Origin of the sequence: Pleurocapsa minor HA4230-MV1, assembly GCA_019359095.1 — a bacterium.
GTDB lineage: Bacteria > Cyanobacteriota > Cyanobacteriia > Cyanobacteriales > Xenococcaceae > Waterburya > Waterburya minor.
Genome location: JAHHHZ010000028.1, coordinates 115,344 through 173,014, shown reverse-complemented (window position 1 = coordinate 173,014; position 57,671 = coordinate 115,344). Strand labels below are relative to the sequence as shown.

The 57,671-nt window shown below is 40.1% G+C and carries 56 protein-coding genes, 1 tRNA gene and 2 pseudogenes (2 of these 59 cut by a window edge); 24 read left to right on the top strand and 35 right to left on the bottom strand.

Annotation, left to right across the window (positions count from 1 at the left end; translation table 11 throughout):
• Positions 1-360: the 3' end of a hypothetical protein gene (locus KME09_20530; GenBank protein MBW4536327.1), read on the top strand. The gene continues 411 nt to the left of window position 1, outside the view; the window shows 360 of its 771 coding nt (coding positions 412-771); its start codon lies beyond the left edge, outside the window; its stop codon occupies positions 358-360.
• A 52-nt stretch (positions 361-412) separates the two neighbouring features.
• Here the strand turns inward: KME09_20530 and KME09_20525 are convergent, their stop codons facing one another.
• Together KME09_20525 and KME09_20520 are read right to left on the bottom strand one after the other, a co-directional pair.
• Positions 413-619, bottom strand: a complete 207-nt coding sequence (locus KME09_20525; GenBank protein MBW4536326.1) for a hypothetical protein — start codon at positions 617-619, stop codon at positions 413-415.
• Positions 620-956: 337 nt separating this feature from the next.
• A complete protein-coding gene (locus KME09_20520) occupies positions 957-2,366 on the bottom strand; it encodes a hypothetical protein (protein ID MBW4536325.1) in 1,410 nt (469 codons plus the stop codon).
• 664 nt (positions 2,367-3,030) lie between these two features.
• On the opposite strand from KME09_20520, the gene KME09_20515 reads away from it, so the two are divergent.
• The 4 genes from KME09_20515 to KME09_20500 all read left to right on the top strand — a co-directional run bounded on the left by KME09_20515 (position 3,031) and on the right by KME09_20500 (position 7,746).
• On the top strand, positions 3,031-3,327 hold the full coding sequence (locus KME09_20515) for a hypothetical protein (GenBank protein ID MBW4536324.1): 297 nt from the start codon (positions 3,031-3,033) through the stop codon (positions 3,325-3,327).
• A gap of 308 nt (positions 3,328-3,635) precedes the next feature.
• On the top strand, positions 3,636-3,821 hold the full coding sequence (locus KME09_20510) for a hypothetical protein (GenBank protein MBW4536323.1): 186 nt from the start codon (positions 3,636-3,638) through the stop codon (positions 3,819-3,821).
• A 310-nt stretch (positions 3,822-4,131) separates the two neighbouring features.
• The gene (locus KME09_20505; GenBank protein ID MBW4536322.1) at positions 4,132-4,887 is read left to right on the top strand and encodes a phosphoadenylyl-sulfate reductase; all 756 of its coding nucleotides are present in this window, start codon (positions 4,132-4,134) and stop codon (positions 4,885-4,887) included.
• A 402-nt stretch (positions 4,888-5,289) separates the two neighbouring features.
• Entirely contained in the window at positions 5,290-7,746 is a 2,457-nt protein-coding gene (locus tag KME09_20500) for a glycoside hydrolase family 9 protein (GenBank protein MBW4536321.1), read from the top strand.
• 93 nt (positions 7,747-7,839) lie between these two features.
• On the opposite strand, the gene KME09_20495 is transcribed toward KME09_20500, so the two are convergent.
• From KME09_20495 to KME09_20480, 4 genes are all read right to left on the bottom strand, one after another.
• Positions 7,840-8,334, bottom strand: coding sequence for a GAF domain-containing protein (locus tag KME09_20495; protein MBW4536320.1), 495 nt, complete (start codon positions 8,332-8,334; stop codon positions 7,840-7,842).
• 163 nt (positions 8,335-8,497) lie between these two features.
• Entirely contained in the window at positions 8,498-10,483 is a 1,986-nt protein-coding gene (speA, locus tag KME09_20490; GenBank protein MBW4536319.1) for a biosynthetic arginine decarboxylase, read from the bottom strand.
• A gap of 240 nt (positions 10,484-10,723) precedes the next feature.
• Positions 10,724-11,029, bottom strand: coding sequence for a hypothetical protein (locus KME09_20485; protein ID MBW4536318.1), 306 nt, complete (start codon positions 11,027-11,029; stop codon positions 10,724-10,726).
• 51 nt (positions 11,030-11,080) lie between these two features.
• Complete coding sequence (locus KME09_20480) at positions 11,081-11,263, bottom strand: hypothetical protein (protein ID MBW4536317.1); 183 nt, start codon at positions 11,261-11,263, stop codon at positions 11,081-11,083.
• A 442-nt stretch (positions 11,264-11,705) separates the two neighbouring features.
• Between KME09_20480 and KME09_20475 the strand changes: the two genes are divergently transcribed.
• Positions 11,706-12,101 (top strand): DUF2294 domain-containing protein, encoded by a 396-nt coding sequence (locus KME09_20475; protein ID MBW4536316.1) that lies wholly within the window; start codon positions 11,706-11,708, stop codon positions 12,099-12,101.
• A gap of 45 nt (positions 12,102-12,146) precedes the next feature.
• A complete protein-coding gene (locus KME09_20470; GenBank protein MBW4536315.1) occupies positions 12,147-12,512 on the top strand; it encodes a DUF2294 domain-containing protein in 366 nt (121 codons plus the stop codon).
• Here the strand turns inward: KME09_20470 and KME09_20465 are convergent.
• Both KME09_20465 and KME09_20460 read right to left on the bottom strand, forming a co-directional pair.
• The gene (locus KME09_20465) at positions 12,499-12,915 is read right to left on the bottom strand and encodes a response regulator (protein MBW4536314.1); all 417 of its coding nucleotides are present in this window, start codon (positions 12,913-12,915) and stop codon (positions 12,499-12,501) included. The two genes, KME09_20470 and KME09_20465, sit on opposite strands and share 14 nt — an antisense overlap.
• Positions 12,916-13,131: 216 nt before the next feature.
• Positions 13,132-13,866 (bottom strand): response regulator transcription factor, encoded by a 735-nt coding sequence (locus tag KME09_20460; GenBank protein MBW4536313.1) that lies wholly within the window; start codon positions 13,864-13,866, stop codon positions 13,132-13,134.
• 419 nt (positions 13,867-14,285) lie between these two features.
• Between KME09_20460 and KME09_20455 the strand changes: the two genes are divergently transcribed.
• From KME09_20455 to KME09_20445, 3 genes are read left to right on the top strand one after another with little or no spacing between them, the layout of a single operon-like run.
• Positions 14,286-14,717: a response regulator gene (locus KME09_20455; GenBank protein ID MBW4536312.1), complete on the top strand. Its 432-nt coding sequence runs from the start codon at positions 14,286-14,288 to the stop codon at positions 14,715-14,717.
• Between the two features lie 35 nt (positions 14,718-14,752).
• Entirely contained in the window at positions 14,753-16,054 is a 1,302-nt protein-coding gene (locus KME09_20450; protein MBW4536311.1) for a response regulator, read from the top strand.
• 54 nt (positions 16,055-16,108) lie between these two features.
• On the top strand, positions 16,109-17,176 hold the full coding sequence (locus KME09_20445) for a hybrid sensor histidine kinase/response regulator (protein MBW4536310.1): 1,068 nt from the start codon (positions 16,109-16,111) through the stop codon (positions 17,174-17,176).
• Between the two features lie 65 nt (positions 17,177-17,241).
• Here KME09_20445 and KME09_20440 read toward each other — a convergent pair whose 3' ends face one another.
• The 3 genes from KME09_20440 to KME09_20430 all read right to left on the bottom strand — a co-directional run bounded on the left by KME09_20440 (position 17,242) and on the right by KME09_20430 (position 20,231).
• Positions 17,242-18,117, bottom strand: a complete 876-nt coding sequence (locus KME09_20440; GenBank protein ID MBW4536309.1) for a hypothetical protein — start codon at positions 18,115-18,117, stop codon at positions 17,242-17,244.
• Positions 18,118-18,562: 445 nt separating this feature from the next.
• Positions 18,563-19,813, bottom strand: coding sequence for a precorrin-6y C5,15-methyltransferase (decarboxylating) subunit CbiE (gene cbiE / locus KME09_20435; GenBank protein MBW4536308.1), 1,251 nt, complete (start codon positions 19,811-19,813; stop codon positions 18,563-18,565).
• A gap of 79 nt (positions 19,814-19,892) precedes the next feature.
• Complete coding sequence (locus KME09_20430; GenBank protein MBW4536307.1) at positions 19,893-20,231, bottom strand: hypothetical protein; 339 nt, start codon at positions 20,229-20,231, stop codon at positions 19,893-19,895.
• A gap of 195 nt (positions 20,232-20,426) precedes the next feature.
• Here KME09_20430 and KME09_20425 point away from each other — a divergent pair, with 195 nt between their 5' ends.
• Genes KME09_20425 through KME09_20415 form a run of 3 tightly spaced genes read left to right on the top strand, consistent with a single transcriptional unit; the run spans position 20,427 to position 22,095 of the window.
• Positions 20,427-21,092 carry an HAD-IA family hydrolase gene (locus KME09_20425; protein ID MBW4536306.1) on the top strand — a complete coding sequence of 222 codons (666 nt, stop codon included), beginning with the start codon at positions 20,427-20,429 and terminating at the stop codon, positions 21,090-21,092.
• A 41-nt stretch (positions 21,093-21,133) separates the two neighbouring features.
• Positions 21,134-21,892 (top strand): GNAT family N-acetyltransferase, encoded by a 759-nt coding sequence (locus KME09_20420; GenBank protein MBW4536305.1) that lies wholly within the window; start codon positions 21,134-21,136, stop codon positions 21,890-21,892.
• The gene (locus KME09_20415) at positions 21,889-22,095 is read left to right on the top strand and encodes an RNA-binding S4 domain-containing protein (protein MBW4536304.1); all 207 of its coding nucleotides are present in this window, start codon (positions 21,889-21,891) and stop codon (positions 22,093-22,095) included. Before KME09_20420 ends, KME09_20415 begins: the two co-directional genes overlap by 4 nt.
• Before the next feature lie 148 nt (positions 22,096-22,243).
• On the opposite strand, the gene KME09_20410 is transcribed toward KME09_20415, so the two are convergent.
• From KME09_20410 to KME09_20395, 4 genes are all read right to left on the bottom strand, one after another.
• Positions 22,244-23,659, bottom strand: a complete 1,416-nt coding sequence (locus KME09_20410; protein MBW4536303.1) for an amidase — start codon at positions 23,657-23,659, stop codon at positions 22,244-22,246.
• Positions 23,660-23,769: 110 nt separating this feature from the next.
• A complete protein-coding gene (gene urtE, locus KME09_20405) occupies positions 23,770-24,498 on the bottom strand; it encodes an urea ABC transporter ATP-binding subunit UrtE (protein MBW4536302.1) in 729 nt (242 codons plus the stop codon).
• 143 nt (positions 24,499-24,641) lie between these two features.
• A complete protein-coding gene (locus KME09_20400; protein MBW4536301.1) occupies positions 24,642-24,869 on the bottom strand; it encodes a mechanosensitive ion channel family protein in 228 nt (75 codons plus the stop codon).
• On the bottom strand, positions 24,862-25,044 hold the full coding sequence (locus KME09_20395) for a hypothetical protein (GenBank protein ID MBW4536300.1): 183 nt from the start codon (positions 25,042-25,044) through the stop codon (positions 24,862-24,864). The genes KME09_20400 and KME09_20395 overlap by 8 nt, the downstream gene beginning before the upstream one ends.
• Positions 25,045-25,304: 260 nt before the next feature.
• Here KME09_20395 and KME09_20390 point away from each other — a divergent pair.
• Positions 25,305-25,682: pseudogene (locus tag KME09_20390) on the top strand (chlorophyll a/b binding light-harvesting protein).
• Positions 25,683-25,940: 258 nt separating this feature from the next.
• On the opposite strand, the gene KME09_20385 reads toward KME09_20390, so the two are convergent.
• Positions 25,941-27,437: a DNA integrity scanning protein DisA nucleotide-binding domain protein gene (locus KME09_20385; GenBank protein MBW4536299.1), complete on the bottom strand. Its 1,497-nt coding sequence runs from the start codon at positions 27,435-27,437 to the stop codon at positions 25,941-25,943.
• 586 nt (positions 27,438-28,023) lie between these two features.
• Complete coding sequence (locus KME09_20380; GenBank protein MBW4536298.1) at positions 28,024-29,952, bottom strand: hypothetical protein; 1,929 nt, start codon at positions 29,950-29,952, stop codon at positions 28,024-28,026.
• A gap of 130 nt (positions 29,953-30,082) precedes the next feature.
• On the opposite strand from KME09_20380, the gene KME09_20375 reads away from it, so the two are divergent.
• The 5 genes from KME09_20375 (at position 30,083) to KME09_20355 (ending at position 39,026) form a co-directional block, all read left to right on the top strand.
• A complete protein-coding gene (locus tag KME09_20375) occupies positions 30,083-30,448 on the top strand; it encodes a hypothetical protein (GenBank protein MBW4536297.1) in 366 nt (121 codons plus the stop codon).
• Positions 30,449-30,597: 149 nt separating this feature from the next.
• The gene (locus KME09_20370; GenBank protein MBW4536296.1) at positions 30,598-32,883 is read left to right on the top strand and encodes a GAF domain-containing protein; all 2,286 of its coding nucleotides are present in this window, start codon (positions 30,598-30,600) and stop codon (positions 32,881-32,883) included.
• A complete protein-coding gene (locus KME09_20365; protein MBW4536295.1) occupies positions 32,880-33,356 on the top strand; it encodes a response regulator in 477 nt (158 codons plus the stop codon). The genes KME09_20370 and KME09_20365 overlap by 4 nt, the downstream gene beginning before the upstream one ends.
• A complete protein-coding gene (locus tag KME09_20360; protein MBW4536294.1) occupies positions 33,353-36,643 on the top strand; it encodes a response regulator in 3,291 nt (1,096 codons plus the stop codon). The genes KME09_20365 and KME09_20360 overlap by 4 nt, the downstream gene beginning before the upstream one ends.
• A gap of 499 nt (positions 36,644-37,142) precedes the next feature.
• Complete coding sequence (locus tag KME09_20355; GenBank protein MBW4536293.1) at positions 37,143-39,026, top strand: ferredoxin--nitrite reductase; 1,884 nt, start codon at positions 37,143-37,145, stop codon at positions 39,024-39,026.
• A gap of 59 nt (positions 39,027-39,085) precedes the next feature.
• Here KME09_20355 and KME09_20350 read toward each other — a convergent pair whose 3' ends face one another.
• The 12 genes from KME09_20350 to murA all read right to left on the bottom strand — a co-directional run bounded on the left by KME09_20350 (position 39,086) and on the right by murA (position 47,472).
• Entirely contained in the window at positions 39,086-39,913 is an 828-nt protein-coding gene (locus KME09_20350) for an ABC transporter ATP-binding protein (GenBank protein MBW4536292.1), read from the bottom strand.
• A gap of 52 nt (positions 39,914-39,965) precedes the next feature.
• On the bottom strand, positions 39,966-41,381 hold the full coding sequence (locus KME09_20345) for an ABC transporter substrate-binding protein (protein MBW4536291.1): 1,416 nt from the start codon (positions 41,379-41,381) through the stop codon (positions 39,966-39,968).
• 39 nt (positions 41,382-41,420) lie between these two features.
• Positions 41,421-42,254 (bottom strand): nitrate ABC transporter permease, encoded by an 834-nt coding sequence (gene ntrB / locus KME09_20340; GenBank protein MBW4536290.1) that lies wholly within the window; start codon positions 42,252-42,254, stop codon positions 41,421-41,423.
• 218 nt (positions 42,255-42,472) lie between these two features.
• On the bottom strand, positions 42,473-42,691 hold the full coding sequence (locus tag KME09_20335) for a hypothetical protein (GenBank protein ID MBW4536289.1): 219 nt from the start codon (positions 42,689-42,691) through the stop codon (positions 42,473-42,475).
• 108 nt (positions 42,692-42,799) lie between these two features.
• The gene (locus KME09_20330; GenBank protein MBW4536288.1) at positions 42,800-43,036 is read right to left on the bottom strand and encodes a hypothetical protein; all 237 of its coding nucleotides are present in this window, start codon (positions 43,034-43,036) and stop codon (positions 42,800-42,802) included.
• 507 nt (positions 43,037-43,543) lie between these two features.
• Positions 43,544-43,663, bottom strand: a complete 120-nt coding sequence (locus KME09_20325) for a photosystem II reaction center protein J (GenBank protein MBW4536287.1) — start codon at positions 43,661-43,663, stop codon at positions 43,544-43,546.
• Between the two features lie 53 nt (positions 43,664-43,716).
• Entirely contained in the window at positions 43,717-43,836 is a 120-nt protein-coding gene (locus tag KME09_20320; protein MBW4536286.1) for a photosystem II reaction center protein L, read from the bottom strand.
• 15 nt (positions 43,837-43,851) lie between these two features.
• Positions 43,852-43,986 (bottom strand): cytochrome b559 subunit beta, encoded by a 135-nt coding sequence (psbF, locus tag KME09_20315; GenBank protein MBW4536285.1) that lies wholly within the window; start codon positions 43,984-43,986, stop codon positions 43,852-43,854.
• A 149-nt stretch (positions 43,987-44,135) separates the two neighbouring features.
• The gene (gene psbE / locus KME09_20310; GenBank protein ID MBW4536284.1) at positions 44,136-44,381 is read right to left on the bottom strand and encodes a cytochrome b559 subunit alpha; all 246 of its coding nucleotides are present in this window, start codon (positions 44,379-44,381) and stop codon (positions 44,136-44,138) included.
• A gap of 86 nt (positions 44,382-44,467) precedes the next feature.
• Positions 44,468-45,475 carry a photosynthesis system II assembly factor Ycf48 gene (locus KME09_20305; GenBank protein MBW4536283.1) on the bottom strand — a complete coding sequence of 336 codons (1,008 nt, stop codon included), beginning with the start codon at positions 45,473-45,475 and terminating at the stop codon, positions 44,468-44,470.
• 91 nt (positions 45,476-45,566) lie between these two features.
• On the bottom strand, positions 45,567-45,980 hold the full coding sequence (locus KME09_20300) for a rubredoxin (GenBank protein ID MBW4536282.1): 414 nt from the start codon (positions 45,978-45,980) through the stop codon (positions 45,567-45,569).
• Between the two features lie 163 nt (positions 45,981-46,143).
• Entirely contained in the window at positions 46,144-47,472 is a 1,329-nt protein-coding gene (murA, locus tag KME09_20295) for a UDP-N-acetylglucosamine 1-carboxyvinyltransferase (protein ID MBW4536281.1), read from the bottom strand.
• 204 nt (positions 47,473-47,676) lie between these two features.
• Between murA and KME09_20290 the strand changes: the two genes are divergently transcribed.
• A tRNA-Leu gene (locus KME09_20290) sits at positions 47,677-47,761 on the top strand.
• 65 nt (positions 47,762-47,826) lie between these two features.
• Positions 47,827-48,621, top strand: a complete 795-nt coding sequence (locus tag KME09_20285) for an RNA methyltransferase (protein MBW4536280.1) — start codon at positions 47,827-47,829, stop codon at positions 48,619-48,621.
• An 81-nt stretch (positions 48,622-48,702) separates the two neighbouring features.
• Here KME09_20285 and KME09_20280 read toward each other — a convergent pair whose 3' ends face one another.
• Positions 48,703-49,365 (bottom strand): SRPBCC family protein, encoded by a 663-nt coding sequence (locus tag KME09_20280; protein ID MBW4536279.1) that lies wholly within the window; start codon positions 49,363-49,365, stop codon positions 48,703-48,705.
• A 121-nt stretch (positions 49,366-49,486) separates the two neighbouring features.
• Positions 49,487-50,089 (bottom strand): class II aldolase/adducin family protein, encoded by a 603-nt coding sequence (locus KME09_20275; protein ID MBW4536278.1) that lies wholly within the window; start codon positions 50,087-50,089, stop codon positions 49,487-49,489.
• A gap of 153 nt (positions 50,090-50,242) precedes the next feature.
• Between KME09_20275 and KME09_20270 the strand changes: the two genes are divergently transcribed.
• The gene (locus KME09_20270) at positions 50,243-52,603 is read left to right on the top strand and encodes an ATP-dependent Clp protease ATP-binding subunit (GenBank protein MBW4536277.1); all 2,361 of its coding nucleotides are present in this window, start codon (positions 50,243-50,245) and stop codon (positions 52,601-52,603) included.
• A gap of 184 nt (positions 52,604-52,787) precedes the next feature.
• Here the strand turns inward: KME09_20270 and KME09_20265 are convergent.
• Positions 52,788-52,928, bottom strand: a pseudogene (locus tag KME09_20265) (IS1 family transposase).
• Positions 52,929-53,200: 272 nt separating this feature from the next.
• Here KME09_20265 and pdhA point away from each other — a divergent pair.
• Positions 53,201-54,232 carry a pyruvate dehydrogenase (acetyl-transferring) E1 component subunit alpha gene (gene pdhA / locus KME09_20260; protein ID MBW4536276.1) on the top strand — a complete coding sequence of 344 codons (1,032 nt, stop codon included), beginning with the start codon at positions 53,201-53,203 and terminating at the stop codon, positions 54,230-54,232.
• Positions 54,233-54,451: 219 nt separating this feature from the next.
• Here the strand turns inward: pdhA and msrA are convergent, their stop codons facing one another.
• On the bottom strand, positions 54,452-54,925 hold the full coding sequence (gene msrA / locus KME09_20255; protein MBW4536275.1) for a peptide-methionine (S)-S-oxide reductase MsrA: 474 nt from the start codon (positions 54,923-54,925) through the stop codon (positions 54,452-54,454).
• A gap of 281 nt (positions 54,926-55,206) precedes the next feature.
• Between msrA and KME09_20250 the strand changes: the two genes are divergently transcribed.
• Positions 55,207-55,908 carry a hypothetical protein gene (locus KME09_20250; protein MBW4536274.1) on the top strand — a complete coding sequence of 234 codons (702 nt, stop codon included), beginning with the start codon at positions 55,207-55,209 and terminating at the stop codon, positions 55,906-55,908.
• A gap of 20 nt (positions 55,909-55,928) precedes the next feature.
• Here KME09_20250 and KME09_20245 read toward each other — a convergent pair whose 3' ends face one another.
• Positions 55,929-56,843: a histone deacetylase gene (locus KME09_20245; protein ID MBW4536273.1), complete on the bottom strand. Its 915-nt coding sequence runs from the start codon at positions 56,841-56,843 to the stop codon at positions 55,929-55,931.
• Positions 56,844-57,022: 179 nt separating this feature from the next.
• Positions 57,023-57,671, bottom strand: partial view of an ABC transporter ATP-binding protein/permease gene (locus KME09_20240; GenBank protein MBW4536272.1) — the 3' portion only. 1,100 nt of this gene lie beyond the right edge of the window; 649 of the gene's 1,749 nt are visible here — the last part of the coding sequence; its start codon lies beyond the right edge, outside the window; its stop codon occupies positions 57,023-57,025.

Sequence of the window (57,671 nt, the reverse complement as noted above, 5' to 3'; positions counted from 1 at the left end):
GAGAACACAGGGAAGATAGGGAATGCCCTAAGAGAGTCTGGAGCTGTCTACGAAGATGCTTATCAGTTAATGCAGGAAAAGGTTAACCCACAGAATCAAGCTATGCGAAGACTGGAAGGACTGAGCAATACCTTACAGACGCTAGAACAAGGAGCTAGCGCTATCTCTGAAGTTAGCTCAGAGGTAGTAGAGACAAAAGAAAACATTGACGAGCTAAGAAAGGAGAAGAAGAACTTAGCAGATGAGACTAAGCTGTTCTTGGATGCTAAAAAAGTTGAAAAGGAAGATGTCAAAGCAGAATCTCAAGCTGAGACTGAAATAGCTAAGCTTGATTTCGCTAAAGATGAAACTGATGACTAAAGGGTACACCTCTGGTAGTTGTGTCACAAGTTGTGACACAACTTAGAAAGACCTATTCAGACTTAGATTTTGTCTCAACTAACTTTCTAAGTTCTGCTACTTCACACTGTATTTCTGACAACTGTTCGCTCAGCTTTTCCATCTTTGCTGTATGTCTGATCATACAGGTTACCCAATTATCTAAGGCTCTTTCTAGCCTTTGTACCCTATCATTTGTTGTGTGACCCATAACTCCATAATCTCCTGCTTTTAGACCCATTCTTGTTAGGTACTGTTCTAGTATTTTGAATAGTTTGATGCTTACTAACTCTTACTATTTTGCTTAGTATAGCTTCTGTTTCTCTAGACAGATAAAACCTGTAAATCACCCAGCTTGCTGATGAGGGTTTAACTAACATTTTAAAACTGCTTAAAAACAATAACCCTCCCTTGTGGTCGAAGCAAAGGAGGGCTGATTTCTTCTATATGAAAAAGCAAAACTTGCCAGGTTTTTTCGAGTATAACCTATCAATTTAAACTGTCAATAAAAAACGACTTCCAGCCAAGAAAGTCGTAAATTAATAGGAAATTATGTCTATGTTGAACGCTTTATGAATCTATAGTAACTCACTTAGCGCTCTACTATCTTTTTGATAAATTACTGATAGTAACTCAATGGCAAAGTCTCTATTTTCAGGTTGGGCTTTAAGGAGGTTTTTAACCGACGCTAAAGCAGTAACAAAGTCGATCGCATTTTGATTTGAGTTAAGCAGCAGGTCGATTGTTGTTTGAGTGCTTATTCTCTTTTTGTATCCGCTATCATTTTGAGCAGGGGTATGACCAAGTGACATACTTCTAATCTCTAAAGGAATTCCAGCTTGCATACCGTTAATGTTGCCAAGATTTCTGTCTGCATGTGTTTGAGTAAAAGGAGCATCCCAGCGCCTTAATTGTTCGCCAGCTTTGTTACAGTAAAACTTTCGGATAGTATCAAAACTCTTGCTTTTAGGTTTATTGGTAGGTAACAAAGGATTTTTGATATCAAGCCTTTCCATCAGGTCAGGATATTTAGGAGGTATCTGAGGACAAGCTATTCTAAAACCTGTTTTAGTTGTAGTTCCTAGTGCTGTTTCGTCAGCAATAACTATTAAATTTTTTGTGTCGTTCAGGTCGTTTAGTGCAGGAATAGGTACTTTGTCTTTTGTAACATAGGGTTCAAACAAATTTGCGATCGCAAAAACTTCACTTATCCTTAGTCCGTAAACTATTTGAGTAGAAAATACCCACATCCAAGCCTTGCGTACATCTAGGTGACTGTTCTTGTGCAAGCTTTTTGTTATTCCCAGTGTTTCATCTCGCCATTTCAGAAAAGTTTCAAGGTCAATTGATTGAAGTTCCATGAATTTAGTTTGAACAATGTTTATTTGATTCAATTCTTCATGAATATCTTGTCTTCGGTTAAGGCTTACTAGCTTTTTCATTGCAGACGTTACGCCTTTGTAGGTCTTTGTACCTTTATCCCATCTTTCAATTACTTTTTGAATGTCAGACAGATTTACTTGCTTATCGTGAGGGAGAAACTTGTAAAACCGTTGGTATGTGTCGTATAAGCTTGATTGATCACTAGGATTGTTCCTATCTCGTTCTCTTTTCCTTCTGTCAGGTCTACTCCAAAAGTCGTCTTCTACTTTTGCGATCGCTTCACCAAAAGTTACCTGGTCATCTACCAGCCGACTCTCTTGTTTAATCTCCTTATCGTACCAGTCCCAGAATTCAACCTCAGAGATAAGAGATTTTAGAGCTTCTGCTACTTTCTTGGACTTACTCAAAGCCTCTACCATTCCATCCAAGGTAAAGGTACATCCACAGGCGTAAGGCTTCCTTGCTGTATTAGGAGTCTTAAACTGCAAATAGATATTTTGCCCTTTACGGGTCATACCTACGCCTCTAGGCGTTTCCTTCTGATATCTCTTAAAGTCAGATAGTAAACTTTCGTAACCAGTTTCTTTTGCGTAATCCTTACTCACTTTTTACTCACTTTGCTTTCTAAACGTTAGTGAGTAAGCTTTTGAGATAGCGAAAAAGCGTTAACAGGCATTTACACCAAGAGTTCGAGTCTCGCTATCCGCATCGATTGCTTTTTAATTTTAAATACATAAATAAGCTTAATGATAGCAGGCAAACTTTTCACTCCTGACTCAGCGATCGCAAATAATTGTCATCTGGATTTTGCTTGGGAAAAACAAATACCGATAAAATCAAAAACTATGATCTTCTGAGTAGCTATAAAGATATTTTTTTAGCTCAACTTGATTGATATTTTAACTCAGTGGGCGATCGCCAAGATTGAAATTACTGGACAAATTCCTGCAATGATTTAGTCAGGGCAAAATATATAGCTCTACGTAACAATTTTAAAACATCTTTGAAATACTATTTTTTATTTCCTATTTTCTATTTCCTATTTCCTTCTTACGAAATTTCCTCAACGCGGGGAACCCGCGCGACGCGAAGCTAGTCCTTTAGGGCAACGGAATTTCGCGCTACTTACGAGCCAATTACTATTAATGTCCTAATCTAACTTTGTACGGCTATAGCTGCATCCTGCTTTCTAAGTATGTTCTAAAATAACTGTACGCTAAAATTTACTAGATGAAGAAATAGTATATTATTACTATACTTAACCATAAAATGAAAGTTGAAGAATATCTCAGACAAAATCAGGAATTAATTAAAGAACAGTATCTAACTATTGAAGATAATGGCTCAAACGCAATCATTACTATTAAGGAAAATGGTGAAAACTACATCCATCAAGTAAGTACGGTTGATAAATTTATAGCAACAGTGCCTGACAACAAATTCTTCAAAAAAATGCGGGATGGTATTACAAATGCTGTATTAAATAAAGTAATTCCTGTAATCATTTTTGAAAGACAACAAGCACGAATAACCAGCCTTCCAGATTATTTTCCCAAGGTCAAATAAATTAACCAATAATGATAGACAATTACCAAGTCGAAATAATATAACTTTGTCTGTCCTCTAAAGCGATCGCCACTAATTAAATGCCTATAGATTTAAGTCTCTATTGCTTCTAATTGAATCACATCAACCATTGATTAACTCGTCGCAGGCAGGAATGGTCGGTAAAATTCCCCATAGTCATTCTAATTAGTTGATCTGTGTTGATAAGTGTTGTTAAAACCTTTATTTAAAAATTAAAATAAAACTTAGCCTAGTTAAGTTGATATGTGACTTAATAAAATAAAGCGAATTTAAAATTCTGAGTAAAAATGATGGAAGGACAAGGCGTAAAGATTGGCAGTACAGCAATTATTTGGAGTTTAGCTACAGGAATGATGGCAATCTCGATTCCCATAGTCAAAATGACTGGGACAGGTGTTATTTTGCCTGTAGCGGTAGTGATCGGAGTCAGCTTAAGCACGATCGCTATTTGGTTAAGTAGCTGGTTTTCTTGAGACAGTCTAAAAGTAGGTTTTAAATTAGATTGACCACGTTATAATCCAGAACATCGCGTGAAATAATTAGGTTTGATATTATAAATTTAGCTAATTAGGCGATCGCGAAGCGCGAAGCTAGTGCTAAAGCACATTGTACCCTTGTGGTATACCGCTTCGCATATCCTTTAGGGCATATCCTAAAGGATACCCGAAAGGCTTGCCCTGCGTCGCACTCGAATGGGTGTAATCGCGCTAACCAACCTAGCTTCCATACACAATTAAGTTTTTACTCACCAAATCATCCGCTAAGTCTAGAAAATATAAGTTAATGATCTCTGCCACTGCTAAAGCACCTAGTCTCAACCTATCTCAAGTCAATCAACAGTTAGAAAACGCAGAAGCTTCATCAATAGTGGAGTGGAGTGCCAAAACCTTTGGTGACGGCTTAGTAATGACTACTAGCTTTGGTATTCAAGCAGCAGTAATGCTTCATTTGGTGACTAGAATTATTCCCAAGATTCCTGTCATTTGGATAGACACGGGTTATCTACCAGCCGAAACTTATAAGTTTGCCGAGAATTTGGCTACTAGACTAGAGCTTAATCTCAAGGTATATCAGTCAAGCATGTCTCCTGCGCGTATGGAGGCAATTCACGGTAAGCTTTGGGAACAAGATGTGGAAGCTTTTAATCATTACGATCGCATTCGTAAAGTAGAGCCGATGCAGCGCGCCTTAAAAGAATTATGCGTTACTGCTTGGCTAGCAGGGCTACGTCGTGACCAAACTTCCCACCGTGAAGGTTTAAGCAGAATTGATCGCCAAGATGATCTCTATAAAATCTATCCAATTCTAGATTGGAATGCCAAAGATATTTACTTATATCTGCTTAAATATGACTTGCCCTATCATCCCTTCTTCGATCGAGGTTATGTTACCGTCGGCGACTGGCATTCTAGCCGTCCATTTACTGCTGATGATCAAAACGCCAGAGACACCCGTTTTCGGGGCTTGAAACAAGAATGTGGTCTACACCTACCGCAAACCCCAGAAGAAGAAGAGAGTCTGAATTCTAGTAGTCTTTAAAAAGTACGATTAGCTATCAGCTAACTGAAAATATAGCTATAAGGATTAATTCCTTTTAGTGTAATTTGCTTGATGCTAATTATTGGATGCTAGATAAAATAATTAAATTAATTTTTATAGGTTAAAGATGCGGTGGGAATTCGTTACTTATAGTCCTGCCAAATCTTTATTTCATTACAAAAGTAATAGCTCTACACCATAAGATCCAAAAAGCGGGTGATCACTATCACCTTGTTTTGGTTATTTACCTCACACTCACCTCATATTAAGCAGAGATAAAGTTAGTTCATAAGTAAATAAAGAAGTAATAAAGTTGTTCAAGTTTTTTCCTGTGTTTTCAATTTAAACAAAATTAAAAAACAATTTGTTTTGATTCAAAAATAAGAACTCTATTAGATAGCAATGAATAAAGTGTTAGTTAATCAAGAAACTTTTAATCTTAAGTCTGTAATCACTGACGATTGGGGTAATTGGCATAGAATAGCAATTGATTTGGAAGCATTAAGCAATACAGATAATTGGAAAATTGGCATCGATCTCCCCGCTGATTATAGAATCGATCAGATTTATGGTGCTGAATTAACTCAAGAAGGTGGCAAAACCTACATTGCTGGAGCTGGTTGGAATAAATCCATGGTTAAAGGCAATAAAACTGAAATTATTCTAATTGTTGATGAAGGTAATAGTGGAGAAGCTGCCCCTGTTGCTGCACAATTTATGTTTGCTGATTCTACCGTAAACTATGTTCAATCTAATTCAATCATTGATTCTAAGAGTCAAATTGTTGAAGATTGGCAAGGCGGATACAAACTAGAATTAGACCTCTCGGCAAAATCAAACGCCAAGGATTGGCAACTTGACTTTAGCCTACCTTACAAAATTACAGCAGCTTACGGTGTAGATCTGATCGACAACGGCAACGGTAATTACACCATTACAGGGCAGAACGATCAGGTCAACCTCACATCAGGACAATCAATCAAGCCCATTTTTATCATTGAAGACGGTGGAAAACAGGCAGTAGAACTAAATGTAACTGGTAGTTCAGCTATGACTGAAGCCACACCAATAATTCCAGCCGAACCAGAAGCTGAATCTAAAATCAGCGCAGCAGCATCCATCATCGAAGATTGGCAAGGCGGATACAAACTAGAAGTAGAACTCAAAGCCGAATCCCAGGCTGACAACTGGCAGGTAGACTTTAGCCTACCTTACAAAATTACAGCAGCATATGGTGTAGATCTGATCGACAATGGCAACGGTAACTACAGCATCACAGGACAGAACGATCAGGTTAATCTGACATCAGGACAATCAATCAAGCCCATTTTTATTATTGAAGACGGCGGGCAAAAAGCTTTAAATCCAGAATTTAGCGATGCAGTCGATGTTCTTACACCTGCTCCTGTTACCTCGCCAGGCTCTCCTGTAAATATTCCTGATTCCCCTGGTCAACCCGTGGGACAAAAAGGACAATTTAACTATGGCGAAGTCTTACAGAAAAACTTCCTGTTTCTCGAAGCAAACCGTTCAGGCGCTTTACCTGCCGACAATCGTTTAGAATGGCGCTCTGATTCTACGACTAACGACGGTAAAGATGTCGGACGAGATTTAGCAGGGGGCTACTTCGACGCTGGAGATCACATCAAATTCATCCAACCAATGGCCTTTAGCAATACTATGCTGGCATGGGGTGGAGCAGATTACAAAGAAGCTTACGCCCAATCAGGACAACTTGATGAGCTAATGGAAGCTGTTAAGTGGGGAACCGACTGGTTTTTAAAAGCCCATGAAATGGATAGTTCAGGTAAAACTGAGCGTCTGTGGGTTCAAGTGGGAGATAAAAACGACCATAATTACTGGGTATCGCCTGAAGAGATTGAAAGCAAAACAGCTCGTCCTTCCTTCTCCATTGACCGCAGTCGTCCTGGTTCAGATGCAGCAGCGGGAACTGCTTCAGCCCTCGCTTCGGCTGCTGTCTTGTTCCGTGGCACAGATGATGCCTATGCTGATGAGTTGGTCAAAAATGCCGTAGCTCTCTATGAGTTTGCGGAAACCTATAAAGGCAAGTATTCCGATTCCGTACCTCAAGCTTCGCCTTTCTATACTAGTTGGAGTGGCTATGGGGATGAACTAGCCCTAGGTGGTGCATGGCTATATCGTGCGACAGGGGATTCTAAATATCTGAGTAAAGCGGAGAACTACTTTAAGAATGAAGTGGGAGGCTTAGGAGACTGGTCTTACGCCACTGATGACCATTCCTATGGTGCAGCAACATTACTCGCTCAAGAAAGTAGTGACCCCTTCTTTAAGCAACAGACCAAAAATTGGCTCGATACTTGGGTTGAAGGACGAGGTAGCGTTAAGTATACCAGTGGTGGTTTTGCTCACCGTGCGAATTGGGCTTCTGTGCCACTGAATATGTCTGCTGCCTTTGCTGCTGAATGGTATAACGACAATGTGGAGGCTAATTCTAAGTATAGTAATTTTGCCCTAACCCAGGTGGACTATGTTCTGGGGGATAATCCAGCTAAGTTTAGCTACGTGGTGGGATTTGGCGATAATTATGCTCAACGGACTCACCATCGGGGTTCGGCGGATACTGCGCCTTTAGATGGTAGCGATCGCCCTAACGATCATCTGCTCTATGGTGCTGTGGTCGGTGGGCCTGGTGCTGCGGATGATTTTTCCCACAATGACCGTCGTGATGATTGGGTCACTAATGAGGTGGGTACTAGCTACAATGCGCCGTTTGCTGGCGCTGCAATTCAGCAGTATGAAAATCTTGGTGGCGATCCTCTGTCTGAGTCTCAACTCGATCAGTTGATTGGTGTTGATGCTAATGGTACTGGTTTTTAGCTGATTGTTAGTTAATCATAAAGCGATCGCTTTTTCTATCTTGATTGGTAAGAGCGATCGTTTATTTTTAGAACTTTTTTTGTATTTAAACTACTATGTTCCTCTAATTGTCTCGGATCGAGCTAGAGTATTTGCTCCCGCCTGCATCATGGTTATCTGAGATTCTGACCAATCAACGGAGTTTTGACAATGATGAGCGACAAGTAAACCCCATAAGTTAGAATTTGGGACAACTGGTACAACTAAATTAGCTTTGACCCCCATCTCCCGTAAAAAGTCACGATGGCAATCAGCAATCGGTGCAGTTTCAATATCAGCGATCGCACTTACTCGACCATTTTGATACCAGGCTGCATATTCACCATTGAAACAATCATCAGGGCCAGTCGAACCCAGGATTGAATAGTTATGGGAGCTTAGGGATTCAAACGTCACTCTTCCCTCCCACTGACGATAGAAATAATACAAAACCACGCGATCTACCTGAAGTTTATTTCTGATATTATCTGTTACGCTTTGAACCAACAGATCTTCGGTCAAACTATTCGTCAAACGTTGTAGCAATTTTTCTAAACCAGGATCTGACATAGTTTTGATGTGCCACAGTTGTGGATGGCAAGTTTAATGTAGAGAATTAATAAGGTAAAGGTGGGATTATTTAGCGACAAAAAACTGTGGTGATAACCTAAATATTTTAAAATTTTCTGTGATGTTTACTAGATAGACTTAAGATTTTTTTTCCAATTCCGTACTAAATCTTTAAATTTAAATAGGTATAGCTGTTTAGAGTGGTAGCGTAATTTAGCAATAATTTTTGGGCTGCTTCGGGAGTAATCTGCTGATTTTGCAGAGCTATTTCAGTTTGATTGCTCATGATTTTTAGTAAGTCTTTACTGTCGTAATGCACGTATTCTAAGACTTTTTCAATCGTATCGCCCCGTACAATTGATTCCACCTCATAGCCACTAGAGGTACTCTTAATCTGGACTACGTTGGTATCGCCAAACAGATTGTGTAGATTACCCATAATTTCTTGATATGCGCCGACGAGAAACATGCCTAGATAATATGGGGCGGGAGATTTGCTGTCTAGAGGATGTAATTCTAGAGTATTCTTGGTTTGCTGGCGATCGATGAATTTATCGATCTTGCCGTCACTATCGCAGGTAATATCTGCTAAAACTCCTTTAACGCTAGGCTTTTCCTGGAGACGATGAAGGGGCATAATTGGAAATAGCTGATCGATCGCCCAACTATCGGGAGCTGAGCGAAAGATTGATAAATTGATGTAGTAGGTAGATGCCATAACTTGAGGCAAGGAAGCTAATTCATCAGGGAGATCTTCAGTGTCTTGCAGCATTGCTGTAATTTGACGACAACAAGCCCAGTATAGTTCTTCTGCTTGCGATCGCTCTACTAAACTAAGATAGCCGAAATTGAATAGGCTAAGGGCTTCTTGTTTAAACTCAATTGCATCGTGGTAACTTTCTTGAAGATTGGTGTGATTAATTTCTTGATAAGTATCCCAAAAGTTTTTGATTACTAAATGTGCAGTCGGTGATGGTGGACATAAATTTTCATAGCAGATCTGACTTTTGCCTAAGACATCAAATAACAACACTGACTGATGGGAAGCGATCGCTCTACCGCTTTCGCTCACTAAAGTAGGGTGCATCACTCCTGCTTGATCGCAAGCATCTTTAACCTGCGCCACAATATCGTTAGCGTAGTTTTGCATATTGTAGTTTTTGGAAGCGGGAACATTGGTTTTGGAACCGTCATAATCTACCGCTAATCCCCCACCAACGTTGAGATATTGCATTTTTGCTCCCAGCTTGGCTAGCTGCACATAGATTTGGCTAGCTTCACGAATCGCATGTTTGACTGTACTGATTGCCGAAATCTGTGAACCGATATGAAAATGCAAGAGTTGCAACCAGTCTAATTTGCCGATATTTTCTAGCTGACGTACTATATGCAGAATTTCTGCTACGGTTAGACCAAATTTGGCGCGATCGCCTGTAGAATCTCCCCATCTGCCAATTCCTTTACTGTTTAACTTAGCGCGCAAGCCGATGATTGGTGAGATTTTTAATTCTTGAGCAATTGCGATCAGTAACTCCAATTCTGGAGGCTGTTCAATCACAATAATGGGCTTGTATCCTAATTTAGTGGCTAAAAGAGCAGTTTCTAGATATTCGCGATCCTTGTAGCCATTGCACATCAATAGAGGTTGCCCTTCTTTTACAGATGCCAAACAAGCCAAAGCAATCGTTAATTCGGGCTTCGATCCTGATTCTAAGCCAAAGTGATATGGTTTGCCGTAGTTAACTAAAGCCTCAATTAATTGACGGTTTTGATTACACTTAATTGGGAAAACTCCCTGATAATTACCTTGATAATCATAGCGAGCGATCGCCTTAGCCATAGAGTCGTGTAGTCTTGCTAGGCGATCTGCCAAAATATCGGGAAAGCGAATCAATAATGGTAAGCCAATTCCCTGCTGATCAAGAGATTTAATTATCTCTAATAATTCTATTGGTTTGCCCCCTGCTTCGAGAGTAACAGTGACATTTCCCTGCTGGTTAATCGCAAAATAAGGCTCGCCCCATCCCTCGATATTATACAGTTTCTCGCTGTCGCTAACTGTCCAACCAAGATCTGATCCTAAAGGAATATCAACTACATCACGATCATTTTGAGACAGAGAACTCGATTCAGATTGGCTATTGAGCATCAAAAACTAATTGCAATACAACATCCATAATTATGACATTTTCATCAACATCCTCACTATAACCGTACAAAATTAGCGATAGACAGCGATAGACAGTTAGGGCGATCGGCTTTATGGGTAGTGGGTAGTGGGTAGTGGGTAGTAAATATTAGTAAAAAGGGGATTTAGTATAGATCTAAAAAAAAATTGGCTTCAAAATTTAGTTTTGAAGCCACAGTATACTATTCTATTTTTTGTCACCTAAACAATACCGACACCTTTACCACCAGGAGTATTAACGTCTTCTATTTCTTCAACACGTTCAGCATGATCTGCTTCTTCTTGCTCTTTTCTGTCCCCTGGCTCTTCGTAATACATTTCAGGCTCGATCGCATAATTATTAGCTAAACCTTCACGATCTGTTGTATATCCAGAGGTTGTATCTAGATCTCCTTCAGCTTCAGGATTTTGCTTGAAATTATCTTTCTCTCTTTCCATTCTCGCAGCTGTTTCAGAAGGAGTGATACCGCGATCGTAATTGCCATCGTTAGGAATCTTATTTTCCATGTTTTTACCTCTAATTTGTAAATAGAATTGGTTAATTCAACTGGCTAAAGATTACTTTTCAATCTCGGGAACAATGTCTGGACGCTCTTTATCTTCCCAACCTGGGGGACGTTTGGAGTTATACCAAGCGACTGAACCAATAGTCACTGCTGCCACAAAGCCTATACCCATAACCGCCACGGCGGCATAGGGAAAATGGGGTTCATTGCTGGCAATCTGCAATAAAAGATTCATAAATTTATTTGCTTTTCTCTATTTTTTAACTTGCTTTAAATTTACACTGAGAATGTTGCTAATACATCTTGCTTTATATAGATAAACAGATCAGTCTGAAGATAGATCATGTAATTAACTATGGCTTGCTTAATTAACTATTTTGATTTCAGATATTTCAGATATTAAATTGCCAATACCAAAAATGAATTATATCTTTTGATGGATAGTTATTGCCAATATTATTGATTAATATAAATGCATTGATAATTGATAGTAACTCGTAGTTTTTTTATCATAAAACAATTAGATAACTATTAAAAACTGCTACTTGAAAATTGCTAATTACTACTTTAGAGTGAGCAAGTTTTGAGTAGACACTGTTAACTTGTGACTTGTGACGACTACTAACTATAGCCAACTACAGCTTGCAATTAATGGTCAAAAATTTAACCAAAGTACAATGACAAATAACTTACTGACTTGTGGTCAATTAGAACGAAAACTTTCTCAAGAAATTCAAGCATTTTATCGTCAACACTTAGGACATCAGCCTTCTAAAGTGACATGTCAGTTTTTTGGCACTAAGTTGGCAATAATTATTGAAAACTCCATTACTAGTGCTGAAAAAATTTTAATAGATGAAGGAAAGAGTGAGTTAGCGCAGAAAGTACGTTCTAATCTTGACGATGCTATTCAGCCAGAATTAAAACAATTGATTGAAACAACTGCCGAGGTAGAGGTAGTTGACATTTTAAGTGATGCCACTTTGGACACTGGACGCACTGGTATTATTGTGATTTTAAGCCAGACTCCAACAGTACGAAATCCTGAAAGTATTCCCAAGGTTAAAAATTGATGGGTAAAAAAGCTAATCTATATTCTGCGGGAGCAAAAACTATTTATGAGACGCAAGGGGATAAAATTTAATGAAATAAAGTCACTTTTATCTCAAAGAATTGAAGACATTTATCAACAACAGCTCGATCAAAAAATAGATACTATCTCTTACAAACTGTTTGACAATACTTTAGTCATAATTCTTGAAGGAATTATTACTTCACCTGAAAAACTACTGAAAGATAATGACTATCTTGGCTTAGCAAAGCAGGTAAGAAAGGCAGTCGATCATGTGATTCATCCTCAAATCCAAAGTATCATTGAAGAAGTTTTAGATGTAAAAGTGATCGACTTTTTGAGTGATACAACTATTAATAATAATTTAACAGGAGCGATCGCTATTTTTGAATTTAAGCCTAAGGAGAATTGAGTAGGCGATAAATTTTACCTTCTAACTCTTCAATTAGATATGGTTTACATAGATAATCATTAAAGCCTGCTGAAATTAACTCTTCTCGATCTTCAGCTTTAGTTAATCCCGTAACTGCAATCAACGATATATGGGCAAAACTTGCATCTTGTTTAATCAAGTTAACAATTTCTAACCCATTTAATTTAGGCATAACAATATCTAATAGAATAATGTCTGGCAATAATTCTGCTACCAAGTTTAGGCACTGTTCGCTGTCATCTGTAACTACATAGTTAAGCCCCATAGATTCAATTATGTAGCTGGCAAATAATAAGTTATCATTATCATTATCTACAATGAGAATTAATGGTTGATAATTGTCTGATGACTTATCAAAATTTTTATTTGAGTTAGAGTGCATTTGTCATGAGTAATGATTCTATCACCATAGAAGCACCTTCGTAAGTGGCAAGAAATCACTTATACAAGACTGGTTCTGGATTATGACTAAGTTAGTTGTTTTAAACTTTGCTCTGATGAAGAAAGAAAACTCTAAGCTAATCAATAACAGCTAAACAGTATTTTACACAGGATTTTACCAATATTGACTATGACATTTAGTACTTTGTCTTCTTATTTATTTAACTAATCCTGCTCTTAAAGCTCTAACTGCTGCTTGAGTGCGATCATCAGCGCATAATTTATTGAGAATATGACAGACGTGAGTTTTCACTGTTCCCACAGTAATATAAAGCTTGGCAGAGATATCTGCATTACTACAGCCAGCGACGATTAACTCTAAAACCTCTAATTCTCGATCTGTCAATGGATAGGTTTCAATTAATTGCTGATATTCTTCCGCCACGGCTGTAATTGCTTGGGTGTCATCTATAGCCTGAGAAGAGATGTTGGCTGAGTTGGTGGCAATTTTACTAGCTTGAGCTTGTTTTAGCACAATACGGGCGATCGCTGGATCGATCCAAGCGTTTCCTTCATGAGTATTACGGATTGCTTGAACTAGGTTGTCCATACTGACATCTTTAAGACTGTAGGAATCTGCACCAGCAGCAAATGCAGCCATAACTGAATCTTCACTACTGTGCATCGTCAGCATCAGCACCTTGGTTTTAAAATCTGGATTACCTGCTTGATATTGCTTTAATCTTTGGGTGACTTCGATACCGTCAATGTCGGGTAAGCCAATGTCTACTAGCGCCACATCAGGTTGATGAGTTTTTATTTTCTGCAAGCCATCATTACCGTTAGCAGCGTTATCGATGACTTCTACGTCTTCGTATTGTTTAAGAGCCGCACACAAGCCAATGCGACTTAAATCATGATCTTCGATTAAAACAATGCTAACTTTACTCATTTCGATTGATAAAACTATAAATTAATCGGCAATTATCTATCTTTAGACTATCTGATATTTGATATTTGATTTCATCGTCCTTAAGATGTATATCTTTACAATGACCAATGAACAAATGGATCGAGTTGAGAAGCTGGGGGTTACGATCGCAGCTTGATTATTTTTGAGTCTAAAGTTAATTTGGAAACTTTTTTTTAGTTGCTCTATTCAAATATTAAGAATAGCTAAAGAAATATAATTTATTATGTTCTTTTTTTACATTATAGTTAAGTCTAACTTTTAGCCGATAATCAAGTTTTTGTTAAGGATTATCATACTAATATAACCCAAAATATAGGCAAGAATAAATGTGACTAAAAATAAATAATCTTAATGTATCGAGTTAAATTAATCCTTAAATGTATCATTAAAACGTAATTATGGAAGATAGAATAATCAATATTTTGCTGGTAGAGGATGATGAAGTTGATATTATGAACGTCAAACGTGCGTTCAAAAAATACAAAATTACTAATCCTCTTTATCTAGCGGGTAATGGAATTGAAGCTTTAGCAATGTTGCGCTCTTCAAGCGAAAAACCTTCACTCGTGCCAGCAAAAAGAAGATTAATCTTACTAGACCTTAATATGCCAAAAATGAATGGTCTAGAATTTCTGCAAGAGTTAAGGCAAGATCGGGAATTAAAGCGTACCCCGGTGATCGTCTTAACTACCTCTGACGAAGATAAAGACCGCATTGAAGCATATAATTTAAACGTTGCAGGATATATTCTTAAGCCAGTTACCTTCAATAACTTTGCGGAAGTAATGGTGGCATTAAATAAATATTGGGCTTTATGTGAAATGCCTTGATTCGTTAGTAGGATAATATTATTGGTGGTTAAAAGATGAGTGAGGAACAATTTTCAATATTGTTAATTGATGATGATGAGGTAGATCGGTTGACGGTAAAAAGAGCTTTAAAAAAAGCAAATTTTTCTGCTTTTATAACAGAAGCAGTGAATGGTCAAGAAGCGATCGCTAAATTAGTTGAAGGAAACAATAACCATCAAAATAACCTACCTATAACCAATTGTTTAGTTGGCGTTTCACTAGCTGAAGAAAATTCAGAAAAAAACAATTGTATTAATAATTTTGATTTAATTCTACTAGATTATTTACTACCCGACGTTGATGGCTTAAACTTATTAGCAACATTAAAAAAGATCGATTTTAATCTCCCAGTCATTGTTTTAACAGGACAAGGAGATGAACAAATTGCGGTTGAAATGATGAAATCTGGGGCAGCAGATTATCTATTGAAAGGAAAAATTGAACCTAAGACTTTGAGTAAAGCAATTAACAATGCAATTAGAATTAATCAGGCAGAACAGGCAGTAAAATTAGCTAACCAGCGCCTTAGAGCTACTAATGAACTATTATTGTCTAAAAATTTAGAATTGGAAAGACAGCAGCAGCAAATAAAATTACAAAATATTAAACTGCAAGAATCTTATAATCTTAAATCGGACTTTCTCGCCACCATGTCCCATGAATTACGCACGCCAATGAATGCCATCATGGGGTTTTCTCAACTATTACTCCGTCAGCATACTGAACCTTTGTCATTACAACAGCAGAATTTAGTCGAGCGAATTTTTCATAACAGCAATAACTTGCTTAATATGATTAACGAAATGCTTGATTTTTCTAAAATTGAGGCAGGCAAATTAGAGCTAAATCCTCAACCATTTGATTTAAAATACTTGACTAGAATAACAGTAGAAGAATTACGCTCTTTAGCCATAGAAAAACAGCTAAGTTTAGTTACTGATATTCAATTAGAAGATAATTTTATCGTTCAAGATGCTAACTTTGTTAAACGGATTGTGATTAATTTACTTTCTAATGCCATCAAGTTTACCGAATCAGGACAAATTGTGGTGCAAGTGAAAGAAATAGGCAAAACTAAAATTGCGATCGCCGTGAGCGATACAGGTGTGGGAGTTGCTCCAGAAGATCGAGACAAAATTTTTGAGGCTTTTCGTCAAGCGGATCAAAGCTTTACTCGCCAACATTCAGGCACAGGTTTGGGTCTAGCGATTACTAATTCTTTGATTAAAATGATGGGGGGCAAAATTTCGCTTGATAGCACTTTAAATCAAGGTTCAACTTTTACAGTGGAAATCCCTCGTAAGTATGATACTTAAGTAAATCGTAATAATCTATACTTAACTATTATTTAAGCTTTTTTAAAAAATGTAATGTCTGTTACGGAAACCTCTAAGCGAAACTACATTCTGGCAGTAGATGATATTCCTGATAATCTTCTTTTAGTGCAGCTCGCTCTCGAACAAGAAGGTCATCGTGTTGTATTAGCTCACAATGGGGAAACCGCCCTAAAACAAATCAAACAATTTCCGCCTAGTCTAATTTTACTTGATGTGATGATGCCTGGCATGGATGGCTACGAAGTTACTCGACGCATCCGCCAAGATAAAAACGTGCCTTTCATTCCCATCTTGTTAGTTACAGCCAGAGAAGAATCTAGTTTAGTAGCAGGTTTAGATGCAGGAGCAGATGAATTTGTCCGCAAACCTTTCCAAATCGATGAACTACAGGCGAGAGTGCGCTCAATGTTGCGTCTTAAAGAAACCATTGACCAACGAGAGAATTTTGTTTCTTGCTTGACTCACGATCTACGAACTCCTCTAGTGGCAGCAAATCGGATGCTGGATTTAATTAAGCAAAACGTTTTTGGTCATGTCACCAGCGAACAAGAAGAAGCGATCGCCAACATCGTTAGTAGCAATGATAATATGCTGGAGATGCTTAACACGCTACTAGAAACTCATCACTATGAATTAGGACAAAAAACGCTGAATTCGATTTCAGTTGACCTACAACAACTAATTTCTGAGGTAGTTGCTGAACTTGAACCATTAGCGAGACAAAAAGGGCTGGAGCTATTATATAACGTTACAGCTGAAACAGGTTTTGAGATCAAAGGCGATCGCCTAGAGTTACGTCGGGTAATGACTAACTTAATTGGTAATGCGATTAAATTTACCGATCGAGGTCAAGTCGAAGTTTCCTTGTCACAAGAGAAATCTAAAATATTGGTTCAGGTGGCAGATTCAGGAATTGGCATTTCACCAGAAGATCAAAAGGCGGTTTTTCAAAGATACCATCAGGGAAACCATCGTCGTGCTGGTAAAGGCTTAGGACTATATCTTTGTCAGCAAATTATCAATGCCCATCGCGGAGAATTAAAAGTAGAGTCTCAGTTAGGTAAGGGAACTACCTTTATTTTTAGCCTACCCAAAGTTTAGGAGAAAATTATTCTGGCGATCGCTTATATTTTAAAGCGATCGCTTTTCAGTAATCAGTAATCAAATTACCTTCTCCGTCTGCTACTCCCAAAACTACGACTAGGTCTTCTAACTCCACTACTGCCAAAACTACTAGGTCGCTTCAACTGTTTAGGAGTGCTTTTTCCTGAATTACGCAAAGTACTTGAACCAACACCAGAACCTGTAGAACGGCTATTATTTTTTATGGTTCTACGTGCTTTATTACTAGCAGCGTTGCGCAGTGAACCAGTTGTTCTAAGGGTACGACGGTTTTTAACGGCTGCGGGAGGTGCTTGATAACGATCTTGGTAACGATTAACCGCCTGAGAGTAGCTAGTTCCATAACCACCATATCCAGTCAGTACACGTCCAGGAGTATAAACTGGCGGCACATAGTAGTGAGGTCTAAATAGAAGACTACCAATCGCTTGACCTGCCAAAGCACCAGCAAAAGGAGTCCAGAAGCTCGATTCTCTTCTAATTACAACTGTCTCAGGTTGACCAGTCTGAGGATCGTTTCTGGTTTCGGTAACGTTGTGAACGTACTCAATCTTAAAATCTTCAGTTAAATACATTACAGGTTGTTTATTTGTTACCTGAAGATAAGTTTTTTCCCCCTTAGCTGCCTCTTCTTCGCTGATTCGCGCCATTTGTAGCTGATCGGTTTGCAACATTGGCGGAGTGCCAGGAGGCGTGTTTAACAGCATTAGATTATATTCGCCACTTACATCATCGTAGGTAGCTTGCTGCACGGGATATTTACCATCGCTAATCGAGATCGGTTTAGGAGCAATATCAGCATTATTATCAAAAGATGGTTGAGTCTGCGTTGAGGTAGACGTAGTAGTAGAACCTCCACAACTTACTGTAGTCAAGCATAACGACAATGACATGAATAGAATTAAGATTTTGCGTAGCATTATAAGTTCTGGCTTTAATTATCTATTTTTGATTGTAAAACTTTCCTGACAAAGTAGGGTCTTCGGCAATTACTAAACGTGAGTTCGGGTGACGATAATTTAATGATCGGGTTAGCTATAAGCTCTTTAATTTTATTTTTCTCTTGAACCTTTTGATTAATACGACAATCATGTTTTTGAATAGCGGCAGCAAAATAAACTTTATTTCCTATTTCCTATTTACCCGCAGTAATAATCGTTACGGTATTTAGAGGAGTTAAAATAATCAAAATCTGTAGGGTGGGCATTGCCCACCCTACTACTTTGCGTCTTTGCCCCAAACTAAGCGGGATAAACCCCTTTGCGTCTTTGTCCTAAAGGATTCCCTAAAGGGCGACACGGAGTTAGTACCCTTGCGGTATACACCTTCGGATAAGCTTCGCGTCCGTCTTTGCGCGAGATTTTCCTATTTACCCGCAGTAATAATCGTCACGGGATTCAGAGGAGTTAAACGAGTTAAGTTACTAATGGGAGTAGAACGGGAAATTTGGAGCTGTAAAAGTCGATATTGCCAATTATGATTACTCAACCAATTAATCGCCTGTAGTTGATATTCAATCGTCGCAAATGCCATGACGATTAATCCCCGAACGGTCAATTTCTGACTACAGATCTGCAAAATATCAACTAAGTTTCCTCCACTTCCACCAATAAAAATGCGATCGCAATCGGGTAAATTGCATAATACTTCTGGTGCTTTGCCATTAATACTTTTAAGATTATTGAGCTGAAATCTTTGACTATTTTGCGTAATTAAGCTTGAACCCATACTAGTTTTTTCGATCGCAAATATTTGAGATGTCGGGCATAAGCGAGCTATTTCAATCGATACTGAACCAGTGCCAGCGCCAATATCCCAGACTATTTGTTTTGGCTGTAAAGCTAATTCGCCTAAGATAGCTAAACGCACTTCTTTCTTAGTAATTAAACTAGGGCGATCGCTAAAACTTAAAAAGCTACTATCAGGTAAACCAATTAAAGGTAAATTATCTAGATTTAGCTCATTTTCCTGTGCTTCCCTCACTAAAATTACAACATTTAAAGCTAAAAAATCATGTTGCTCTAAATTACTTAATTGAGTTATTTCTGCGGGTGAAAAATGACTGACCTTTTCGCTTACGTCTCCTAGATTTTCACAGATATAAAAACTATAGTTAACGGGTAATTCTAGAGCGAGGAATAGACGAGCGATCGCAGCAGGATTATTATGACCGTCAGTGAGAACTGCAATCTTATCTTTACCCTGTTTAAACAGTTCGATTAACTTATCAACAGAACGTCCATGAACGCTAATCAAATTAGCATCTTGCCAAGGAATTTTTAAACGATTAAAAGCTAATTGGATTGAACTTAAATGAGGATAAAATTCAATTTCTGATGCTTTAAATTTGGCTAATAATAGTCTACCCAAACCAAAAAAAAGCGGGTCGCCACTAGTTAAAATAACCACCACATAATGATCTAATTTTAGTTGAGCGATCGCCTCAATACCAGTATTAAGATTAGCTAAATTTAATTTTTCGGCGGGATGATCGGTAAAATAACCAAGATGCCGTTTACTACCAGCTAAAACTGTAGCCTGCTCGATAATTTGTTGTACAGTTTGGGTCAATCCCTGCTTGCCATCTAAACCAATACCAACTACAGCAATGACCAATACTTAAAATCAAGATTGAAAAGAGAAGTAATTGAATTTTCGCTCCTTCTGCCTTCTGCCTCCTGCCTCACTCCTATATTTAATTAGATTCCGAATTACTGCTAAATAAACGATAACCGAAATATAGCACAACGCCGATCACTGCCAAACTTAAAATACTGCTAACAACATGGAGTACCGCACCAACGATCGAAAAACCCAACCAAACACCGCCGACAGCTACGGCAACCTGACCAAACTTAGGTAGATTATTAAATATATTTTTACTACTATCGATCCAGTTTTTTACTTGGGGAGAAGGATTGACTTCTACTTGAGGAAATGTAACTTTGGTGTCAGAATTAGAGTCAGCTTTTTGATTGATCTCGGCTGACATTTCATCTAGCTTACTTTGCAAATCACGCTCTGAAAAACTCATGACTGTTCAACTCTCCCTTAGGGTAAGTGCATCGATATACATAAGTTTAGGATAACAAACAAAATCCCTCCGAGAGTAGTAGTGATTTCTCTGCCTTGCTTCAAATCACATCTTACTAGAATATATGTATTCAAAAGCTAGAAAGATTGCGTATTAGATGCTAATACTAGTTACGGATCAAATCATGGTGAAAAAATGTTAGAAGCGATATTGTTTGATTTAGACGGTACGTTAGCTGATACAGACTCGATTCACTTTGCTGTCTGGCAAGACATCTTGGTTAGATACGATCTTGACATCGATCGCTCTTTTTATCGGCAACGTATTTCGGGCAGAACTAATTCTAAAATTATTAAGGATATTATTCCTCAGTTGACTTTAGAAGATGCCTGGAAATTAGCCACGGAAAAAGAAGAAACCTATCGTCGTTTAGCAAATTCTCTCTTACCTACCCCTGGTTTAGATCGCTTGATCGCTCTGACAGATCGAGCTTCCATCAAAAGAGCTGTGGTTACCAATGCACCAGAGGATAATGCAGTCTATATGCTCAAGGTGTTGCGTCTGACAGATACTTTTCCCACAGTAATTATGGCGAAGGATGCACCTCCAGGCAAACCAGATCCAGCACCTTACAAGTTGGCTTTGAGCCGTTTGGGAGTAAAAAGCAAAAGAGCCTTTGCTGTTGAAGATTCCGCAGCAGGTATTCGTTCAGCCGTTGGTGCGGGTATTTACACTATTGGGATTACTTCTAGTCATCCAGCCGAAGAATTACTTAATGCGGGAGCAAGTATGACGATTGAAGACTTTAATGATAAACAACTCTGGGAATTGTTGGACAGTAAGACTAAAGCAGTTGGCTAAACTTTTGTAGAAAGTGAGCATTACAGCATTATTAGTTACCAGTGGCAGATCAGAATTTGACTCTAATTAGAACTTTAGAAGAATTATCTCTTAATGCTTGGCCATGTCTGCAACAGATTCTTGATGATGGCTGGGTATTGCGGTTTGCTGAAGGTTACACTAAGCGAGCTAATTCGGTAACACCTCTATATTTAGGGACAGAAAATTTAACTGAGAAAATTAAGCGTTGCGAAACATTCTATAGCAGCTGGAATCTTCCCTCAATTTTCCGCCTGACAAATACAGCTCAATGGTCGATCCTGGATCAAACTTTATCTGAAATGGGCTACACCAAACAAGATACGATTAGTGTCCAGGTTAAATCTATTACTAATCATGATGTTTTTAGCGGGGCATTAGACTTTACTCTCGAGCATCAGTTATCGACAGAATGGTTAGATCGTTTTGTTCATACCGATAACTTACCACTCCAGCACTGGAATACCCTATCTACGATGTTAGAAATGATACCTAATCCCACCTGCTATGGATATCTAAAAGATCGACATCGATTGTGTAGCATTGGATTAGGAGTTTTAGAAAGGAACTATCTCGGCATATTTTGCTTAACTACCGCTCAAAAACAGCGTCGTCAAGGTTACGTAACTCAATTAATTGCAGCCCTAACGGATTGGGGGTGCAGCAAAGGAGCAACCACGGTTTATCTTCAGGTGGAAACCAGCAATCAAGCAGGGATAAACCTTTACAATAAGCTAGGATTTACTGAAGCCTATCAATATTTTTACCGCATCAAGTCATGAAGGATTCAACGTTACCAGCATATATTAAGCTCGACCAGTTTCTAAAATGGCAGGGAATTACCCAAACTGGAGGAGAAGCCAAAATTATGATTAAACAGGGAATAGTTACGGTGAACGAATCAGCAGAGTTGAGACGAGGACGTAAATTAGTTACAGGCGATCTCGTTACTGTTGCTGGTACAACTCATCGAGTAGAACTTTAGTAATTTACCAGACTTAATCGCTTTTAAACAAACTTATAGCCATACGTAAAAACGTCAGAACATTTTTGAAATACTACTTTTTACTTCCTATTTCCTATTTCCTATTTCCTACTTACGAGCCGATCACTCTAATCGTCCCAATCTAACTTCATACGGCTATATCTGGTCGTAAATGACTCCAGGGTTGAGTTTGTTCGAGTTGAGCAGCCAGGGTAATAATTGTCGCCTCAGCATTTGGTTGACCGATTAACTGCACCCCCAAGGGTACTCCATTAGCATCAAACCCAGCAGGAATATTAATTACAGGTTGTCCCGTAACATTAAATGGCGGACAGGGCAGTATCCAGTTGGCAATCTTGTGAAATGTTGCTTCAGAACTAAGATTTTGCCATTCGCCAATTTTAATTGCAGGGTGCATATAGGTTGGCGCAACTAATACATCCATTTGCGCAAAGAGACTCACTAGCTGTCGGGCAAACAACTGCATCTGAGTTACCGCCTGGGAATATTCTCCTGCTGTACCAGACTGTGATAGCACCCATTGATTCATCGGACTTAGTACCTCGGTGGGAATGCCTGAGCCAGCTACCGCACTTGACCAGACAATTTTAAAGGGTTCAATCAGGGGAGTTAGGTCGATCGCCTGGGGAACAGCAGTATGTCCCATAGCTTCCAACTGCTGCACTATCTGAGTAACGGCTTGCTGGCATTCTGGGGCGGGTTCGCCTACAGGCAAGAGAGAAGTTAGATAACCGACTTTTAGCGCAGGTAAGGACTGTTGAGTATGGCGGAGAAAGCTAATTTCAGGTGGTTCTAGCCAATAGGGATCTCCTGTGATGTAGCCCGTTGCGAGATCTAAAAAGGCAGCAGCATCCGCTACGGTACGAGTAACAATGCCGTGAGTGCCTAAACCGCTTAAGCGATCGCCTACAGGTGCAAAAGAAATTCGCCCGCGACTGGGTTTAATTGCCACTAGACCACAGCAAGCAGCAGGGCCACGAATTGATCCCCCCGCATCTCCCCCTAAAGCGATCGCGCAAAATCCCGCAGCCACCGCAGCCGATGAGCCACCACTAGAACCGCCAGGGGTATAATCTAAGTTCCACGGATTACGAGTCGGCGCAAACCCTTCTGGTTCGGTATAGGGAAAAGAACCGAGTTGGGATGTTGCCGTTTTGCCTAGAATAATAAACCCTGCCTGTTTAATCTTGCTCACTACCCCATCGTCATAGGTAGCAATTTGATCTTTAAGGGTGGAAATGCCATAACTTATGGGCATACCCGCCACAGATTTCATATCTTTGATGGCAATCGGTACACCAAAAAAAGGTGGCAGACAGTTAGTCTCTAAAGTTTGCTCTAGCTGAGCGCTTTTTGCTTTTGCCTCGGCGATCGCACTTTCTCTGGCGACATAATAAAAACTACCCACCTGAGAATCATATTTAGCAATGCGGTCTAAATACATCTCGGTCAATTCTAGGGGAGTAACCAGCCGCTCTTTAATTAACTTGGCTTGTGTTAAAGCTGAGGTAAAAGCTAGGTCTGAGGCATTGTTTAAAGACATAGAGTAGTAAACAGGATAGAGTATTGCAGTTAACTGAAATAGTGATTCTACTATTTATTTAAGCCAAGTCCTTGAGACTAAAGATAGCATTTACTTAGATTCAAACCGATTCAAACTGCCAAGAACTGCTGGATAACTTCTCGGCTCAATTCCTCTGTGCTGCCAGATGCCACAATACCGCCTTTTTGCATCGCATAATATTTATCTGCTTGACGGACAAAGTGCAGGTGCTGCTCAACTAGCAAGACAGAAATACCAGTAGCAGCAATAATTCGTTTGACCGCTGCCTCAATTTCCAGAATGATCGAGGGCTGAATACCTTCAGTAGGTTCATCCAACACCAATAAACGAGGTTTACCCATCAAAGCACGAGCGATCGCTAGCTGCTGCTGTTGTCCCCCACTTAAATCTCCCCCCATCCGCGCCAGCATGGTTTTCAGCACGGGAAATAGCTCAAATATTTCTTCAGGAATCGATTCATTGCCCTTCCTACCCTGGGGTTTTGCCTCTAAACCTAGTAGCAGATTATCCTGAACCGATACGCGGGGAATAATTTCTCTGCCCTGGGGTACATAGCCAATACCCAACTTTGCTCGGCGATCTGGGGTTAGTTTAGTTAAGGGTCTATCTCCTAAAAAAATCTCTCCCGTGCGTGGTGGAAGCAAGCCCATAATCGTCTTTAACAACGTCGTCTTGCCCACACCATTACGTCCGATCAAGCAGACCATTTCCCCAGCAGCCACACTGAGATCGACATTACGCAAAATATGACTTTCACCATAATAAACATTTAAGTCAGATACCCTCAGCATTAAATCTGTTGCTTGTTGATTGTTCATTGATATTTATTTTTTAGATTTGCTTGATTAATTTATTATTAGCAACTAGCCTAAGTGCTGATGTTAGATAATTTTGAATATATAGCCATACCTACTACCCATGAAGCCAATCACCCTAATTGTCTATCGCTAATTTTGTACGGCTATATATCTGTCTGAACCTTTGTTTCTAAAATGTGAAATGGTCTTTGAATCAAGATTAAAATTCCAGCTAAGAAATTTTTGAATATATCCTGAAAAGTAAAACCTATTGCTACAGTGCTTAATCCCAGAGTTGCAATAATATCACCTACGCTTAGTCCTGGAAAAGGAATGATACAAGCTGTAACTACACCTACTACCCAAGCAGTGATATCAGCAGTTTTAATCAGTGTAAAATCCTACATCTATGTTATTTCCTACTACTCCCAAGTTTTCTGATTTCAGTCTTCCTACATGAGACTGCAAATTAATTTCGCTGCTGTCACTTATTGCTAATACGTGACGTTCTTCTAAGTTTTGTTGGCAATGCTGGGCAATACTTTGTCTTTGTTCTGATACTGTCACGTTTTCATGCTCCAAAAAGCGATAATATCCTACTTGTTCGGCTCTATTTCGACTTATTTGGCGGATTTTGACTGATTGATGTTCCTGTAATGCTTCATATAATGCTACCCCCTTTTGAGCAATCTTGGGTCTCCAAATGTCTTGCCTTTGAATTTTTCTGCGTGAACCAGTATTGGGTTGTCCATCTATCCTAAAATGTTTTTTAAGCTCCTCTGTGATAGTTTACTTTGACTTGTGTGTACACGGTAGAACAATTGGGCTGGGCAAAGAAACAGTTAATCTTTTCGGGAGAGGCAATCTTATCCTATTCCTTGGGTGGTATTGCTTTAGCTGGCTTTGTCGCGGCATACTACTGTGCCGTTAATACACTGGCTTATCCTCCAGAATTTTATGGCGCACTGTTGGAGATCAAGTTGGGAATTGTACCTTACTTTACCGATACCGTGGCATTAGCTCCAGGTGTTCATACCGCCCGTTGTTGGCTAGCTAACGCTCATTTCTTTCTAGCCTTTTTCTTCCTTCAAGGTCATCTTTGGCACGCTCTAAGAGCAATTGGCTTTGATTTCAACCGAGTAATTACAGCTTTAGACAATGCGGGAACTCCCCAATCAGATGAATCTATGGTCGGCAAACCATAAGAAGCGACAAAACCAGCTATACAGTAAGCTATACAGTGGGCTGGAGATCGGGGTAAAGTTCCAATTGCATTGTTGCGATCGCGTTCTCATTTATAGCTTAGTGCAGACCATACTTTGCATTGAGCTTTTCTTGTTTGATCGTTGCAAATTTTAATGTATGCAATTATAAGTATTATCGTTTGTAGTTAATTAGCAGTTAATTAACCATAAGCTTTTTTGCCTAACCTCAGTGACTAGAATAGCTATAGTAACAAACCATCATGAATGATTGGTTAAAGTAGAATATAGGTCTACATAACCATCTTCCGACACGATCAGAGCTAAACAGTTAACTTTGTGGCTCATTTCATCAATATAGCGAATGGCAGAGTTATATCTAGCACCTCTACTAGAACTACCATTTTTGGAAGCTTGTCCATCGAGAATTACGCCAAAAGAATAAATAATTCCCTCTGGGGAGAGCAAAATTGCCCCGTCTATGTTGGATAAATGAGAAATAATACTTTGAGAGACAATAACTGGTTCAATTACAGTACTTTGAGCTGCTAATCGTTGGGTTTCTTGTTCCGCTTCTGAAGTAATAACCAACATCGTACCGTGGCGTTGCTCGATCGCTGCTTCTACTGCTTTAACTAATAAATTTGCTGTTGTTGCATTAACTTGAAACAATTGAGCAACATGGTGGCAAAATAGCTGGCGATCGAATCGCGCCCTGGGTAGTCTTGCTTGTCGATACTTAACCCGCAGCATAATATTTTCTGCATGAACCAATTCCCAGGTTTGATTTTCAGCAAATCTAATTTCAAATAAATTTTCGAGACTAGGTTGATAGGTATCCAAAGGAAGTCCTAATCCCCAGACAGTTTCAATATCACATAACAAAGCCATCTTATTACTAGATACTTCTAATAGTTTGCGAATTCCGCGATAATTATAAATTTTAATTGGCTTTGCTAATTTAACCTTAGCTGCAATATCAGGATGATCTTTATGACAGATAATCAGTCTACCCTCACTAGCAGCACCCTCATAGCGTTCGGCAGCGATCGCATTGGCAAAAGATAATAAATCGACTTGTTGCCACTGGTTAATATGTACCTCTACTGATTGCAAGAGATTAGCAGCAGCGTCTTCGATCACTCTCTCTGAATTACCTAGAGATAGAGTGTGTCCTGCTGAATTATTTTGTAATTCTAATTCACCTTTTTTCAATACTTGATAAATCAGGGCTTCCAAAAAACAGCGCTCAATCCGATATTCTTGCATTGAAGGTAGTTCATGGGTTGCTTTATTGAGGCAATATTGACGATTAAAGTCTTGCTGCTGAAGCTGAATTATCGTCATAATCCAGTGATCGTTTTTCTGGATTGGTAAGCTACAAAAGGAAACCTGCTCTCGTTGGCGATCGTATTGCTGAAGAATTGACTGTACAGCAGAACGTAGAGCTTTAGGGTAAAGAGAATCTCTATGAGCCTGATTAAGATGGCTGGCACTCTTAAAAAATAACAGTTCGGGATCGTTGTCGAAGTTCTGTTTTGCTATAGAGAATACCTGCTCGAAGTCATCGGCAATAAAGCCACAGTTTTCTTGGTGAAATAAGATCTGAGGTACGTTTTGAGTTGTGAGCGGAATACCCAAAACAAAAATATTTGAGGCGATCGGTAGCTCAAGAATCTGTAAAATACTTTCGAGCAGATTTTTGATCGCAGCTTGAAATGTATGTTGCCAGCGCCACATAAATATCTTGGTTTGCATTAGGTTGTCATGTTTTTTGAGAGATACAAGCTCGCTTTGATTGCTAGTCAAGGCCTAGATCAAGTTTATCTTGCAAAATATCAAAGTTTGAACAACTTAATTTGGTAATTTTCCCCAAAAAAAATCCCCCAGGTACCAAACTGGGGGATGATTGATGTAACAGAAAGTATCTGTTGCATAGCTCTATCTCTTCTCTAATATGTTCTATTTTTTAACTGACAACTATGATCTCGATCACAAATAAGTGTGAGATTGAGTTTGATGCGCTGTATTGCTCAATATGTAATGTTCAAAGAAGATATGAGAATTAATCTAACTTTAAAAACTCGATGAGTAACTTATACCATTTTTCAAAAGTAATAAGAGACTTGCTAGGTTGGGTAGAACGATAGTGAAACCCAACAAAATCTTTTAATCGTTGGGTTTCGTGCCTCAACCCAACCTACTAGCGCGTCTAAGCTAAAATACTGGGTTCATTTAAGTAGGGTGGGCAATGCCCACCCTACCGACTACTTCTATGCTGATGATCCAAGCATTTGCCAAACAAATTGATCGAGAGCAAGGAGGCGCTATTACTCTTTGTGTTTCAAGCCAAGCTGTTAATTAATTCTAAGCAGAGACTAGAGAGTAAAAACTGGGTAGCCACGATCGCCAATATGGTAATAGCAATGGAAGGATAGCCACGTTTCCAGTTAAGTTGGAAATCCTCAAGTAACAAGCTGGCGAGTAGTATTGTTGAGATGGGGATAAAAATCGCCCCTAGTAAACCAAAAAATGGCAATAAGGCAATAATTAGCTGCACTACACCTAAGATTAGCCCTACTAAATAGATGGTGTGGGTGTGCTGAATTTTCAAACCAAGATTTAACCGAGAGGCGATCGCAGTTCCCAAGGCGGCAAAGATGGTAAATAAACCCAAATTAATCGGCTGAGTAAATATGCCCAAGGAAAGATAATTAGACTGTCCCGTCTGTTTTTGATATTGTTCTATGGGCCAGTTGAGTGGAATTAGATCGGCAACTATTTTTCTGGGCGATCGCTGGTTATTTCCAGTAGTATAAACACATCCGACTCTAATATTTTTTGACTGTTTAGCGTTTTTTTGCTGGGCTTGAACTACATAAATATGAGGGAAAATCTTTTCGCCATGGCTAGAGATGACGGGAGTAACTTCTGGAGCAATCTGCCTAACATCTGCTTTGAGGTTGGCGTATCTGGCACAGCCATAGTTGGCGACAGCTTCGGTTACTTTGGTTAGGGGAAAAAGAGTTTTTGGTGCTTGAGCGATCGCTTTTTGACCAGCTAAATCAACCGCTAAACGGCAGTATTCAGGAGAACCAATTGTAGTGCGACAAAGAGCAGGAATGTGTGTTGATTTGATTACAGTCTGAGAGTTGTGATTAATGATTCCCAGCAGGATAAAAATTATCGTCACCAAAATCCAGATTCCAGGTAAGATTAGCTGTTTAACTATGGGGGAACGCTGAAATTTTGTTCGATCTAGATTTATGATCGATGACGGCGGAGAATCATCGTCAACAGGGACAAAACTAGATTCTGTAGCGCGATTAGCTGGTTTAATCTCGATCTGGGGGCTAGTTTGAGCTGAGATGGTCTTAAATTCTGCTAGAGTTACCGTCGGATTGAAGCAGTAGCAACTGAACCAAAGAGCAAATAGACTTCGTTCCTCATCTTCAAGAGCGCTAATCTGTTCTAACCAATTTTGAATGGTGGGTGAGATTTCTTGTCCTCGATCGATCACACTCGCTCGAAAATAGCTCTCCAATATTGGTAATAGCTGCTGTCGATCGCTATTAGCTAGATAATGAAAAAATTTCACTAACCGCATTACTTTTTTACTGGGGGCAACTTTTTCCCCTGTCAGCAACTCTTGGTTACTGATCAAGCAGTATTGAGCTAAATTATTGTTGGCAGTTAAATTAGCAGCTTCTGTAGTGTGGTTTAAATAGTCAGAAAAATTGATCTCCGCTTCTTTTAAAGGACGACCATGAATTAAACCCCGATCCTGTAGCAATCCAGTATCACCATTACTATTACTATTTGCTTCAGCAAAGCTAACAACATCAGTAACTTGAGTTTTCTGGCTCACATCCTGCTCTAATAATCCTGCATCTCCTGTAGTACCGCTAGTCGCCAAATCAAAGTTGCCCAGATCTTCAAGATCGAGTTCTGATTCTAGATGCTCCAAATTATCTGTGTTGCCAGTCGTATCTTCAATTTTGTCTTGGTCGTGGCTGGGTATTGCCATAAAAACTTGCCAGTTTGGTTCAACTTGACCCAAAGGACGACCATATAACCAAAAGCTGTTAATCTGATCCAAAGCCAAAGATGCGATCGCAGCAGTAACGTTGTCGGTTAAAAGCGAGTAGTTAAGCTGATAATCTTGTCTATGATTGACGTAAATATGGAGTTGCTCGTCTTGAACAATTACTTGAAACTTGATATTTTTATTGCCACAAGCAGCTTTTAAAGCTTTAATAATCAATTGTTCCATGATATCCAACCCATAAGACAGCATTATTGAGCCTATGATTCCCCAAAATGCTGGTTAATTGACATGAGTTAGTTAAAATAACGGTTAAATATTCCTATTGCGATCAGTTCAGACTTTAAATCCAGTATTCATGCCGAGCAAGAAAAACCTATTACCGACAGAAATTATTCTTACCCCTGCTCGTCAATGTATTGGCAGACTCAATCTCGATCGTCGTCTTCAGCCAGGCAACTATCTAGACTTTGCAGGTAAAACCTATGCCATTTTAGAACGTCACCACTTCTATCAATACCGAGTTGGTGGCTACCGCTTTGATAAAGCAACCCTTCATGTTCAAGAATCTCAAAGACCCGAAGAAACTACTCAAATAGGCGATCGCTATATTATTGGGAACGCTAACTGTCGCTTTAATGCGCGCTCAGAAATTATCCGCTGTGCCGTCAATCCCGAAGGCCCTTGTCAAGGTTGTCACTATTTTGAATCAGTCGAGGCATGAACTACTACGCCCTACCTTGATAGGGGTTATGACAAATATGCTATGATCCTTTAGGTGTACATGCTCAAAAATTTCGTCTTCCTCTAGAAGGAGACTAGCAGCAAAAGCGTTACTAGCTCCTCGCTCGCTATTTTCCATCAAAGAACAGAATGAGTATTGAATCAAACAGCGTACCCGTTCCAACGGTCGATTTAACCAATTGCGATCGCGAACCCATCAGTATTCCTGGCGCGATTCAGCCCCACGGAGTTTTGCTAGTTCTCCATGACACATTAGAAACATTAGAAATTGTTCAGGTCAGCAGCAATACCTTGGCGTTGCTAGGGCATCAACCGCAAGACTTGTTGGGACGACCACTATCAGATCTATTCGACTCCAAACAAATCGCTACTATTGGGCAATGCTTGGCTGGAGACTTTGAGAATGTCAATCCGCTAAATCTTTCAATTAAGGGTGAAAAAAAATCACTTCAATTTGAGGGAATTTTGCATCGGCGGGATGGGTTGATACTATTGGAACTCGAACCGAAAAAGACTCAGAGGAAAGTAGATTTTTTCGATTTCTATCAACAGGTTAGGGGAACGATCTCAAAAATTCAAAAGCCTACTACCCTACCGCAAATGTGTCAGGAGATCGTCAGCGAAGTGCGTCGAATTACTGGATTCGAGCGCGTTATGGTCTATCAATTTGATCAGGAGGGCGCGGGAAAAGTTATTGCTGAAGATACAGACCTGGAAACCTCTTATTTAGGCTTGCATTATCCTTCAAGCGATGTCCCAAAACAAGCTCGACATCTCTACACCCTCAACTGGCTGCGGCTCATTCCCGATGTCGATTACCAGCCTATAGCCGTGATTCCTGAGAACAATCCTCTAACTAAACAACCGCTCGATTTAAGTTTATCTGTGTTGAGGAGCGTTTCGCCACTTCATCTAGAATATTTGCAAAATATGGGCGTAGCTGCTACGTTATGCATCTCTTTAGTACAAGACCAAAAACTTTGGGGCTTAATTGCCTGTCATCATTCATCTCCCAAGTATGTTCCTTACGTCGTACGAACCGCTTGTGAGTTTATCGGACAGGTGATGTCGCTGGAGTTGGTAAATAAAGAAGCCAGAATTGACTTGGACTACAAAATACAATTAAAGTCCTTACAAACAAAATTTGTCGAATCTCTATCGCAAGCAGAATATTTCCTAGACGGACTGGTACAGATGGATTCGCAACTACTGAAGTTAGTCAGTGCAACTGGAGCAATGGTGTGCAGTGGCGATCGCTATATGGGTATTGGTGAAACCCCTGCCAGCGAGGATTTTCCTGCTCTACTAAATTGGATTAAACCGCAGATGCAGCATAATTTATTCCAGACGCGATCGCTTTCGACGGTTTATCCCGCAGCCAAGTCCTACAAAGAATCTGCCAGCGGGGTATTAGCTTTAGAAATTTCTCCAATTCACCGCAATTACATCCTTTGGTTTCGTCCAGAAGTAATGCAAACCGTTAACTGGGGTGGCAATCCCCATAAGCCCGTAGAAGTCGCGGATGACGGCAGCCAGCGCTTGTCTCCACGCAAATCCTTTGCTTTGTGGCAAGAAACGGTACAGGGCCATTCCCTACCCTGGAAACCCTGCGAAATCGAAGCGGTTGCTGAACTACGAAGCCTACTAGTAGGGATTGTGCTGCGACAGGCGGATGAACTAGCAGCAAAAAATGTCGAACTCCAGCGTAGTAATGAAGAATTAGATTCCTTTGCCTATATTGCCTCTCACGATCTCAAGGAACCATTGCGAGGTATTCACAACTATGCCAACTTTTTACTCGAAGATTACGTCGATGTATTAGCAGAAGATGGTGTAGCCAAACTACAAACTTTGGTGCGCTTGACTCAGCGCATGGAGGATTTAATCAATTCTCTATTGCATTTCTCGCGCTTGGGACGAGCAGAACTAAGACGACGGCCAGTCGATCTAAATGACTCCGTGCAAAATGCGATCGCTACTTTGACTATTTCCCGACCTCAAAACCCAATCGATTTTCACATACCTCAATCTTTGCCCATAATTAATTGCGATCGCGCTCAGATCGACGAGCTATTTACCAACCTGATCGGTAACGCGATCAAGTATAATGACAAGCCCCAGAAGTCGATTGAAATTGGCTTTTTGCCCAGAAATGAGGAGACAAGAGAAGATTCAGCCACTGGTGTCTTTTATATTCGTGACAATGGCATTGGCATTCCCCAAGAACATCAGGAAAAGATTTTTCAGATTTTCCGACGCTTACATGGCAGGGATGAATATGGTGGTGGCAATGGGGCAGGCTTAACCATCTCGCGCAAAATTGTGGAACGGCACGGGGGGAGAATTTGGCTGGAATCCACCCCTGGAGTGGGTAGTACCTTCTACTTCACTCTAGCTAGTGAGGAGATTACATGAGCGATGTTTTAAATGCTGTCAACAAAACGTCATCTTTGTTGATCGTCGAAGACAGCGACGAAGATTTTGAAACACTGCAACGGTTTCTACGCAGTTCTCAATTGGGTATTCCTATTTATCGTTGTCATAATGGCGATCGGGCATTGGAATTTCTCTTACGGACTGGTCAATATGCCAATCCTGAGCTTGCCCCACGTCCCAACCTGATTCTACTCGATCTAAACCTACCAGGAACGGACGGACGGCAAGTATTGTATCAAATCAAACAAAATGATAATCTAAAATCAATTCCAGTCGTCGTTTTTACCACCTCCAGCAATCCTAAAGATGTTGACATTTGCTATCAGTACGGAGTCAATAGCTACATTGTCAAACCAATAGATTTTGCTAAGTTAAAGCGAAGTATCCAGACAATTGTGGATTATTGGTTTGAAGTAAACATTCTGCCAAATTACGAACAGAAGCTATTATGAGTAAGCCAGAACGTACAGTCCTAATTGTCGATGATTCAGCAGAAGACCGAGAACTCTATCGACGTTACCTGTTACGCGATCGAGAGTACTCCTACATAATCTTAGAAGCAGAACTAGGACGACAGGGGTTAGAACTATGGCAACAGAAGCAGCCAGATGTTGTCTTGCTCGACTACCGCTTACCAGATCTTGACGGTCTGGAATTTCTCGCTAAATTACAAACACAGCAGCCTTTTTTACCTATCTTGGTGGTGACAGGACAAGGAAATGAAGCGATCGCTGTACAGGCGATCAAAGCTGGCGCTCAAGATTATTTAGTCAAGGGACAGATTTCCCCAGAGAGCTTACAAGTAGCAGTAAATGGCGCAATTGAAGCAGTGCAGTTACGCAGCCAATTGCAACAGCGCATCGAGGGAGAACGATTAATCGGCGAGATCACTCAGCAAATCTACCAATCGCTGAATCTGGAGCAGATTTTTCAGACTACCGTAGATACAGTACGGCAGTTTCTCCATACCGATCGCGTCGTTGTTTTTCAGTTGCAGCCCGATGGTAATGGTGTAGTGGTTGCCGAATCGGTAAGCAAGAAGTGGCAATCGCTCAAATCCTCAAGTTTTTATGACCCTTGCTTGGCTGACAATAATCTTCGGCGCGAGCGACCCGCAGTGTTAAATTGCGATCCCCATTTCAACGAGAACTACGTCGAAATCTATCGTCAGAGTTGGGTGAGAGCAAAATCTGATATTTACGATGGTAGCATCGATCCTTGTCATGTCGAACTGCTGGCTCAGTTCCAAGTCAGAGCTAATCTAGTTATCCCGATTATGCACGCAGACCAATTTTGGGGACTACTGATTGCCCATCACTGCTCTGAGCCTAGAGTTTGGCAAACTCTAGAAATTGAATTACTCCAGCAGTTAACAACCCACGTCAGCATTGCTTTGCAACAGGCACAGTTATATCAGCAAGTACAATCAAGTGAAGAGCTGAAACGTCGGATGTTAGAAAGCAGTAGCGACTGCATCAAACTTCTAGATCTAGATGGACGGCTCTTATATATGAACGCTGGTGGTATGTGTCTGATGGAAATCGATAATCTAGATGACTATCTCCAGCAAAAATGGTCTTGTTTCTGGTCAGATGAAATACAGCCAGAAATGGAAAAAGCGATCGCTCTAACTAAAGCAGGAAAATTGAGCAGATTCCAAGGCTATTGTGCAACTGCTAAAGGAACACCAAAATTTTGGGATGTAATCATTTCACCAGTTCTCAATGCTACAGGACAAGTAGTACAACTGCTAGCAGTTTCGCGGGATATCAGCCAAAGCCAACAGACAGAACTAGATTTGCGAGAAAGCGAGGAACGCTTTCGTACCCTAGCAGATAATATGTCACAGTTTGCCTGGATGACAGATGCAAGTGGCGGGATCTTTTGGTATAACCAACGCTGGTTCGATTACACTGGAACTACTTTGGCAGAAATGCAGGGGTGGGGATGGCAGAAGGTACATCATCCCGAACACGTCGAGCGAGTCGTCAAGTATTTTCGTCATTTTATTGAAATAGGCGAGCCATGGGAAGATACCTTCCCCATACGAGGTCAAGATGGCAAATATCGTTGGTTTCTCTCCCGTGCTATTCCCATTCGGAACGAGCAAGGAGAAATTGTGCGTTGGTTTGGCACCAATACGGATATTGAAAAACTCAGACAGACAGAATTAGATTTGCGAGAAAGCGAGGAACGCTATCGGTGTTTAATCGAATCAATCCCTCAATTGGTCTGGACAGCAAGTCAAGAAGGTACAATCTTAAACGTCAATCAACGGTGGTTAGATTTCACTGGTTTAAGCCTCGAACAAATACAAACTTTAGGTTGGCAAACAGTTGTCCATCCAGAAGATGCGCCACATCTTAATCAGCAATGGGCATTAGCCATACAAAGCAATAATGCATACTATCAAGCTGAAGGTCGAATGCGACGCTCAGATGGAAAATACCGTTGGCATTTACATCAAGCAATCGCGCAAAAAAATGAGCAAGGTCAAGTGGTTAAATGGTTTGGTACAGCAACAGATATTGAAGCTCAAAAACAACTAGAAATAGAACGAGATCGCGCTCTGGAGTGGGAAAAAGCAGCTCGTGGGGAAGCTGAACGAGCCAACCGCATTAAAGATGAGTTCCTGGCGATTGTCTCCCATGAATTGCGATCGCCCCTCAATCCGATCTTGGGTTGGTCGCAACTGTTGCAAACTCAAAATTTTGACCAATCGCGAATGGCTCAAGGGTTAGAAATTATCGAACGTAACGCCAAGTTACAGTCTCAATTGATTGACGATCTGCTTGATGTTGCCAAAATTTTACGCGGGAAACTGAACTTGAACACCACTCCCCTTAATCTTGTACTCGCAATTCAGTCAGCGCTTGAAGCTGTTAAAACAGCCGCAGTTGCTAAATCGATTTCTCTTAACCTTGTTTTACCAAATATTGGGCAAATAGCTGGTGACGTTACGCGACTTCAGCAAATTATTTGGAACTTGCTTTCTAATGCGATCAAGTTCACTCCAGCTGGTGGACAAGTAGACATTTGCTTAGAACAGATAGACAATTTGGCACAAATTACGGTTAGTGATACGGGCAAAGGTATTAACTCTGACTTCTTACCCCATATATTTGAGTACTTTCGCCAACAAGATGCCTCGATTACCCGCAACCATGGTGGATTAGGATTGGGTTTGGCGATCGTCTATCATTTGGTTGAAGCTCACGGTGGCACAATTTCAGCCCAGAGTGATGGTGAAGGATTGGGTGCTACCTTTACGGTTAGATTGCCATTAATCAACCTTGAACCAGAGATAGAGCAAAACAATAATTTATCAAATCGAGAATTAGATCTAACTGGGATTCAAGTTCTTTGTGTAGACGATCAACTAGATGCCCGTGAATTACTCGATGTGTTGCTCACTCAGTATGGCGCAAAAGTTATGACTGTCGCCTCTGCCACTGAAGCTTTAAAGGTTCTCGAATCATTTCCAGCCGATATTTTGGTCAGCGATATTGGTATGCCAGAAACAAATGGCTATAGCCTAATCGAACAGATACGTTCTCTACCGTCAGAACAGGGAGGGCAGATTCCAGCGATCGCCTTAACTGCCTACGCGGGAGAAACAGATCGAGAACGAGCTTTAAGCTGTGGCTTTCAAGAGCATCTTCCCAAACCCGTTGATGCAAACCAATTAATCCAAACTATGTTAACCCTGGTGAGAAATCAATCAGGTGTTGTCAGCTAAACAAGATAGAAATTATCTTCATCTTTTTAGTACTACCTATATGCGAAGCGGTATGCTAAAGCCCTAAAGGACTAACTTCGTGTCGCATTTGCGGAGCTTATCCTTTAGGACTAGCTACGCGTCGTCCTTTAGGACTACCTACTACCTGCTATCTACTCCTTCGAGCCGATAACTCTAATTGTCTATCGCTGTGGCGGCTTTTGAGTATGAAGATTCACACTCAAAACGCGCCACTAATTTTGTACGGCTATATTTCCCAACTCCATCGTTGAAATTCTCTGTAAATCCCGTCTTATAAAGCTTTCAGTAAATATATAAGATGCAAAAAAGGATTGTATATCATGCGCTATTAACATAGGCATAAATATTTTGTCGCATAATATACAATTCATCTCAAGGAATCTTCATAATCTTAGGATCAACAGTAAATCAGCAGAACACTATAGGATAACTGTTTTTTAGTTTATTCAAAACTCTCTACTAGCAAAAATTTAGATTTATGACTACTGAAGCCGATCCCAAAATAAAACTTAACAAAGTAGAAAAAGTCAAAGCCGAGAAGGATGGTTTAGACGTTAAGCGTGAGTTAGAACATTTTGCTCAAATAGGCTGGGAAGCGGTAGATAAAACCGATTTAGAAACTCGTCTTAAGTGGTTGGGAATTTTCTATCGGCCAGTGACTCCAGGGAAATTTATGCTGAGAATGCGACTTGCCAATGGTGTAGTCAATAGTGAACAGATGCGTGTCTTAGCTAATGCGATCGAACGTTATGGCGATCAGGGGACAGCAGATATTACTACTCGTCAAAACATTCAACTGCGAGGCATTCACCTCGAAGATATTCCTGAAATTTTCACTAAATTCAAACAGGTAGGCTTAACCAGTATTCAGTCGGGAATGGACAATGTGCGCAATTTAACTGGTTCTCCTGTAGCAGGCATCGATCCTGATGAATTGATTGATACTAGAGAAATGAATCAAAAAGTTCAGGACATGATTACTAACAATGGTGAAGGTAACTATTCCTTTAGTAATTTACCGCGCAAATTTAATATTGCGATCGAAGGGGCGAGAGATAATTCAATTCATGCAGAATTAAACGATCTTGCCTTTATTCCCGCTTATCGAGATGGAGTGCTTGGTTTTAATGTCTTGGTAGGCGGCTATTTATCGGCTCAACGCTGCGCCGAATCAATTCCTTTAGGGGTCTGGGTTCCTGCTGATGATGAAACTGTAGTAGACTTTTCTCGCGCTGTTCTCACTGTCTACAATAAATTTGGTGGTGCAGCAGGATTAAGAGCGAGTCGCCCCAAAGCTCGTTTGATGTGGTTAATTGAAACTTGGGGGGTCGAGAAATTCCGTCAGTTATTAGAACAAGAGTTGGGTGAAACTTTGGCTGATGCTGCTCCAAAAGATGAAATCACTCAAGATAAGAAAGACCATTTGGGAGTACATCCCCAAAAACAAGCTGGGTATAACTATATTGGTATACATGTTCCCATGGGGCGTTTATCAGCCGAACCGATGTTTGAACTGGCTAGATTAGCAGAAGTGTATGGCAACGGTGAAATTCGGTTGACGGTAGAACAAAATGCAATTATTCCCCATGTTGCAGATGAGAATGTCGAAACATTTCTTAGTGAACCACTATTAAAAGAGTTCTCAATTAATCCCAGTACCCTGACTCGCTCAGTCATATCTTGTACAGGTGCGCGCTACTGTAATTTTGCCTTGATTGAAACAAAACAAAGAGCCTTACAGCTAGCTCAAGAACTCGATCGCGAATTAGATATTCCCCAGCGTGTTCGTTTGCATTGGACAGGATGCCCTAACTCCTGTGGACAACCACAAGCTGGTGATATTGGTTTAATGGGAACAAAAGTCCGTCAAGATGGCAAGGCAATAGAAGGAGCAAAAATTTATGCTGGAGGAAAAGTTGGTCAAGGGGCTGAATTAGGAACCATTGTCAATCAAGGTGTGGCGATAGATGATCTCAAAGCTACTTTAAGAACATTGTTGATGGAAAAGTTTAACGCTAAGTTAAAAGATGGTGTCGTAATTGAAGCGCCTCAACCTGTGGTCGAAGTTCCTCAAAAGATCGCTTCAGAACCAACAAGCCCCATTGGCACCAAAGTATTTTTTGCTAATTCTTGGAAAGAATCTAGCTGTATTGAAAGTGAATACGTTCTCGATGCAGCCGAAAAAGCAGCAATTGAAATTGAGAGCAGCTGTCGCGCTGGCACTTGTGGCACTTGTACCGCCAAAGTATTGAAGGGGGAAGTAACCTATGATTCAGATTACGATGCCTTAAATGGTTTAGAACCAGGAGAAATTTTAACCTGTTGCGCTAAACCCGTTAGCTCAATTGTGGTAGATGCTTAACGCTTTGTAAGGGGAACTACTGTTCGCTCCCCCGACAAAGTTTAAATTGGAACATGACTCTATTGATATTGTTCCAGAAACTCTAAAGCTCGATTACGTAAATCATAATACTCTTGTGACTTAAGAATTGCCTTGCGATCGCGAGGGTGGGGAAAAGGTACTTTAAGAATCTCGCCAATCTTAGCTTCAGGGCCATTAGTCATCAAAATAATGCGATCGGACATATAAATTGCCTCGTCTACATCATGGGTAATCATCATTACTGCTTGGCGATGATTTTCCCAGATATCTAACACCTGTGCTTGGAGCTTTCTTTTAGTTAAAGCATCCAATGCGCCAAAAGGTTCGTCCATCAGTAGCATTTTGGGACGAGTAATCAAAGCCCGAGCAATTCCTACCCTTTGTTTCATCCCTCCAGAAATTTCATCGGGGTATTTATCTGCGGCTTCGATTAAATTGACCATTTCTAAATGCTCGTTGATCGAATCTATTTTTTCGGCACGAGTAGCTTTTTTATATACTTCATCTACCGCTAATTTAATATTTTCCCTAACTGTCAGCCAAGGCAAAAGAGCATAATTTTGAAAAACCATCATTCTTTCTGCGCCTGGTTTACGAATTTCTTTACCTTCTAGGGTAATTGTCCCTGCAGTTGCTTTATCTAAACCAGCGATAATTCTGAGCATGGTTGATTTTCCGCAACCCGAGTGACCAATTACCGAAATATACTCCTCTGCCCCAATAGTTAAATCAATACCGTCGATAACTACCGTTTTTCCACCATCAGGTTTAGGAAAGGCTTTAACCAAATTTTCGATGACCAAAAAATCATCTTGACTGCGATCGACCATAGTATTGCTTTTATTAGTGATAGTAGAACTGAACATTGGTAACTCCTGTAAAAACTAAAGTACTCGGAATATTGGTGCTAAACAAGACCTAAGACATAAAAAATGAGCGGGGTGCATTTGCCCGAATTTTAAAACTGTCGAGATAAGCGACTGGATCGCTCGGGTCAAAAGCTCTATTGTCAATAAATGCCTCGGCGGACTCAACCTTAAAATCTTCTGTCGGACACTTAATACCCATTTCATCAGCGATTTCGCGGTATAAGTCAGTACGCCAAGCTGTCCGCGCGATTTTGTCGGCATTTTTAGGAAACTCCTTAATTTGTTGCCAACGTGTAGCTTGAGTCATTAACCACAGATTTTGTGATTGCCACAAAAAAGTGGAATGATCGTTAGGAACATCGGAAACTTCGGCAGGTAAATCGTAGAAAATAGTAGTGGCTATATCATCAACAATTCGTTTTTGATCGTCAAAACCGCCATAGTTGTAATCTCCCACAATTCCTGCACTAGTTATATTTGGCTTGGCTCCCGTAAAGGATTTTTCCGAGACAATTTGAGCTACTTCGGCGCGATTTTCTGGTTTGCTACAATATTGACAAGCTTCAATCATTGCTTTAACTAAAGAGCGATATGTTTTAGGATTCTCGTTAATAAAAGATTCCATTACCGCCAAAACGCGATCGGGATGTCCACGCCAAATTTCTCTTCCTTGGGCAAAAGTAAAGCCAATACTTTCATAGCCAAGCTCTTTATCACCAGAAATTGCTCTGGTATTCCAAGGTTCTGCCACCATGTAAGCCTGCATTGCCCCAATCCGCATATTAGTCACCATCTGAGGTGGGGGAGTAATCATAATGCGAAATGCTTCATCAGGATTTAATCCAGTAGCAGAGATTAGATAACGAACAAAGTATTCATAAATGGCCGAACTTAAAACTACTGCTAAAGAACGCTTTTCTGGCGGAGCATTACGGAAATAACCATCAAAATCCTTGCCGAACTGTTCTAAATTTCCGTTATAGTCTTTCCAAGGACGAATACCAGCATCCCAAAGCTCTCTACTCATGGTCATGGCATTACCATGACGGTGAATAGTCATGGCAGCACACAAAGGAGCGTGACGCGCACCTTCTGCCCCAGCTCTGGCGTTCATAACTGCCCCAGAAACTACGGGAGAAGCATCTAAACGACCAAAGATGACCCCATCGCGAGAGTTTGCCCAACTGGCTTCGCGACTTAAAGTGACATTTAAACCATACTTGCGAAAAAAACCTTTCTCCCACGCTACGGCAAAGGGAGCAGAATCATTAACAGGTACATAACCGATAGTTAGATTGGGCTTTTCTAAACTTTCTGGTTTAACAATTGGTTCTACTGCTAAGGCTTCTTCTGTTAGAATTTTAGGTGCTTTACTACCACTTATCGCACAACTTGATAAAGCGATCGCCGACGCACTCGTCCCTAAACCTTGCAAGAAGGTTCGGCGTTTTATTTTCCTATTCATTTACTAATACTCCAGGTTATTTCTTAACTAATTTGTTAATTAGGAACGAGCAGGACGATGAGTTACCCAGGTTTGGATCAATCCCAAAATATAGTCAAGGATTAAACCAGTGATACCAATCACAAATACAGCCAAAAATACAGAACTAAGATTAAGACGACTCCATTCATCCCAAACAAAGAAGCCAATTCCAATTCCGCCTGTCAACATTTCTACCGCCACAATTACCAACCAGGCAATCCCTAAACTAATCCGCAACCCAGTAAAAATATAGGGTAAACTGGCAGGCAAAATAATTTTGACAATTCTTTTCCAGGCTGGCATTTCCAGCATTTGCGCCACGTCTTGATAGTCTTTGGGGACGCTAGATACTCCCAAAGCTGTATTGATAATAGTTGACCAAAGAGAAGTAATAAAAATAACGAAAATAGCTGAAGGATCGGCAACATTAAAAATAGCTAGAGCAATAGGTAACCAAGCCAAGGGAGAAACAGGCTTAAGAACTTGAATTAAAGGATTGATCGCCAGCATCGCAGGTCTAGACATTCCAATCAAAAATCCGACGGGGATAGCTACCGCAGCCCCAATTAGAAACCCAATGACTACCCGCCGTAAACTAGCTATCAGCAACCAACCCAAACCTAAATCCCCAGGCCCTCGACGATAAAAGGGATGAAAAATATAGTCTAAATTTTCCATTAGTGCCTGTGGTGGAGTGGGCATTAGTTCAGGGCGAAATAGAGCGATCGTCCACCAAACTGCAATTAACCCAGCAAAACCTGCTAATGGTAACAAAAATGTGTCTCTAATAATTATTGGTTTTGCCTTTTTCCAGGCAACTTGCCCAGCTACGGCAAATGTAGATAAATTCATACAATAATCCTTGATTGATATTTGTTTTGTTGGAATTAAGATTGCTAAAACTTTGGCTAACTTTGGCTAAAAAAAAGCAGTCAGCGATAAATTTACTGGCTGTTTTAAAGTATCAACTTAAGATTGTTCTATTGACATCCTTCTAGGGTAATAATTTCGTCCAATCATCTATTAATTAGGGAATTTATCTAGATTATTGAAGGAGTATTAAAGCATTGTTAAAAAGAAAATCGAGTATGACGATCTCCTTGCCAAACTTGCCATTGTTCAAACAAATCTTCAACTGTTGATGTCATCGAACTATAGGTAAAAAGTTCAACTCTAAGAGTTGTTAAATAATAACTGTCACTAATTTTTTGATACCCGTAATCTATTATTTTGCCAATGTTACCTGTTTTTTGATGTTTAACGATATCCCCGATTTTAAGCATAGACATAGGCTTATTTTCTCTATTATTAATTAATGGTTGCTATCTAATTAATTTCTAATTAAAAACCTGCATCGGTTTTAGTTAGAGACCATAATCGAAAACATTAACTTTGATTTAAGCTGCAAGACGAGCTGGTGAAGATTGTTGCTGCCAAAACTTTTCGGAATCCTGCTGCCTGGAAAACCACTCTTTGCTCATATCCTCCACAACTGGCTTGGGTGAAAAATTTTTTAAAAGTCGAACCTTAATCGTTAAAAAATCAACATTTTCAAATGTTTGATATCCATAACCGATTACCTTGCCAACTTTTCCCATTTTTTTGTGTTGAACAACTTGATTAAGATTAAACATGAAGGTACATCTCCTTTGTGACTAGTGATGCTACTGCGATCGCCATCAGGAAAATTAAAAAAGTTAAGTTCCCACGTAGCAACCTCAGTAACTGAATGTAGAGAGCAGTTAGTAACCAAGGATACTGATGAGAGCAATTTTTGCTAAAATTCTTTCTCTTCAATCTCCTCTCAATGCCGACGAGGTTAGCTGACGGGCTAGGACTGAGAGATGTCCTTCACTACATAAACCGTAGTAATAAGCCCCAAAAACGGTTCCCCCGCTCCTTTGTTTTGCTGGTTTGATCCAGCATTACTTCCAGACTAGGCTGACTGAACTCTGATATTTAATTATTCCACATCATAAACTATTCAAACCAATTTGACAAGTTCTTTGAGTAAGATAAGACTTTCAAAAATTCCTGTTGCTTTTTTTTGTCTTCAATTTCAGGTTGAACAATAAAACCGCCCAGTGTATTAAGACCAGGCGGTTTTTTCATTTCATTCTATCTTGACTTAGGATTAAGGCTTACATTCCTGAGCCAACACCAGCATAAGAGCCGTAGAAGAAGATACCGACAACGGTAATTGCACCCATGCCAGCTACCGTAGCAACAATCCATAAGGGAATTCTTCCTTCTGCAAACATTTTTCTTAATCCTCTTGCTATTTAAAGTTTAAATTGACGAAAACAGAGTTTTTTTAGTTAAAGAAGTAACTAGAAAATAAAATACCTAGTACAGCAATTAAAAGTAATCCTAAATAAAGAGAAGTACGATTTAGCTCTACTGGCTGTCTATTACTATTTTGATTTTTTTCCATGATTAATCTTAGCTCCTATCTTTGGATAAATTGCATCGAAGCGATCGCACCCAAAAAGAAGACAGTGGGTACTGCTAAAGTGTGAATTGCTAACCATCTAACGGTGAAGATGGGGTACGAAATGGGTTGATTAGGACTATTACCTGTCATTTTGATTACCTCTGATTGTGTCAATTGCTTCTTACGAAGTTTACTTATCCGAAGGTGTATCCTTTAGGACAACGGGGAGAACCCCGCAACGTACGGCGGCTTTTGAGTAAGAATACTCTTTCTCAAAACGCGCCTTAACTTCGCGCTGTTTACTGATTAAATTCTTTGATTTGCTGTTTAGCATCAAAGCGATCGCTAATTACAGGAATCTCGATTCGTTCTTGAGTAAAATACTCGTCAGGACGAGGAGTGCCGAATGCATCGTAAGCTAGCCCAGTACTGACAAATAACCACCCAGCTACAAATAGCATGGGAATAGTAACGCTATGGATTACCCAGTAGCGAACACTCGTAATAATATCAGAAAATGGACGTTCACCAGTATCGCCTGCCATGTTTTGTCTCTCCTTAAATTAAATGTTTTAAAGCTCTGTATACATAATACGAAACAAGGGTAACTGCCAACAACTAAGATTAGTAATTAAGCAGCAGCACCAGCTTCGGGGACATATTTTAATAGTGTTCCTCGTTCACCCAAAACAAAACCTTTTTCGGGGGAAAGAAATACTACTTTATAAAAGTTAGATGGAGCATCTTCCACATCACGGTCTTTAGACCAACTTTTACCACCATCGGGGCTAACTAATAGATTAGCACTTCCTCCTGCCAACCAGATCTCTTCAGGGGTACGATAAGCCACATCTAAAAAGCCCCAGCTTGAAGAAAACTCGGGATAAATAGGTTCTCCCCATTCATCATAATTGTCTGTATCGCTAAACTGCACCTGTCCACCACGAGCCAATAACCACAAACTACCGTCTTGGTTAAAGCCCATGTTTTGTAAACGGCGAGATGAAGTACGTTGGTGGGGTGTCCATTCGGTTGCGCCTGGCTCCCAAGTAGAAAAGAAATTTCCTTTGGCAGAAACAGCTACATATCTACCATCATCAGAACGATGAATACTTCTTGCTACCCCAACCGATCCTTCGACTAGAGCTTTCCAATTTTTACCGCCGTCTTCAGTTTTATAAATTGCACCAAGATTCGTCACCATTTCTGCGGTAGACTTGCCCAAAGCAACAATGTCTAAAGGCGAACCAGGAAGTTTAGAACTTAAAGGAATACGCGCCCAACTATCGCCACCATCTTCAGTATGCAGCAAAATAGATGGTTGACCTGCAATCCACCCCTCATCACCATCAAAACTAATTGCTTCTAACGTAACTTTTTCATCACCTAAATCTAAAGATTGCTGTGTCCAGGTTTCTCCGCCATCAGTAGTTTCAAACAAGGATGCTTGTGTTCCGACTAACCAGCCACGATCCGAATTACTGGTAAAAGCAATATCCGAAAAAATCGCTTCAGAAGGAAGAGTCAGAGTTTTCCAGGGATTAGTAATGGTGGAAGGAACTCGACTACAGCTAATACAAAATATACAGACAGCAAATATAACAGCTATTTGCTTTAATTTTTTAATCAATGAACTCATAAACGTTTTTGTGACTGGTTGAGGCAAATAAAAGCAATGTCTGACTATCGATCAACAGCTAGCTTGATTATTCATGACTAAATTGTTACTACTAGTGCAAACCGTACAGACTAAGGAAAAACAGAAAGCCTATCCCTAGCGCACCAAAAATCAGAATGTTTTTCTGGGAAGGAGTTAGACGATTGATTCCTAAACCATAATCCAAGTTTTCAGCAAAGCCTGATGGTGCGCCTTGTGCGCCAATATTGACAAACTGAGTTTTACGAACACCACAGACAGGACAACGCCAGTCTGGAGATAGCTCGGTAAAGAGAGTTCCCGCAGGAACTTTTCCCTGACTGTCTCCCTTCGATGGTACGTAAACATAACCACAAGAGCGACATTCATAACTCGAGGGAGCTTGTTCCGCCAAAGTTTTCTCTTTGGCTGGAGTCTTTTCTGGGAGGGGTGTCTCTTCTGGTACTAATTGTTCGTCTTTTTGTTCTTCTTTAGCTGGCTCATTCATTGCTTTATGTTAAGCAAATATTAAAATATTTTTCTTTTATGAATTATCGCACAAAAAGACGGGGGTGAAGAGACAAGATTAGAGGCTGAGTAGTTTCATGGTGTTAAAAGCGATTACCCACAGCGATCGCTTTTAAAGACTAAGATAAATATTTATTAAATAATTACTGCACGCTCTCAGGAATAATTCTTTCTAGCTTTGCACCTAAACCACGGAGCTTATTTTCTAAATTCTCATAACCGCGATCGAGGTGGTGTAAACCGTGAACGGTAGTTTTGCCTTCCGCAGCCAAGCCAGCTAGTACTAGAGCAGCAGAAGCTCTTAAATCAGTTGCCATGACTGGTGCGCCAGAAATCGTTGCAACACCCTGAACAATAGCGTGATGACCTTTAACCCGAATGTTAGTTCCCATGCGCTGTAATTCAGATACGTGTTGGAGTCGGTTTTCAAACACAGTTTCGCTGACCACGCTATTACCTTTACTGATGCTCAATAAAGCGGTGAACTGCGCCTGCATATCAGTAGGGAAGCCAGGATAAGGGAGAGTTTCAATATCAGTCCCGTGAAGTTCCCCAGGAATAATCCGCAGGCGCTTAGATTGAATATTTCCGCCAAAAGTTCTACCTGTTTCTTCTTCAATAATGATCTGGCAGCCAATCTCATTGAGTTTGGCGATTACAGGAGCAAGATGTTCGGGAATGACAGAATTTAAAGTAATTTCCGACTTAGTGATTGCCCCTGCCACCAGAAATGTCCCTGCTTCAATGCGATCTGGAATCACGTTGTAGTCTATCGAGCTAAGTTCTTTAACCCCTTGAATCGTAATCGTCTTAGTCCCTGCACCAGTGATTTTTGCTCCCATTTGATTACAGAAGTTAGCCAAATCGACAATTTCTGGCTCTTGTGCAGCATTCTGAATCTTGGTTTTGCCCTCCGCGAGAGTAGCAGCCATGAGGATAGTTTCTGTTGCGCCAACACTGGGATAATCAAGGTAGATATTTTTTCCCTGTAAACGCTGTTTATTACCCACGAAATTAGCATGAACCACACCATCTTCAATGGAAACATTCGCTCCCATCGCCTGTAGTCCCCGTACATGGAGATCGACGGGTCTAGCGCCAATAGCACATCCTCCAGGGAGAGGAACGCGAGCCGTACCTAGCCTAGTTAATAAGGGGCCAATGACAAAGAAGCTAGCTCGAAGCTGTGATACAACATCATAAGGAGCTTCAGTCGGGTTAATTTTAGTAGCATCGATTTCAATCACATCATCTTGACGATTTAGCTTAACGCCCAAAGCCTCAAGTATTTGCCTCATGCGTTTGATATCAACTAAGTCTGGCACGTTGCGTAAAGTACATTTACCAGGACAGAGTATAGAACCTGCCATCAATACCAGAGCAGAATTTTTGGCCCCACTAATTTGGACATTTCCTGAGAGAGAAGAACGTCCCCAGATTTCTAATACAGCTTGAGGGTCTTTGGAGATTATTTTGGTTGGGCTAGAGATAGAGTTAATGGCTTTATCCTCTTGAGATCAAATATATTTATTTGGGCTTTTAAGCAATACTAAGATAGACTTCAAAAATTCAATTGAACAGTTTTAGACTAAAAAAATTAATTGAAGGCGAATTTTAAGTTTGACATTGAATATAAAAGTCAATCATAATAAGAGCTTGTGGATTCAATTTATAATGCGGAACTGGCGGAATTGGTAGACGCGCTAGATTCAGATTCTAGTGTTTGTTTAAAACATTCGGGTTCAAGTCCCGAGTTCCGCATAGCCTGGCAACCAAAGTATTACTTTGAACCATACTGTTCGTCAATAGTAGGCAAGGAAAATAAGATTTTAACTAGCATTCAAAATCCTTTAGTCAAGCAGGTTCGCAAGCTACATCGTTCCCAGGAACGACAAAAGCAAAATTTACTGCTGATTGAAGGTACTAATTTAATTGAAGCTGCTTGCCAAGCCGATTATAAGCTAGATATTATTTTTTACACAGAGCGATGGCAGCAAAATCATCAGCCATTATGCCGAATAATTGCCGAACGAGAGGTTAGAGCCGAATTTGTCAGTCCAGAAGTACTTAAGGCGATCGCTACTACGGTTAATCCTGATGGGGTAGTGGCGATCGCTCCTCGCCCAAATGCCGAACCAGTACCGACTTTAAGAACTGTAGGTCTTGCCCTAGAAAGATTACAAGATCCTGGCAACTTGGGGACAATCATCCGCACCGCAGCAGCAGCAGGAGTTGACGGTTTATGGTTGAGTCCTGATAGCGTCGATTTTTATAGCCCCAAAGTTCTGCGAGCCAGTGTAGGTCAATGGTTTGGGCTACCTGTAGTGACAAACCAAGATTTACCTCAGTTGGTTGAGCAGCAGCAGCAGCAGGGGGTACAGATTATTGCCACTACCTCTAAAGCAGCTAAAACTTATTGGGACGCTGACTTTACTCGCCCCAGTCTGATCTTATTAGGCAATGAAGGGGCAGGATTATCCTCAGAGCTGATCGATTTAGCAGATGTGCAAATAAAAATTCCCTTGGCAAATCAGGTGGAATCTTTAAATGTTGCCATTGCCTCTGCTTTGCTCTTGTATGAAGCACAGAGACAGTTAGTAGTGATCAGTAACTTTGAGTAATAGGGAATTAGGGATGTAGGGGATTAGGGAGACTTTATTTCAAGTCATCACACGGACTTGATCTCAGTAATCTCAGTAATCTCAGTAATCAGTAATCAAATTACCCCCTCTTCGTTCTGCTTCCTGTTTAATTGCTTTAAGAGTTTCTTGGAGGCGATCTTCGTAGATATTGAAGAAAATACTATCACTAGGAGCTCCTTCAGGTTCAACCATGACCTTGTGAGTGATTAAAACTTGGTCTGGTGGGGCGCTAGGATAAGGCGAGACGGGTTCTAAAACCCATGTCCCATTCATCGTCTTTAAATCGCCATCAACCGCCTCAAAGGCAATTTGCTTAGGATATGATTCAATGGTGGCAACTTTAACTCTTGATTCGATGCTAAAGACAAGGGTTTTAATTTTATTGATTTGTTCAAAAATTTTGCGATCGCCCTTACTTTCAAGTAACTGACTACTGACAACTCCTGGCATAAATTCGGCAAAATGTTCATAGTCAGTTAACACCTGCCAAGCATTATCCACGGTAGTCGAGATTAATAAACGAGAGGTATAATTACCTGCTTCACCCAGAAAGACTAATTCGCCTTTTTTAAGAGAAACTCTTTGTTCCAGAGGAAGTCGATCTATTGGGCCATCAAATAGTTTGGCTGTAGCCACAGGACTAAAACCAATGCTCAACCAGCAACTGATAACAGCTATGAGCGATAAAATTAGCCAACGATTTTTCTGCCGAGATTGATTAATCAATTTGTATTATTCCGTGGTTTCAATTGGTTATCCGATGTCGTATGTCAGCATCAATAAAATGACAAAGTACTCAAAATATTGACTGGACACATTAATCGATCAAATTTAGTTGCTCAACTTAAATAGTGGTGAAGTACTTCAATAAAGTTTCACCAGCTTGATTTAAATTAGCTCCAAAAGTCAATATTCCTGATTCATGTCCACTCATGGCAATAATTTTCTGCTCTTGAGTTAGAGGTTGTTGACATAATCTGATGATCTCCTGTGCCATCTCTGGTGTTCCATAAGCACAATCAGGATTAGTAGTGGAAATGCGATCTAGTAATTGCTCCCACAGCGGTTGATGGTGAACATGAACTACAGCATTGATTTCAGGTAGTGCGTGGTAGATCGCAGCATGAGTCAAAGTTTCCGAAGAAGCTTGAATTAATCCTTGGCAGGTAACATAATTTTGTTGCCAGTCGTAGTCGATTACTTTGGTATAGTGCTGTGCCGTTAAATTGGCAATTCCGCCTGTCTGTGTACCTGAGATGATTAGTTGTGCGCTATGAGGCAAGCGAATACTGAGATTGCCAAAGCCAATGCCATTATTATATTCACCGATTAAACCTAATTGATAAAGCTGACTGTGCCAATAATTTAATTCTACAATGTCGGGTTCGGCGATCGCGTCAACCTTCTCCCAATGACATTGATATTTGATATAGCCTTCGTCAATCATCAGAACTAATCCTAAGTATAGATTTTGCCAATTTGAACTCCCAAAAATCAAGATTACGGCTTTTACCACTACATCTTGACAGTCAAAAACGATAAATTAGGTAAAGAAGATAAAGAAATATTAAATAAATAAACAAGGGGAGTTGTTTAAACCATGTTTGAATACTTCAATGAAAAAGCTATAAAGAATGTTGTTCTTGCTCAAGAGGAAGCCCGCAACACAGGACACAATCTGGTAGGGACAGAACATATTTTATTGGGGGTGATTGGGGAGGGAACATCAGCAGCAGCAGAATTACTAGCTAATCTGGATATTAACTTAGAGCAAACTAGAAATTTAGCCATTGAAATAGTTGGTAAAGGTTCTGGGTTTATTCCTTCTAACATTCCGTTTACCCCAAAAGCGAAAAGAATTTTAGAACAGGCTTTCAATGAAGCACGTCAATTAAAGAGTAATTTTATTAGCCCAGAACATATTTTGTTGGCGATGATTAAACAGACTGACAATATGGCAGTCAAGTTGTTGACCAAACAAAATGTTAACCTCAGACAGCTACGGACAGACTTAATTAAGAAATTAGGAGAAGCGGAGGTAGTTACCGTGGGTAATAAAGATAATCCGTTTAGTTTCGGTGGTGGCAGAGAAAAGCAAACCAAGCTCAAAGAGTTTAGTATTAACCTCACCGATCTAGCCAGAGAAGGTAAGCTTGACCCTGTAGTCGGTAGATTTCCCGAAATTGAACGAGCCGTCCAAATTTTAGGTAGACGAACCAAAAACAACCCGATTTTAGTCGGTGAACCTGGAGTTGGTAAAACTGCGATCGCTGAAGGATTAGCTCAACGGATTGTTGAGGGTGATGTTTCTTCTCTTTTGGCTGACAAGGAAGTAATTAGCTTAGATATGGGTTCGCTGCTGGCAGGAACTAAATTTAGAGGCGAGTTTGAAGAACGTCTCAAGTCAATTGTGGAGGAAGTCCGTCAGGCAGGCAATATTATTCTGGTAATTGATGAGATTCATACTATTGTTGGTGCTGGGGCAATGGGGGGAGCAATGGATGCTGCTAATATGCTCAAACCATCTCTAGCTAGAGGCGAAATTCAGTGTCTTGGTAGTACTACTCTAGATGAGTACCGCCAGTATATTGAGCGGGATGCTGCCTTAGAACGCCGTTTCCAAAAAGTAATGGTGGGTGAACCTTCCGTTGAAGATGCCATTGAGATTCTTCAGGGATTACGCAAAACCTACGAAGACTTCCACAAAGTTAAATATACCGACGAAGCAATTAGAACTGCGGTGATCTCCTCTGAGAGATATATTACCGATCGCTTTTTACCTGATAAGGCAATTGACCTAATCGACGAAGCTGGTTCCCGTACTCATTTAAATCACTGTTTGCAGAGTAAAGAAGAAAATCAGACGGATGTAGCGAGTATTAATCCAGAAGCCTTAACTCCCGTAGTTGATGAAGAAGCGATCGCTAAAATCGTGGCTGCTTGGACTGGAGTTCCTGTAACTAAAATGACGGAAACTGAGTCAGAAGCGCTGATGTATTTGGAAGACGATCTCCATGAGCGAGTTATTGGTCAAGATGAAGCAGTTAAAGCCGTTTCCCGCGCCTTACGCCGTTCTCGTTCTGGATTAGGCGATCGCGATCGTCCAATTGCCAGTTTGTTCTTTTCTGGCCCTACAGGGGTGGGAAAAACCGAATTAGCTAAAGCTTTAGCCACGCAGATGTTTGGTTCGCAAGAAGCGATCGTGCGTATCGATATGTCGGAGTACATGGAATCCCACACGGTATCGAAGCTGATTGGTTCTCCTCCAGGATTTGTGGGTTATGACGAAGGTGGACAGCTAACCGAAGCGGTACGTCGTCAAGCCTATACTATCGTGCTGTTTGATGAGATTGAGAAAGCTCATCCCGATGTCTTCAACTTGATGCTTCAGCTACTTGATGATGGTCGTTTGACCGATGCTCAAGGACGCACTGTTAGCTTTAAAAACACCGTAATTATCATGACCTCTAATATTGGGTCAAAGGTCATTGAAAAAGGCGGTAGTGGTTTAGGCTTTGATTTCTCTGGTAATAAAGATGAAGCACAATATAACCGCATCAAAGAATTAGTTAATCAGGAATTGAAAAACTATTTCCGTCCTGAATTTATTAACCGTCTGGACGAGATTATTGTTTTCCGTCAGTTAACTAAGCCTGAAGTTAGACAGATTGCGAGTATTTTACTCAAAGAGATCTCAGTCAGATTAGCAGAACAACGCGAAATTACTTTAGGCGTCACCACTGCTTTTGAAGACAAAGTAATTGAAGAAGGCTACGATCCTAGTTATGGTGCTAGACCTCTTCGCCGAGCAATTATGCGTTTTCTCGAAGACAGTCTAGCTGAAGCAATTCTTTCTGGTAGAGTCAACGATGGCGATCATGCTCTGGTTGATATTGATGAGAATGGTAATACTACCGTGACATCTGTACAAGAACAGGTATTAGTAGAAGCAACTCGTTAACCAAGATCGAGCAAATATAAGCTAAATTTCAGTTTAAGGTGGGCAATTAGCTCACCTTTTTTTTGGATGTGAGGCTGATTATTTGCTGACAATGGCGTTGCTGGATTGAGGTATGATTTAAGGAAAAATGCGCTCGCTTTGAATAACGATATTTCTGCCTACAAGGTACAGGAACATCCCATAATTTAAGATAATTAACTAATAATCTAATCGAGTATTCAAACATCTTGAGAGACTTCGAGTAACACAGAGTTTTTCAATGTAATCGCGCTAGATAGTGTCTGAGTCTGGTATTTTCTCCTTCAACTCTCGTCATGTAAGTTTTATCCTAAAGCATACCGCTAGGCATATCCTGTAGGACACTCAGTACAGTTCATTTTTATGGGATCTTATTTTAAATTAGCGATCGCATCTGTTATAAAATCATACCTTAATTCAGCAACGCCAGACATTAAAGGTAAGAGTATTAAGCGTTCCTATTCCCTGTTCCCTCGAACCCTTATTTTTCATTTCACTGCGTCAGTCTTGGTTTATACTTTCGCCCACTGGAATTTTGTGATTCAATAGATATCTGCGCCTTTATTTTGAAACTGTTTTATGTGTGCTGAAAGAACCTTACCTAAATTTGATGCTAGTTCTGTCAAGATAACTAAAGAAGAAGGATTCATTCTGTATGAAGATATGGTTTTGGGACGCTTATTCGAGGATAAGTGTGCTGAAATGTACTATCGAGGCAAAATGTTTGGTTTTGTCCACCTTTATAACGGTCAAGAAGCGGTATCTTCGGGCATAATTAAGGCTTTGAGAACCAAGGGCGACTATGTTTCTAGTACTTACCGCGATCACGTTCATGCTTTGAGTGCGGGAGTGCCTGCAAAAGAGGTCATGGCAGAATTATTCGGTAAAGAAACAGGCTGTAGTAAAGGTCGTGGTGGTTCAATGCACATGTTTTCGGCAGAGCATGGTCTGCTGGGTGGTTATGCTTTTGTCGCCGAAGGAATTCCTGTCGCTACGGGTGCTGCCTTCCAAAGTAAATATCGTCGCGAAGTCATGGGAGACGAAAGTTCTGATGCTGTGGCAGTCTGTTTCTTTGGTGATGGGGCTAGTAACAATGGTCAATTTTTTGAGTGCTTAAATATGGCAGCGCTATGGAAATTGCCGATTATTTATGTCGTCGAAAACAATAAATGGGCGATCGGCATGGCTCACGATCGCGCAACTTCACAACCCGAAATCTACAAAAAAGCCAGTGTATTTAACATGGCAGGATATGAGGTTGACGGCATGGATGTTTTAGCGGTTAATACCCTCGCTAAAGAGGCTGTGGCACGCGCTCGTGCAGGAGAAGGGCCAACCTTAATTGAAGCCTTGACCTATCGCTTTCGAGGGCATTCTCTAGCGGATCCTGATGAACTTAGAGATCCTCAAGAAAAGGAATTTTGGGGTCAACGGGATCCGATTAAAAAATTTGCTGCTTATCTAATTGAGCAAAATTTAGCCACAGCAGCAGAACTAAAAGAGATTGACAGCAAGGTGTTGGCTACCATAGACGAGGCAGTTAAATTCGCTGAAAGCAGTCCTGAGCCTAACCCTGCCGATTTACGTCGTTATATATTTGCTGAAGATTAATGAACCCAGGACGAGTATAGCAATACGAGACAATGTTAGGACGTTTTTTGACTACTACCTACTACCTACGAGTCGATCACCCTAAATTGTCTATCGCTAATTTTATACGGCTATAACTGTGGTTTAACCTCGATTAAAACGGTAGATTTTGCCCAATTTATCGGCTAGATCGAGGTTGGATACTTTTTAATATTTTTGTATTATGGTCAAATGGTCATTCTAATTGGCTAAGGTTTGATTTTTCTTGAGTAAATATTGTTGATGATCTTCAGTAGCAAGATAGTATTCTTTAGCTGGCTTAATCTCCGTAACAATATCTTGGTCAAAAATCCGCGACTGCTGTAGCTCTAGCTTTGACTTACGAGCAATTTTTTCTTGCGCAACAGTATGATAAAAAATTACTGAGCGATATTGTTCACCTCTATCTGTACCCTGACGATTGAGGCTAGTTGGATCGTGCATTTGCCAAAAGATCTGTAACAACTCTTCGTAACTAACCATATCGGCATCATATTCAATTTGTGCTACTTCTGCATGACCAGTGATTCTAGCTACGACATCCAGGTAAGAAGGATTAGCAAAGTCTCCTCCCATATATCCCACTGAAGTTTTGCTTACTCCTGGGACGTTCATAAATTTATGTTCCGTTTTCCAAAAACATCCTGCCCCAAAAGTGGCTGTTTGTCTATTCATAGATCTAAATAGCAGTTATTTTTCCTAAGATCGAGTTTGTCTGATGACTTACAACAGTTTTCAATTAAGTAAACACATTAATTTATCGAAGTAATGGGTAATGGGTAACTGAAATTCACTTCAATATTCTTATTTCTTAAGGCATTATTTTATCATTTTGTTAATGTGCAAGTCCTGGTAATAATTAATTGATGAATTTATGTTAATATTTGGTTAAGGATTAGTAAATTTATGTGCCAACTAAAGGTTAAAATAAGTTTATTTATTGCTCTTTATACAAATTGAAAAACCAATTAAATAAGTTTATAACATCAAGCGTAAACTTATCTTCACAACAGATAATAAGCCTGGCAAAAATATATATACCAGCATGTTTGTTTATTTTTTTAATCTGGCTTTTAACTGAAAATACCAAGATTTCGATCTACGAATTAGTTGCAGATCCTGCTGAAGTAGGCAACTTAGCACCCTATACTGGATTAGTATCTATTATTGGTGTACTTTTGTGGTGTGGTGCTGTGAGTATTTGCTTTTTCAGCGCCTATCTTTTAAGAATTAGTAAAAAAACTAATCCGAAATGGCAACTTTTTTTCTTGGCTTCAGCATACATTATGCTTTGGTTGTTGATTGACGATATATTTCAGCTACACGAAAATTTTTCGACTTTGTTATTTGGAGCAGAGGCCAATATTGTTCAAACCAACAGACCACTACAACATTTATTAGAAACAATTTTATTCGTAATTTATGGCTCGCTATTTACTTTATACATTTTTTATTTTAGAAAATTAATTTATCAAACTGATCTTTTAGGACTGATATTGGCGTTACTTTTTTTTGCTATTTCTATCGTTATTGATATTTTATTTGAGGGGATGAAAGGTGATTTTATTTTAGAAGAAGGATTTAAGTTATTAGGTATTATTAGTTTGCTAACTTATTACATTAGAGCGTGTTATCAAACAATCAAACAACTGTTTTAAAATTTTAGCAGTTTAACTACTTATTGATAGACCTCTTGAGCTGCACGATGTAACAAAGAGTGACGATAAACCAATGCAGATATATCTTTACCATAACCTCCACCAATCACGCTAGCCACAGGATAGCCTCCTGCTTTACAGGTGCTTAAAACCATTCTTTCTCGTCGATAAATGCCCCAGTCACTGAGAGATAATTTACCCAAGCGATCGCTAACATGAGTATCTACCCCCGCATCAAACAAAACTAAATCTGGTTTTACTGCACTCAATAAATCTGCTAAATGACTGGCTAAAATCTGGAGGTAACCATCGTCATCTAAACCAATGGGTAAAGGAACATCAAGATCGCTGCGTTGTTTTTTACCAGGAAAATTTGCCTCACAGTGCATTGAAAAAGTAAACACGCTACTGTCGTCTTGAAAAATATAGGCTGTTCCGTCTCCCTGGTGTACGTCACAGTCGATAATCAAAATCTGTTTAACTAAGCCTTGATGCTGTAAAACACGAGAGGCGATCGCTAAATCATTGAAGATACAAAACCCCGATCCATAGCTAGGAAAGGCGTGATGTGTCCCTCCAGCAGTGTTACAAGCACAGCCATATTCTAACGCTAGTTTGGCAGCTAGGATTGTCCCGCCGATCGCAATTTGAGTTCGATGAGCCAAGGCTTTACTCCAGGGTAAACCAATTCGACGTTGAGCTTTAGGTTCTAATGTTCCATTGCAATATGCTTGAATGTATTCTGGAGTGTGAACTAGCTGAATTAACGCTAAATCGGGCAATTCTGGCGCAAAAATCTGCTCAGGCTGAATTACTCCATCTTTAATTAATAAATCCCGTAGAATTTTAAATTTGGGCATGGGAAAGCGATGAGCATCAGGCAGTGGCGCAACATAATCGGGATGATAAACAATGGCAAAACCGTATTTACCCATGAACCAGCACTTAAAGAGAATACAAGAAAATAAATAACTGATGTTACGCATCTTTTTAGGGACTTGGGGACTTGGGGACTTGGGGACTTGGGGGAATCAATCCTCAATAACTCTCCCCATCTCCCTATCTCTCTAAATTCTTCACTCTGCGTAACGTCAGTAAATAAGGGATAAAATTTTTAGTTCAGCACTTCTTTTAATTGATGTTGCTGCCACAGGGAGTGATAAAGTCCTTTTGATTGCAATAAGGTTGCGTGAGTACCATTTTGGACAATTTTGCCTTGATCCATCACTAAAATGCGATCGCAAGTAGCAGCAGCAGATAGTTGATGGGAAATAAAGATGACGGTTTTCTTGGCTGTCGTCGGCGATAGGCTTTCCAGAATTTTGGTTGCTGTTTCGTTATCGACGCTGGAAAGAGCATCATCCAGGATTAAAACTTTAGCATCGGCTAACAAAGCTCTCGCCAGAGCTGTTCGTTGTCTTTGTCCACCAGAAAGGGTAATGCCTCGCTCACCGACTAAAGTATCGTATTCTTGGGGAAATGTGAGAATTTCTGGGTGAATTTGGGCTTGTTTAGCTGATTGAACCACCTCTCCTGTTTCTGCCAATGGTTCACCGTAGCGAATATTGTTTTGAATCGTCGTGCTAAACAAAAAGCTGTCTTGAGGAACATAAGCGATCGCTTTTCTTAAACTCGCCAAATCTAATTTAGTAATGTCGCAATTGTCTAAAAATAATTCGCCTTCTGCTATATTTAATAGCCGAGGAATAGCATTGGCTAAAGTAGATTTTCCTGAACCAATTGAGCCAACAATGGCAACTGTC

Bases quoted from the DNA above. Each gene is read 5' to 3' on its own strand.
- KME09_20410 (MBW4536303.1), bottom strand. From the start codon at position 23,659: ATGTCTTTAAACAATGCCTCAGACCTAGCTTTTACCTCAGCTTTAACA.
- KME09_20415 (MBW4536304.1), top strand. From the start codon at position 21,889: ATGAAGGATTCAACGTTACCAGCATATATTAAGCTCGACCAGTTTCTA.
- KME09_20300 (MBW4536282.1), bottom strand. From the start codon at position 45,980: ATGAATGAGCCAGCTAAAGAAGAACAAAAAGACGAACAATTAGTACCA.
- KME09_20495 (MBW4536320.1), bottom strand. From the start codon at position 8,334: ATGTCAGATCCTGGTTTAGAAAAATTGCTACAACGTTTGACGAATAGT.
- KME09_20375 (MBW4536297.1), top strand. From the start codon at position 30,083: ATGCCGAGCAAGAAAAACCTATTACCGACAGAAATTATTCTTACCCCT.
- KME09_20465 (MBW4536314.1), bottom strand. From the start codon at position 12,915: ATGCACTCTAACTCAAATAAAAATTTTGATAAGTCATCAGACAATTAT.
- KME09_20355 (MBW4536293.1), top strand. From the start codon at position 37,143: ATGACTACTGAAGCCGATCCCAAAATAAAACTTAACAAAGTAGAAAAA.
- urtE (MBW4536302.1), bottom strand. From the start codon at position 24,498: ATGAACAATCAACAAGCAACAGATTTAATGCTGAGGGTATCTGACTTA.
- KME09_20460 (MBW4536313.1), bottom strand. From the start codon at position 13,866: ATGAGTAAAGTTAGCATTGTTTTAATCGAAGATCATGATTTAAGTCGC.
- KME09_20485 (MBW4536318.1), bottom strand. From the start codon at position 11,029: ATGGAAAATAAGATTCCTAACGATGGCAATTACGATCGCGGTATCACT.
- msrA (MBW4536275.1), bottom strand. From the start codon at position 54,925: ATGAATAGACAAACAGCCACTTTTGGGGCAGGATGTTTTTGGAAAACG.
- KME09_20525 (MBW4536326.1), bottom strand. From the start codon at position 619: ATGGGTCTAAAAGCAGGAGATTATGGAGTTATGGGTCACACAACAAAT.
- KME09_20440 (MBW4536309.1), bottom strand. From the start codon at position 18,117: ATGCTACGCAAAATCTTAATTCTATTCATGTCATTGTCGTTATGCTTG.
- KME09_20455 (MBW4536312.1), top strand. From the start codon at position 14,286: ATGGAAGATAGAATAATCAATATTTTGCTGGTAGAGGATGATGAAGTT.
- KME09_20325 (MBW4536287.1), bottom strand. From the start codon at position 43,663: ATGTTTGCAGAAGGAAGAATTCCCTTATGGATTGTTGCTACGGTAGCT.
- KME09_20245 (MBW4536273.1), bottom strand. From the start codon at position 56,843: ATGGGTAAATACGGTTTTGCCATTGTTTATCATCCCGATTATGTTGCG.
- psbF (MBW4536285.1), bottom strand. From the start codon at position 43,986: ATGACAGGTAATAGTCCTAATCAACCCATTTCGTACCCCATCTTCACC.
- KME09_20470 (MBW4536315.1), top strand. From the start codon at position 12,147: ATGAGACGCAAGGGGATAAAATTTAATGAAATAAAGTCACTTTTATCT.
- KME09_20370 (MBW4536296.1), top strand. From the start codon at position 30,598: ATGAGTATTGAATCAAACAGCGTACCCGTTCCAACGGTCGATTTAACC.
- KME09_20335 (MBW4536289.1), bottom strand. From the start codon at position 42,691: ATGTCTATGCTTAAAATCGGGGATATCGTTAAACATCAAAAAACAGGT.
- KME09_20430 (MBW4536307.1), bottom strand. From the start codon at position 20,231: ATGAGTTTTTCAGAGCGTGATTTGCAAAGTAAGCTAGATGAAATGTCA.
- pdhA (MBW4536276.1), top strand. From the start codon at position 53,201: ATGTGTGCTGAAAGAACCTTACCTAAATTTGATGCTAGTTCTGTCAAG.
- KME09_20475 (MBW4536316.1), top strand. From the start codon at position 11,706: ATGACAAATAACTTACTGACTTGTGGTCAATTAGAACGAAAACTTTCT.
- KME09_20450 (MBW4536311.1), top strand. From the start codon at position 14,753: ATGAGTGAGGAACAATTTTCAATATTGTTAATTGATGATGATGAGGTA.
- KME09_20510 (MBW4536323.1), top strand. From the start codon at position 3,636: ATGATGGAAGGACAAGGCGTAAAGATTGGCAGTACAGCAATTATTTGG.
- KME09_20305 (MBW4536283.1), bottom strand. From the start codon at position 45,475: ATGAGTTCATTGATTAAAAAATTAAAGCAAATAGCTGTTATATTTGCT.
- KME09_20275 (MBW4536278.1), bottom strand. From the start codon at position 50,089: ATGATTGACGAAGGCTATATCAAATATCAATGTCATTGGGAGAAGGTT.
- KME09_20425 (MBW4536306.1), top strand. From the start codon at position 20,427: ATGTTAGAAGCGATATTGTTTGATTTAGACGGTACGTTAGCTGATACA.
- KME09_20360 (MBW4536294.1), top strand. From the start codon at position 33,353: ATGAGTAAGCCAGAACGTACAGTCCTAATTGTCGATGATTCAGCAGAA.
- KME09_20500 (MBW4536321.1), top strand. From the start codon at position 5,290: ATGAATAAAGTGTTAGTTAATCAAGAAACTTTTAATCTTAAGTCTGTA.
- KME09_20270 (MBW4536277.1), top strand. From the start codon at position 50,243: ATGTTTGAATACTTCAATGAAAAAGCTATAAAGAATGTTGTTCTTGCT.
- KME09_20330 (MBW4536288.1), bottom strand. From the start codon at position 43,036: ATGTTTAATCTTAATCAAGTTGTTCAACACAAAAAAATGGGAAAAGTT.
- KME09_20365 (MBW4536295.1), top strand. From the start codon at position 32,880: ATGAGCGATGTTTTAAATGCTGTCAACAAAACGTCATCTTTGTTGATC.
- KME09_20515 (MBW4536324.1), top strand. From the start codon at position 3,031: ATGAAAGTTGAAGAATATCTCAGACAAAATCAGGAATTAATTAAAGAA.
- KME09_20320 (MBW4536286.1), bottom strand. From the start codon at position 43,836: ATGGAAAAAAATCAAAATAGTAATAGACAGCCAGTAGAGCTAAATCGT.
- KME09_20380 (MBW4536298.1), bottom strand. From the start codon at position 29,952: ATGGAACAATTGATTATTAAAGCTTTAAAAGCTGCTTGTGGCAATAAA.
- KME09_20345 (MBW4536291.1), bottom strand. From the start codon at position 41,381: ATGAATAGGAAAATAAAACGCCGAACCTTCTTGCAAGGTTTAGGGACG.
- KME09_20445 (MBW4536310.1), top strand. From the start codon at position 16,109: ATGTCTGTTACGGAAACCTCTAAGCGAAACTACATTCTGGCAGTAGAT.
- speA (MBW4536319.1), bottom strand. From the start codon at position 10,483: ATGCTCAATAGCCAATCTGAATCGAGTTCTCTGTCTCAAAATGATCGT.
- KME09_20505 (MBW4536322.1), top strand. From the start codon at position 4,132: ATGATCTCTGCCACTGCTAAAGCACCTAGTCTCAACCTATCTCAAGTC.
- ntrB (MBW4536290.1), bottom strand. From the start codon at position 42,254: ATGAATTTATCTACATTTGCCGTAGCTGGGCAAGTTGCCTGGAAAAAG.
- KME09_20480 (MBW4536317.1), bottom strand. From the start codon at position 11,263: ATGAATCTTTTATTGCAGATTGCCAGCAATGAACCCCATTTTCCCTAT.
- psbE (MBW4536284.1), bottom strand. From the start codon at position 44,381: ATGGCAGGCGATACTGGTGAACGTCCATTTTCTGATATTATTACGAGT.
- KME09_20350 (MBW4536292.1), bottom strand. From the start codon at position 39,913: ATGTTCAGTTCTACTATCACTAATAAAAGCAATACTATGGTCGATCGC.
- KME09_20385 (MBW4536299.1), bottom strand. From the start codon at position 27,437: ATGCAAACCAAGATATTTATGTGGCGCTGGCAACATACATTTCAAGCT.